This window comes from Pseudomonas sp. Y39-6 (assembly GCF_023651955.1).
In the GTDB taxonomy this organism is placed as follows: Bacteria; Pseudomonadota; Gammaproteobacteria; order Pseudomonadales; family Pseudomonadaceae; genus Aquipseudomonas; species Aquipseudomonas veronii.
On the sequence record NZ_CP069594.1, the window covers coordinates 1026109 to 1083779 of the forward strand.

The 57671-nt window shown below is 61.0% G+C and carries 43 protein-coding genes and 2 pseudogenes (1 of these 45 running past the window's edge); 22 read left to right on the forward strand and 23 right to left on the reverse strand.

Translation table 11 applies throughout. The features are described from left to right. Positions 1–7 precede the first annotated feature (7 nt). Entirely contained in the window at positions 8–856 is an 849-nt protein-coding gene (nadC, locus tag JN756_RS04645; protein ID WP_046384727.1) for a carboxylating nicotinate-nucleotide diphosphorylase, read from the reverse strand. Between the two features lie 242 nt (positions 857–1098). On the opposite strand from nadC, the gene JN756_RS04650 reads away from it, so the two are divergent. The 6 genes and pseudogenes from JN756_RS04650 (at position 1099) to JN756_RS04670 (ending at position 7456) form a co-directional block, all read left to right on the forward strand. Next, entirely contained in the window at positions 1099–3249 is a 2151-nt protein-coding gene (locus JN756_RS04650) for a DUF1631 domain-containing protein (protein WP_201021892.1), read from the forward strand. A 61-nt stretch (positions 3250–3310) separates the two neighbouring features. Next, positions 3311–3874 carry a 1,6-anhydro-N-acetylmuramyl-L-alanine amidase AmpD gene (ampD, locus tag JN756_RS04655; RefSeq protein WP_017845463.1) on the forward strand — a complete coding sequence of 188 codons (564 nt, stop codon included), beginning with the start codon at positions 3311–3313 and terminating at the stop codon, positions 3872–3874. Then, positions 3871–4707, forward strand: coding sequence for a regulatory signaling modulator protein AmpE (gene ampE / locus JN756_RS04660; RefSeq protein ID WP_046384724.1), 837 nt, complete (start codon positions 3871–3873; stop codon positions 4705–4707). Before ampD ends, ampE begins: the two co-directional genes overlap by 4 nt. Positions 4708–5839: 1132 nt before the next feature. Continuing rightward, positions 5840–6043, forward strand: a pseudogene (locus JN756_RS32320) (HAMP domain-containing protein); the annotation flags it as partial. Between the two features lie 153 nt (positions 6044–6196). Continuing rightward, positions 6197–6901 carry a methyl-accepting chemotaxis protein gene (locus JN756_RS32325; protein WP_370737529.1) on the forward strand — a complete coding sequence of 235 codons (705 nt, stop codon included), beginning with the start codon at positions 6197–6199 and terminating at the stop codon, positions 6899–6901. A 126-nt stretch (positions 6902–7027) separates the two neighbouring features. Continuing rightward, the gene (locus tag JN756_RS04670) at positions 7028–7456 is read left to right on the forward strand and encodes a hypothetical protein (RefSeq protein WP_017845460.1); all 429 of its coding nucleotides are present in this window, start codon (positions 7028–7030) and stop codon (positions 7454–7456) included. Here JN756_RS04670 and JN756_RS04675 read toward each other — a convergent pair. Together JN756_RS04675 and cra are read right to left on the reverse strand one after the other, a co-directional pair. Beyond that, positions 7403–8179, reverse strand: a complete 777-nt coding sequence (locus JN756_RS04675) for a TatD family hydrolase (protein ID WP_017845459.1) — start codon at positions 8177–8179, stop codon at positions 7403–7405. The two genes, JN756_RS04670 and JN756_RS04675, sit on opposite strands and share 54 nt — an antisense overlap. A gap of 2 nt (positions 8180–8181) precedes the next feature. After that, entirely contained in the window at positions 8182–9177 is a 996-nt protein-coding gene (cra, locus tag JN756_RS04680) for a catabolite repressor/activator (RefSeq protein ID WP_017845458.1), read from the reverse strand. 295 nt (positions 9178–9472) lie between these two features. On the opposite strand from cra, the gene ptsP reads away from it, so the two are divergent. From ptsP to JN756_RS04700, 4 genes are all read left to right on the forward strand, one after another. Next, on the forward strand, positions 9473–12331 hold the full coding sequence (ptsP, locus tag JN756_RS04685; RefSeq protein ID WP_169863700.1) for a phosphoenolpyruvate--protein phosphotransferase: 2859 nt from the start codon (positions 9473–9475) through the stop codon (positions 12329–12331). After that, a complete protein-coding gene (gene pfkB, locus JN756_RS04690) occupies positions 12332–13273 on the forward strand; it encodes a 1-phosphofructokinase (RefSeq protein WP_201021893.1) in 942 nt (313 codons plus the stop codon). 11 nt (positions 13274–13284) lie between these two features. After that, positions 13285–15003: a PTS fructose-like transporter subunit IIB gene (locus tag JN756_RS04695; protein ID WP_017845455.1), complete on the forward strand. Its 1719-nt coding sequence runs from the start codon at positions 13285–13287 to the stop codon at positions 15001–15003. A gap of 130 nt (positions 15004–15133) precedes the next feature. After that, positions 15134–16675: an alkaline phosphatase D family protein gene (locus tag JN756_RS04700; protein WP_108525348.1), complete on the forward strand. Its 1542-nt coding sequence runs from the start codon at positions 15134–15136 to the stop codon at positions 16673–16675. Between the two features lie 178 nt (positions 16676–16853). On the opposite strand, the gene JN756_RS04705 is transcribed toward JN756_RS04700, so the two are convergent. Then, a complete protein-coding gene (locus tag JN756_RS04705; RefSeq protein ID WP_201021894.1) occupies positions 16854–19385 on the reverse strand; it encodes a PepSY domain-containing protein in 2532 nt (843 codons plus the stop codon). 134 nt (positions 19386–19519) lie between these two features. Beyond that, positions 19520–21805 carry a TonB-dependent receptor gene (locus JN756_RS04710; protein ID WP_057005149.1) on the reverse strand — a complete coding sequence of 762 codons (2286 nt, stop codon included), beginning with the start codon at positions 21803–21805 and terminating at the stop codon, positions 19520–19522. Positions 21806–22009: 204 nt separating this feature from the next. Between JN756_RS04710 and JN756_RS04715 the strand changes: the two genes are divergently transcribed. Continuing rightward, on the forward strand, positions 22010–22690 hold the full coding sequence (locus JN756_RS04715; RefSeq protein WP_017845451.1) for a Fe2+-dependent dioxygenase: 681 nt from the start codon (positions 22010–22012) through the stop codon (positions 22688–22690). A 2-nt stretch (positions 22691–22692) separates the two neighbouring features. Continuing rightward, positions 22693–23442 carry a tetratricopeptide repeat protein gene (locus JN756_RS04720; protein WP_017845450.1) on the forward strand — a complete coding sequence of 250 codons (750 nt, stop codon included), beginning with the start codon at positions 22693–22695 and terminating at the stop codon, positions 23440–23442. Positions 23443–23491: 49 nt separating this feature from the next. On the opposite strand, the gene JN756_RS04725 is transcribed toward JN756_RS04720, so the two are convergent. The 5 genes from JN756_RS04725 to JN756_RS04745 form a co-directional block, all read right to left on the reverse strand. Then, a complete protein-coding gene (locus JN756_RS04725; protein ID WP_017845449.1) occupies positions 23492–24655 on the reverse strand; it encodes a type III PLP-dependent enzyme in 1164 nt (387 codons plus the stop codon). Positions 24656–25068: 413 nt separating this feature from the next. After that, a complete protein-coding gene (locus JN756_RS04730) occupies positions 25069–26226 on the reverse strand; it encodes an osmoprotectant ABC transporter ATP-binding protein OsmV (RefSeq protein ID WP_017845448.1) in 1158 nt (385 codons plus the stop codon). Beyond that, positions 26223–26876, reverse strand: coding sequence for an ABC transporter permease (locus JN756_RS04735; RefSeq protein ID WP_017845447.1), 654 nt, complete (start codon positions 26874–26876; stop codon positions 26223–26225). The genes JN756_RS04730 and JN756_RS04735 overlap by 4 nt, the downstream gene beginning before the upstream one ends. 11 nt (positions 26877–26887) lie before the next feature. Further along, positions 26888–27781, reverse strand: a complete 894-nt coding sequence (locus tag JN756_RS04740; RefSeq protein WP_201021895.1) for a glycine betaine ABC transporter substrate-binding protein — start codon at positions 27779–27781, stop codon at positions 26888–26890. Between the two features lie 20 nt (positions 27782–27801). Next, positions 27802–28518 (reverse strand): ABC transporter permease, encoded by a 717-nt coding sequence (locus tag JN756_RS04745; protein ID WP_046384714.1) that lies wholly within the window; start codon positions 28516–28518, stop codon positions 27802–27804. A 331-nt stretch (positions 28519–28849) separates the two neighbouring features. On the opposite strand from JN756_RS04745, the gene JN756_RS04750 reads away from it, so the two are divergent. Beyond that, a complete protein-coding gene (locus JN756_RS04750) occupies positions 28850–30433 on the forward strand; it encodes a peptide chain release factor 3 (protein ID WP_201021896.1) in 1584 nt (527 codons plus the stop codon). A 233-nt stretch (positions 30434–30666) separates the two neighbouring features. Then, positions 30667–30933, forward strand: coding sequence for a hypothetical protein (locus JN756_RS04755; RefSeq protein ID WP_046488130.1), 267 nt, complete (start codon positions 30667–30669; stop codon positions 30931–30933). 82 nt (positions 30934–31015) lie between these two features. Here the strand turns inward: JN756_RS04755 and JN756_RS04760 are convergent. Further along, positions 31016–31120 (reverse strand): annotated as a pseudogene (locus JN756_RS04760) (dipeptide ABC transporter ATP-binding protein); the annotation flags it as partial. A gap of 188 nt (positions 31121–31308) precedes the next feature. On the opposite strand from JN756_RS04760, the gene JN756_RS04765 reads away from it, so the two are divergent. Both JN756_RS04765 and JN756_RS04770 read left to right on the forward strand, forming a co-directional pair. Further along, positions 31309–32721, forward strand: a complete 1413-nt coding sequence (locus JN756_RS04765; protein WP_236255081.1) for a DUF6861 domain-containing protein — start codon at positions 31309–31311, stop codon at positions 32719–32721. 8 nt (positions 32722–32729) lie between these two features. Beyond that, a complete protein-coding gene (locus JN756_RS04770) occupies positions 32730–33347 on the forward strand; it encodes a GAD-like domain-containing protein (protein ID WP_108525359.1) in 618 nt (205 codons plus the stop codon). A 173-nt stretch (positions 33348–33520) separates the two neighbouring features. On the opposite strand, the gene JN756_RS04775 is transcribed toward JN756_RS04770, so the two are convergent. The 11 genes from JN756_RS04775 to JN756_RS04825 all read right to left on the reverse strand — a co-directional run bounded on the left by JN756_RS04775 (position 33521) and on the right by JN756_RS04825 (position 50087). Beyond that, positions 33521–34492 carry a peptide ABC transporter ATP-binding protein gene (locus JN756_RS04775; protein WP_201021897.1) on the reverse strand — a complete coding sequence of 324 codons (972 nt, stop codon included), beginning with the start codon at positions 34490–34492 and terminating at the stop codon, positions 33521–33523. Next, a complete protein-coding gene (locus JN756_RS04780) occupies positions 34492–35460 on the reverse strand; it encodes an ABC transporter ATP-binding protein (protein WP_046488134.1) in 969 nt (322 codons plus the stop codon). Before JN756_RS04780 ends, JN756_RS04775 begins: the two co-directional genes overlap by 1 nt. 10 nt (positions 35461–35470) lie before the next feature. Continuing rightward, complete coding sequence (locus JN756_RS04785; RefSeq protein WP_026139829.1) at positions 35471–36382, reverse strand: ABC transporter permease subunit; 912 nt, start codon at positions 36380–36382, stop codon at positions 35471–35473. Between the two features lie 10 nt (positions 36383–36392). Then, positions 36393–37403: an ABC transporter permease subunit gene (locus tag JN756_RS04790; RefSeq protein WP_201021898.1), complete on the reverse strand. Its 1011-nt coding sequence runs from the start codon at positions 37401–37403 to the stop codon at positions 36393–36395. 76 nt (positions 37404–37479) lie between these two features. Next, positions 37480–39078: an ABC transporter substrate-binding protein gene (locus JN756_RS04795; protein WP_177031524.1), complete on the reverse strand. Its 1599-nt coding sequence runs from the start codon at positions 39076–39078 to the stop codon at positions 37480–37482. An 80-nt stretch (positions 39079–39158) separates the two neighbouring features. After that, complete coding sequence (locus JN756_RS04800; protein WP_126587524.1) at positions 39159–40553, reverse strand: OprD family outer membrane porin; 1395 nt, start codon at positions 40551–40553, stop codon at positions 39159–39161. A 169-nt stretch (positions 40554–40722) separates the two neighbouring features. Then, positions 40723–42267, reverse strand: a complete 1545-nt coding sequence (locus JN756_RS04805) for an ABC transporter substrate-binding protein (RefSeq protein ID WP_371928142.1) — start codon at positions 42265–42267, stop codon at positions 40723–40725. Between the two features lie 363 nt (positions 42268–42630). Beyond that, complete coding sequence (locus JN756_RS04810) at positions 42631–44259, reverse strand: ABC transporter substrate-binding protein (protein ID WP_046384706.1); 1629 nt, start codon at positions 44257–44259, stop codon at positions 42631–42633. Between the two features lie 258 nt (positions 44260–44517). Further along, positions 44518–46119 (reverse strand): ABC transporter substrate-binding protein, encoded by a 1602-nt coding sequence (locus JN756_RS04815; protein WP_046384705.1) that lies wholly within the window; start codon positions 46117–46119, stop codon positions 44518–44520. A 92-nt stretch (positions 46120–46211) separates the two neighbouring features. After that, entirely contained in the window at positions 46212–48983 is a 2772-nt protein-coding gene (locus JN756_RS04820) for a hypothetical protein (RefSeq protein WP_236255082.1), read from the reverse strand. A 393-nt stretch (positions 48984–49376) separates the two neighbouring features. Beyond that, on the reverse strand, positions 49377–50087 hold the full coding sequence (locus JN756_RS04825) for an SIMPL domain-containing protein (RefSeq protein ID WP_201021899.1): 711 nt from the start codon (positions 50085–50087) through the stop codon (positions 49377–49379). Between the two features lie 204 nt (positions 50088–50291). Here JN756_RS04825 and JN756_RS04830 point away from each other — a divergent pair, with 204 nt between their 5' ends. The 3 genes from JN756_RS04830 (at position 50292) to JN756_RS04840 (ending at position 53932) form a co-directional block, all read left to right on the forward strand. Beyond that, on the forward strand, positions 50292–51554 hold the full coding sequence (locus JN756_RS04830; protein WP_017845431.1) for an ATP-binding protein: 1263 nt from the start codon (positions 50292–50294) through the stop codon (positions 51552–51554). Further along, a complete protein-coding gene (locus JN756_RS04835) occupies positions 51547–52107 on the forward strand; it encodes a response regulator transcription factor (RefSeq protein WP_004372278.1) in 561 nt (186 codons plus the stop codon). Before JN756_RS04830 ends, JN756_RS04835 begins: the two co-directional genes overlap by 8 nt. Positions 52108–52207: 100 nt before the next feature. Then, positions 52208–53932, forward strand: a complete 1725-nt coding sequence (locus JN756_RS04840) for an ABC transporter ATP-binding protein/permease (RefSeq protein WP_126587526.1) — start codon at positions 52208–52210, stop codon at positions 53930–53932. Between the two features lie 197 nt (positions 53933–54129). Here JN756_RS04840 and JN756_RS04845 read toward each other — a convergent pair whose 3' ends face one another. Beyond that, complete coding sequence (locus tag JN756_RS04845; RefSeq protein ID WP_003171734.1) at positions 54130–54567, reverse strand: Z-ring associated ZapG family protein; 438 nt, start codon at positions 54565–54567, stop codon at positions 54130–54132. Positions 54568–54714: 147 nt separating this feature from the next. Between JN756_RS04845 and JN756_RS04850 the strand changes: the two genes are divergently transcribed. The 3 genes from JN756_RS04850 to zapE form a co-directional block, all read left to right on the forward strand. Beyond that, the gene (locus tag JN756_RS04850) at positions 54715–55344 is read left to right on the forward strand and encodes an alpha/beta hydrolase (protein ID WP_026139827.1); all 630 of its coding nucleotides are present in this window, start codon (positions 54715–54717) and stop codon (positions 55342–55344) included. 24 nt (positions 55345–55368) lie between these two features. Continuing rightward, positions 55369–56724 (forward strand): tryptophan--tRNA ligase, encoded by a 1356-nt coding sequence (locus JN756_RS04855; protein ID WP_046384702.1) that lies wholly within the window; start codon positions 55369–55371, stop codon positions 56722–56724. A gap of 79 nt (positions 56725–56803) precedes the next feature. After that, on the forward strand, positions 56804–57671 hold the 5' portion of the coding sequence (gene zapE, locus JN756_RS04860; RefSeq protein WP_046384701.1) for a cell division protein ZapE. The gene runs 227 nt beyond the window's last position; 868 of the gene's 1095 nt are visible here — the first part of the coding sequence; its start codon is at positions 56804–56806; its stop codon lies beyond the right edge, outside the window.

Sequence of the window (57671 nt, forward strand, 5' to 3'; positions counted from 1 at the left end):
ACGGGCTTCAGATACTGAGGCGCATCGACAGGTCCACCGCTTTCACATCCTTGGTCATCGCGCCGATGGAGATGTAGTCCACCCCGGTTTCAGCGATGGGCAGCAGGGTTTTTTCGTTGATCCCGCCGCTGGCTTCCAGCTTGGCTTTGCCGCCGTTCAGGCGCACGGCTTCACGCATGTCATCCAGGCTCAGTTCGTCGAGCATGATGATATCGGCGCCCGCCGCCAACGCTTCGCGCAATTCGTCCAGGCTTTCCACTTCGACTTCCACCGGTTTGCCCGGGGCGATCTTGTGCGCGGCCGAAATCGCCTGGGCGATACCGCCACAGGCGGCGATATGGTTTTCCTTGATCAGGAACGCGTCATACAAACCGATGCGATGGTTGTGGCAACCGCCACAGGTCACGGCGTATTTCTGCGCCAGACGCAGGCCCGGCAGCGTCTTGCGCGTGTCGAGCAACTTGACCTGGGTGCTCGCGACACTATCCGCCAGGTACTGGGCGCGTGTGGCGACGCCGGAGAGCATCTGCAGGAAATTCAGCGCGCTGCGTTCGCCGCTGAGCAGCGAACGTGCCGGGCCTTCGAGGTGGAACAGTGCCTGGTTGGGGCTGACGCGTTCACCGTCGGCCACCAGCCAATGCACCGCGACCCGCGGGTCCAGTTGGCGGAACACCGCGTCCACCCAGGCTGTGCCAGCGATAACGGCCGCATCGCGGGTGATGATCGTGGCCTTGGCCAGCCGTTCGGCCGGGATCAATTGCGCGGTGATGTCGCCGCTGCCGATGTCTTCGCGCAGTGCGCGGCGCACGTTGGCTTCGATTTCGGCGGTGAGGTCGGCAAGACGGAGATTCGGCATAACAGGCTCCACAAACAAAGTGCGCCGATTATAGGGGCTGTGCGCGTTTGAACCCAGTGGCGTGCTCATTTACAGCGCTATGACAGAGTTCGCTGGCGCAACGACCCCCATTTGCAAGATAATCTCGCGCCTTGCAATTGGCGTCATAGCTTTGACGTCCTGGTGGTAACCGGATATTCGCAGTGCCCAACTGGGCCTGCCCCGACTTTGCCCTACCCACACCGCCGTTTCAGGAGGCCTGGATGCACAACGACGGAAAGGTGGTGCCGATCAATAAGGCACAGACCACGCCATCGCCGCTCGCGCGCCTACCGGTGGTGTTGCTGCAGGTTCGCGACAAGGCTGCGCAGCAACTGCAGCAAGGTTTGCAGGAGCTGTTCGATAACGCCGACGACACCCTGTTCGAAATGGCCGACAAGGCCCTTAACAACGTCGACCACCATATTTTCTTTGAAGCCATGCGCGACCTGCGTCTCAAGCGCAAGAATTTCGAGCGCGTGTTCATGGGGCAACTGTTCGAGGCCTTCGCCAACCTGGGCGGGGCAGGGCGCGGTGAACGGCAGTTGGTGCCGGTGGTGTCCTACGACAAGGTGCCCGGCATCCTCAGGGACGACCTGGAAAAAGCCCTGGCGCTGGAGGCAATGCTCGGGCGGGTGCAGCATCGCGACGGCCTCGCCCTGGGGCAACTGACCACTCGCCTAGGCGCCTTGCTCGACAGGTCCATGGATGACTGCGAGAACCCCCTGGGGCCGGCGCTGCTGTGCGAGTTTTTCCTGCGCGCGGGGCGCAGCCTGGGCGTGGAAATTCGCGTCAAGCTGGTCATGCTCAAGCTCTTTGAAAAGTACGTGCTCAGCGACGCCGACCACCTGTACGGTGAGGCCAATCAGTTGCTGGTCGCCACCGGCGTGCTGCCTGAACTCAAGGCGGTGCCGGCCCGTCGTTCCGGCGGGCGCGTACCGTGCAAGCACACGCGTGAAGCCCGGTTGCCAAGCGCCGACCAGCCAGTCGACGAAAATGGCGAGCACGCCTTTTCTACCTTGCGAGCGCTGCTGGGCGCCGTGCGCGGCAGTGTCGCGCCGACCCTGGAAGCCAGCGCCGAGCCCCAGCCCATTGCCACCCGCGACCTGCTGCGGCTGTTGTCCCATTTGCAGCAATACGTGCCGGAGCCGGATGTCGAGGACGACTTCGACCTGCGCAACCAGTTGAAGCAACTGCTGACCCGAGTCAGCGTCAAGAGCGGCAAATCCCGGGTCGTGGAAGAGGCCGACGAAGACGTAATCAACCTGGTCGCGCTGTTGTTCGAATTCATCCTCAATGACCACGCCGTCCCGGACGCCTTCAAAGCCTTGATCTCCCGGTTGCAGATCCCGATGCTCAAACTGGCGGTGCTGGACAAGAGCCTTTTCAGCCGCGCCGGCCATCCGGCGCGGCGGCTGCTCAACGAAATCGCCAGTGCCGCCATCGGTTGGAGCCCGGCTGAGGGTAACCCGCGTGACAGCCTGTACCTGCGCATCGAGCAGGTGGTGCAGCGGTTGCTGAATGATTTTGCCGAAGACCCGGCGATTTTTTCCGAACTGCTGTCGGAGTTCTGCGCGTTTACCGCTGACGAGCGCCGGCACAGTGCATTGCTCGAACAGCACACCCGCGATACCGAGGAAGCGCGCCTGCGTAACGAGGCGGCCCGACAGCGCGTGGCCGACGTGCTGAACCGGCGTTTGCTGGGCAAGGTCCTGCCGCGCTCGGTGGTGCAGTTTGTGCAACAGGCCTGGAGCCAGGTGCTGTTGCTGGCCAGCCTCAAGCACGGTGAGCAATCGGTGCAATGGCAGGCGGGGCTGCGCACCCTGGACGAGTTGATCTGGAGCGTTAGCCTGCACGACGACACCGAGGCCGGGCGGCATCTGCTGGAGCAGTTGCCGGCGTTGCTCAAGGCCTTGCGCGACGGGATGAGCGGCGCGGGGTTCGACCCTTTCAGCACCCGTGAGTTCTTTGTTCGGCTGCAGGCCTTGCATGTTCAGGCGTTCGAGGGCGGCGAGAGGTTGATCGAGGTGCAGGAGCCCTTCGTGTTCGACCCTGGCCTGCCCGATGCCGCGCAGGACCTGGCCGCGGATGATCCCGACCTGCTCAAGGTGCGCCAATTGCGCGTCGGCGTTTGGCTGGAGTTCCTGGAACCCGAGGAAACCGCTCTGCGCGGCAAACTGAACGCGATCATGGCACCGGCCGATCGCTATGTTTTCGTCAACCGCGCCGGGCTCAAGGTACTCGAGCGCAGCGCCGGCCAACTGGCCCTGGCGTTCAAGCGTGGTGCGTTGCGTATCCTGGACGAAGCCCTGCTGTTCGAGCGTGCGCTGGCGACGGTGGCGGGTAACTTGCGTCAACTCAATCGCGGCAAGTGATCGCAACCATAGGGCTGAACGCGGCATACTGGTCAGACTTAGTCACGTTCAAGGAACCTGTATGCAGTTGGACCCCGCCAGCGGTTGGTGCCAGGGTGTTCGTCATTGCCCTTCGCCCAACTTCAACGAGCGCCCCGCAGGTGAAGTCTCGCTGTTGGTGGTGCATAACATCAGCCTGCCGCCGGCGCAGTTCGCCACCGGCAAGGTGCAGGAATTTTTCCAGAATCGCTTGGATGTCACGGAACATCCTTACTTTGCAGGGATTGCCGACCTACGCGTGTCAGCGCATTTTCTGATTGAACGCGACGGAGGGGTGACGCAGTTTGTGTCCTGCCTCGACCGCGCCTGGCATGCCGGGGTTTCCAGCTTCGAGGGGCGCGAAACGTGCAATGACTTTTCCCTGGGGATCGAGTTGGAAGGTACGGATGACCTGCCGTTTACCGATGCCCAATATGCGTCACTGATCGACCTGACACGTCAGTTGCTGGCGACTTACCCGGGCATCACCCGTCAGCGCATTTGTGGTCACAGCGATATCGCCCCGGGGCGCAAGACCGATCCCGGGCCCGCTTTTGATTGGATGCGCTTTCGCAGCGCCCTGCAGGATGGAGGACACGCACAATGAGTTTCCTGGTGTTGGTGCTGGCGGTCTGGATCGAGAAATTCTCGGCCTTGCGCCAAAAGTTGCAGCGCGACGGCAGATGGCTGCGCGAACTGGCCAGATTGGAATCGAGCCCGCGCCTGGGCGAACAGCCCTGGTTGATTCTGGCGCTGCTGGTGTTGCTGCCGGTGGCCGTGCTGGCGTTGTTGCTGCTGGTGCTGGAACCGGTGGCCTACGGCCTGTTGGCGCTGCCGGTGCATTTGCTGGTGCTGATCTACAGCCTGGGGCGCGGTGATCTGCTGGCGGGGCTTGGCCCGTTCCGCGATGCCTGGCGGCGCGGCGACCTGCAGGCCGCCGAGCATGTGGCCGAGCGTGACCTGAAGGTCGCTGCCGACAGTGGCGAGCAGTTGCTGGAACGTGTCCAGGGGTATCTCCTGTGGCAGGCCTATCAGAGCTTCTTTGCGGTGATCTTCTGGTATTTCCTGTTGGGCCCGGTCGCAGCCCTGGCCTATCGCCTGCTGGCGCTGGCCAGCGAACACAGTCAGAACCCTCTGGTGGCCGAGCGTGCCGCGCAACTGCGGCATGCCTTTGACTGGTTGCCGGTGCGCTTGCTGGCGGCGAGTTTCGCCTTGGTGGGCAACTTTGTCGCGGTCAGCCGAGTGATGCTCCACGAGCTGTTGAGCTGGGACATCAGTGCCGCGCAACTGGTGAACAAAGTCGGCCTGGTGGCCGCCGAAATCCCGCCGCCGGTGGTGGGGGCCGACGGCATCAACAGTCTGGATCGCCTGTGGGAACTGCTGCTGCGCGCGGCGGTGCTGTGGTATGCCGGTTTCGCCATCTGGACCGTGTTGCCCTAGCGGTCACGCTCAATCCCTGTGGGAGCAAGCCTGCTCCCACAGCGCGTTAACTTTACGTTACAAAACTCCCTTGCGATTTGAGCTATACAAGTAGAGCGCCAAATAGTGGCTATCTGCCGCCGCCCTGCGCCTCAAATAAAAATAATAGGAAGGGAGTTCACCTGTGAAGAGCTTGCTCTATCCCGCCGTCGCGCTGATGAACCGCCTGAGCTTCGGCATGAAGTTCAGTTTGATCAGCGTGTTGTTCCTGTTGCCGATGCTGGCGACCAACTATTTCCTGGTGCGCGATTCCTGGCGTGAATTCCAGGGCACCCGCATCGAACTGCAAAGCCTGGATTTGCTCGGCAGCAGCCTGGCCTTGCGCCGTGACCTGGAAACCCTCAACAACCAGGTGCAGATCAACGCGACCCTCGGCCAATCCGGCAAGGCGGGCGATCTGGAGGGCACGATCAACACCCTGGAACAGAGTGTGCTGGCGCGCCTGCAAGGCCTGAGCGCGATGGCCACCGACCCCGAGCAAGTCGCCGTCTTCGACGCCAAGCGCGACGAGCTGGTCGGCGCCTTCAAGGCCCAGCAACAGGAGTCATCGCTACAGAGCAAAAGTGCGCTGATCGGCAAACTGCTGAACAAGGCGCAGATGCTCAGCCAGATCATCGCCAGCCAATCCGGCTTGAGCCGCGACCCCCAGAGTGATCTGCGCCAGCTCAGCGAACTGATCACCGGCGTCACGCCGCAAGTCACCCAGACGTTGGGCGAAGGGCGGGCAATGGGCGCGTACTCCCTCGGCCAGGGTTTTCTCAACTCCTCCTCCAGCACGCGCTTCGACGAGCTGTTGCAGCAGTTGGAAAAACTCCAGGCCGAATACGGCTTGAAGCTGCAGGACGCCCTGGGCTCCAGCAAAGCCGCCCACACAGCGCTCGACAGCCTGGCCAAGGCCAGCAACGCGAGCCTCAAGCAAGGCAGTGAACTGTTTGAAGAGCAGGTGGTGATGGCCGAAACCCTCGACGCACCGTGGCAGGGCTTTTACGACGACGTGAGTCAACTGATGGCCCAGACCTACCAACTCAATGAGGCCACCCTGGGTTTCCTCGGACAGCAGTTGGAGCAACGGCTGACGCAAAACCGCACGCACATGGTCGTACTGGTGTCGGCCCTGGCGGCGGTGTTTTTGCTGATCTTTTATCTGTACGCCGGTTTCTATGCCTCGACGCGTACCACGTTGCGGCGCTTGGGGGCGATGATGGACAAGGTGGCGGCGGGCGATATGACCGTCACGTTTGTCGCCCGCAGCCGCGACGAGTTGGGCGAACTGGGCCAAGTGTTCAATGGCACCGTGGCCAAGATCCACGACCTGATCGAGCGCGTCGGGCACACCGTCAGCCAGGTTGAGTTGCAGGCCGGCCAGGTCGAGGCGATCTCGGCCCGCAGTAACCAGGCGGTCTCCGGGCAGCGCAGCCAGATCGAACAGGTGGCGACGGCCATGAACCAGATGTCCTCCACCGCCCAGGAAGTGGCACGCAGCGCGGCGGCGGCGGTGAGCAGCGCCCATAGCGTCAACGATGAAACCGTCAGCGGCCGTGGCCTGGTGCAGTCCCAGCAAGGCAGCATTGCGCGGTTGGCATCGGAGATCGATGAGTCGGTACGCGTGATCAATCAATTGGCCACCGACAGCCAATCCATCAGCAGCGTGCTGGAAGTGATCAAGAGCATCGCCGAGCAAACCAACCTGCTGGCGCTCAACGCCGCGATCGAAGCGGCCCGCGCCGGGGAGCAGGGCCGCGGCTTTGCGGTGGTGGCTGATGAAGTGCGGACCCTGGCCCGGCGCACCCAGCACTCCACTGAAGAGATCGAGCAGATGATCAGCCGCTTGCACAGCGGTGTCGGCGCGGCGGTCAAGGCCATGGGCACCAGCCATGCCATGGCTGAAGGCACCGTGGGCCAGTCGGAAAAGGTCCAGCAGGCCCTGGAAAATATTCTCGGCGCCGTCGGCATGATCGTGGATCAGAACCAGCAGATTGCCGCCGCCGTCGAGCAGCAAACCGCGGTCGCCCACGACATCGACCGCAACATCGTCGAAATCAACCGCGCCGGAGAGCATGCGGCCGACGGTGCGTACCAGACCGAAGCGGCCAGCCGGCAGTTGTCGCAGCAGGTGATCGAGCTGAAGCAACTGATCGGCGCATTTCGGGTGTAGGGTCTGTTAGTAGGATTTGTCCTTTGTGGTTGTGGTGTTTGTCTTAATTTTGCGACGTATCTTTTCTGGCGGCGTGAATAGGTGAAAATTTGTTTCACCTGGTCACAGTCCCAAGGAGGCACGGCGATGATCGCTGCATTCGGTATCAGAGGGCGCTGTGCCCGATGCGACATGACGTTTGAACTCAAGCCTTGGCAGTTGAACGCGATTGCCATCGACGAGCCGTTCGAGTGCGTGTATTGCCAGTCGGGCCTGCAGTTGCGGTGTCGCAAACAGCAGCGTCAATTTCGTGCGCTGGACCAGTGGGCGCTGGTTCGCCCGAGCATGATCATCCTGACCTGCGTGACCTTGCTGGTGGCACTGGTGGCGGAGTGGGTGGGGTTACTCAGTGTGATCGAGCAGCTCAACCTTTCACTGGTGACGGTGCTGATCCACTGCCTGGTGCTGCGTTTTGCCCGCCATCGGCAACGCATGACCCTGGACCTGCAGGCCGTCAGCCCGCTACCAATTGAACAGCTCGCACGCGTTGCGTGTGCTCGCCTGCGCCAGCGATAACGGGCTCAGGCCCATGCGCTCGGCCAACGCGGCGCAGATCTCGGGCAGGTGTTCCGGGCTGTTGCGCTGGCCGGGGTGCATGGCGGGGGCCATGTCCGGTGCATCGGTTTCCAGTACCACGGCTTCCAAGGGCAGTTGCGCGAGTACTTTGTGCATGCGCAGCGCCTGTGGCCAGGTGGCCGCGCCGCCCAGGCCCAGTTTGAACCCCAGCTTGATGTACTCGCGCGCCTCTTCGCGGCTGCCGGCGAAGGCGTGGATGATGCCGCCCCGTGGCAGGCGGATGCGCTTGAGGGTGGCGATCACGGCGGCATGGCTGCGGCGCACATGCAGCAGGGCCGGCAGTTGGAAATCCACGGCCATCTTGAGTTGGGCTTCGAACAGATGTTGCTGGCGTTCACGGTCGAGGTGTTCGAGGAAGTAATCCAGGCCGATCTCACCCACCGCGCACAATTGCCGATGGCCCCGCAGGCGGGTCAGCCAGTCGCCCAGGGCCGTCAGGTCGGCGGGGCGATGCTCGTCGAGGTACACCGGGTGCAGGCCGAAGGCTGCGAACAAACCTTCATCGTCTTGCACCAGATCCCACAGTCGTTGCCAATTTTGCTGATACACCCCCAACACCACCATGCGCTGTACGCCGAGTTGGCGGCTGTGCGCGAGGACTTGCCGGCGATCGCTGTCGAAGTCCGGGAAGTCCAGGTGGGTGTGGGTGTCGATCAGCTCCACGCTCAAACCTCGTGAATGCGCTGCTTGAAGGTGCGGCCGATGGCGTTTACGCCGGGTTGATACTGTTGTTCTTCAATCGCAGCCAGGGCCAGGCGCAGCGCGGTGTCGGCGATCAGTTGATGTTGCTGGGCCATGGCATTCACCGGCAGTGGCAGGAAATCCAGCAGTTGGGTATCACCGAAGGTGCCCAGGCGCAGCGGCCGCGTCTTGAGCGGGAAGTCATGCAGTGCGTCGAACACGCCTTGCAGCAGCACGTAGGACGTGGTCACCAGCGCGTCAGGCAAATGCCCCAGGCGCTGCAGCAATTGCTCCATCAGTTGCCGGCCGCAGTCACGGCTGAACGCTTCGCCGTGTTCAACGATCACTTCACCGCCGAACCCTTGCAGCGCTTCACGGAAACCGGCGGCGCGCGCCTGGCTGATGCTCAGCTCGGGCCGCGCGCCGATCAGCGCGATCTGCTTGGGCAGCGGTTGCAACAGGCTGCTGGTCAGTTGCTGGCAGGCCTGGCGGTCGTCGCTGACCACCGAGCAGAACTGCGCGGGATCCATCTCCCGGTCGATGGCGATGACCGGCAAACCCTTGGCTTGCAGCTCGCGATAACTGTCGTCGCTGGCCGGCAGGCAGCTGGCAACGAACAGCGCGTCGCAGCGTCGGGCGCGGAACAGTTGCAGCAACTGGCGCTCGCTGTCGGCGTCATCGTCGGAGCTGGCGATCAGCAATTGATAGCCTCGCGCGCGCGCGCCCTGTTCCAACAACTTGGCAATTCGTGCGTAACTGGGGTTTTCCAGGTCTGGCAGGATGAAACCCAAGGTGCGCGTATGCCGGCTGCGCAGTCCCGCAGCCTGGGGGTTGGGCGTGAAACCATGGGCTTGGACCACCGCACGCACGCGCTCGACGGTTGCGCTGCTGATGCGTTGTTGTTCGGCTTTGCCATTGATGACATAGCTGGCGGTGGTCACGGACACACCGGCGAGACGGGCGATATCACTGAGTTTCAAACCGGGATTTCCTTGTTTTCTGGAGCTTGCCCCGACATTTTGTCCAATCGTAACCGATTACTGCAGACGACCAATGTCTCAGCTCAAGTGCCGAGTGGGTCTTCAAGGATGCGCAATTAACGCGTAATCTGCCACGAATTCTAGATTAAACGTTTCAGCAGGCGTATTTTTGCGATGTTCGCTACTGAGTGGCTACTGCCAACCGACTGCTCAGTCAGTTTGTTCATGAACGACTTTAGACTGATTTATTCAAAACAATACCTAGTGCGCCCGACGCACTAACTAGGAGAACGGCATGCTTGAGCTCACCATAGAGCAGATTTCCATGGGCCAGACGGCTGTGGATAAATCTGCTGCCTTGCACCTGCTCGCTGACAAACTGGTGGCCGACGGCCTGGTCGCCGAGGGTTATCTCAGCGGCTTGCAAGCCCGTGAAGCCCAAGGTTCGACCTTTCTCGGTCAAGGCATCGCGATCCCTCACGGCACCCCCGAAACCCGCGATCAGGTATTTTCCACCGGCGTGCGCCTGCTGCAGTTCCCCGAAGGGGTGGACTGGGGCGATGGCCAGATCGTCTACCTGGCCATTGGCATTGCCGCCAAATCCGACGAACACCTGCGCCTGCTGCAATTGCTGACCCGCGCCCTTGGGGAAACCGACCTGGGCCAGGCACTGCGCCGCGCCGCTTCCGCCGAGGCCCTGCTGAAACTGTTGCAGGGCGCGCCGCAGGAACTGGCATTGGACGCGCAAATGATCGGGCTCGGTGTGTCCGCCGATGATTTTGAAGAGCTGGTGTGGCGTGGCGCCCGCCTGCTGCGCCAGGCCGATTGTGTGAGCAATGGCTTTGCCGCCGTGTTGCAGCAGGTCGATGCGCTGCCCCTGGGCGATGGCCTGTGGTGGTTGCACAGCGAGCAGACCGTCAAGCGCCCGGGGCTGGCGTTTGTCACCCCGGACAAACCCATGCGTTACCTCGGCCAGCCCCTCAATGGCCTGTTCTGCCTGGCCAGCCTCGGCGAAGCGCACCAGACCTTGCTCGAACGCCTGTGTGCGCTGTTGATTGAAGGGCGTGGCCAGGAACTGGGCCGCGCCACCAGCAGCCGTGCGGTGCTTGAAGTATTGGGCGGCGAGCTGCCACCCGACTGGCCCAGCGCACGCATCGCCCTGGCCAATGCCCATGGCCTGCACGCGCGGCCGGCGAAGATCCTCGCGCAACTGGCAAAAAGTTTTGACGGCGATATTCGTGTACGCATCGTCGATGGCGCGGTGGGCGCCGTGTCGGTGAAAAGCCTGAGCAAGCTGCTCAGCCTCGGCGCCCGGCGTGGCCAGGTGCTGGAGTTTGTCGCAGAGCCGACGATTGCCGACGATGCGCTGCCTGCCTTGCTGGCCGCGGTACAAGAGGGGCTTGGCGAAGAGGTCGAGCCGCTGCCTGTCGCGAGTGTGCAAGCCGCCGCCGTGGTGCTCGAACCGACGCTCAGCGCGCCCCTGGCCGGCAGCCAGATCCAGGCCATCGCCGCCGCACCGGGCATCGCCATCGGCCCGGCGCATATCCAGGTGCTGCAACCGTTCGACTATCCGTTGCGTGGCGAGTCCTCGGCCATCGAGCGCCAGCGCCTGCACGCCTCACTGGCCGATGTGCGCGGCGATATCCAGGGCCTGATCGAACGCAGCCAGGCCAAGGCGATCCGCGAGATTTTCATCACCCACCAGGAAATGCTCGACGACCCGGAACTGACCGACGACGTCGACACCCGCCTCAAGCAGGGTGAAAGCGCCGAAGCCGCCTGGATGAGCGTGATCGAAGCCGCCGCCAAGCAGCAGGAATCGTTGCAGGACGCCTTGCTCGCCGAGCGCGCCGCCGACCTGCGCGACATCGGTCGCCGTGTGCTGGCGCAGTTGTGCGGTGTCGAAACCGTCCAGGAACCGAACGAACCCTACATCCTGGTGATGGACGAAGTCGGCCCGTCGGATGTGGCGCGCCTCGACCCGGCCCGCGTCGCCGGCATTCTCACCGCCCGTGGCGGCGCCACCGCCCACAGCGCCATCGTCGCCCGCGCCCTGGGCATCCCCGCCTTGGTGGGCGCCGGCCCGGCCGTGTTGCTGCTGGCCGCCGGTACGCCGTTGCTGCTCGACGGTCAGCGCGGCCGCCTGCATGTCGACGCCGACGCCGCGACCCTGCAACGCGCCAGCGTCGAACGCGACACCCGTGAACAACGCCTGCAAGCCGCCTCGGCGCAGCGCCATCAGCCGGCCCTGACCCGGGATGGGCACGCCGTGGAAGTGTTCGCCAACATCGGCGAAAGCGCCGGCGTGGCGAGCGCGGTGGAGCAGGGCGCCGAAGGCATTGGCCTGCTGCGTACCGAACTGATTTTCATGGCCCACCCCCAAGCGCCGGACGAAGCCACCCAGGAAGCTGAATACCGCCGCGTGCTCGATGGCCTCGGCGGTCGCCCGTTGGTGGTCCGCACCCTGGATGTGGGCGGCGACAAACCGCTGCCGTATTGGCCGATCGCCGAGGAAGAAAACCCCTTCCTCGGCGTGCGCGGCATTCGCCTTACGCTGCAACGCCCGCAGATCATGGAAGCGCAATTGCGCGCACTGCTGCGCTCGGCGGATAACCGGCCGCTGCGCATCATGTTCCCCATGGTCGGCAGCGTCGATGAGTGGCGCGCTGCGCGGGACATGACCGAGCGCCTGCGCCTGGAAATCCCGGTGGCCGACCTGCAACTGGGGATCATGATCGAAGTGCCGTCCGCCGCGTTGCTCGCGCCGGTGCTGGCCAAGGAAGTCGACTTCTTCAGCGTCGGCACCAACGACCTGACCCAGTACACCCTGGCCATCGACCGTGGCCACCCGACGCTGTCGGCCCAGGCCGATGGCCTGCACCCCGCCGTGTTGCAACTGATCGACATCACCGTGCGCGCCGCCCATGCCCATGGCAAATGGGTCGGTGTGTGCGGTGAACTGGCCGCCGACCCGCTGGCGGTGCCGGTGCTGATCGGTCTCGGCGTGGATGAGTTGAGCGTGTCGGCCCGCAGCATTCCCGAGGTGAAGGCGCGGGTGCGAGAATTCAGTCTGAGCGAGGCCCAGGGCCTGGCGCAACAAGCACTCACGGTGGGTTCGCCCGCTGAAGTGCGAGCCCTTGTGGAGGCCGTGTAGATGGCAAGGATTTTGACCCTGACGCTGAACCCGGCGTTGGACCTCACGGTACGCCTGGCGCGCCTGGAACCCGGTGAAGTCAATCGCAGCGAGACGATGCTGACCCACGCGGCCGGCAAGGGCGTGAACGTCGCCCAGGTGCTGGCCGACCTCGGTCATCAGGTCACCGTCGGTGGTTTTCTCGGCGCGGACAACCCTCAGGCCTTTGACGCGCTGATCGCACGCCGTGGGTTTGCCGATGCGTTCATCCGCGTGCCCGGCGAGACCCGCAGCAATATCAAGATCGCCGAACAGGATGGCCGCGTCACCGACATCAATGCGCCGGGGCCGCTGGTCAGCGAGCAGGCGCAGCAGGCGTTGCTCAACCAACTCACGCTGATCGCCCCGGGGCACGATGCGGTGGTGGTCGCCGGCAGCTTGCCGTGCGGTGTCAGCCCGCAGTGGTTCCAGGGCTTATTGGTGCTGCTGAAAGACCTCGGCTTGAAAGTTGCCCTGGACACCAGCGGCGCTGCCCTGCGCGCCGGGTTGCAGGCCGGCCCGTGGTTGATCAAGCCCAATACCGAAGAACTTGCCGAAGCGCTGGACTGCCCGACCGACTCCGTCGACCAACAGGCCCAGGCCGCCGCGCGTTTGCATGCCAGCGGCATCGAGCATGTGGTGATTTCCCACGGTGCCGACGGCGTCAACTGGTTCAGCCCCGGCACGGCGCTGCATGCCACGCCGCCGAAAGTCAGCGTCGCGAGTACGGTCGGCGCGGGCGATTCGCTGCTGGCCGGGATGCTCCACGGTTTGCTCGGTTTCGATCTGCCCGAGACCACCTTGCGCCGCGCCACGGCGATTGCCGCGATGGCCGTCACGCAGATCGGGTTTGGCATCAGCGATGATGCGCAATTGGCGCGTCTCGAAAGCGGCGTCCATGTGCGCCTGCTGACAGAACAATAAGAGGGTTTGTGATGAATTTAGCCATTGTTACCGCCTGCCCGAACGGCATGGTCACCAGTGTGCTGTGCGCCCGTTTGCTCGACGCCGCCGCGCAGCGCCAGGGCTGGAGCACCAGCGTCGAAGTGGTAGACGTGCAGCGCCCGGAACGCCAGTTGTCCCAGGCCACGCTCGATGCTGCCGAGTGGGTGTTGCTGGTCAGCAGCACGCCGCTGGATATGCAGCGGTTTGTCGGCAAGCGTGTGTATCAGAGCACCCCGGCGCAGGCCTTGCAGGACGTCGAGGCGGTATTGCGGCGCGGCGCCGAAGAGGCTCAGGTGTATGTCGCCAGCGAAGCCCCGGTGGCGGCCAAGCAAGCCCCGCGTATTGTCGCGATCACCGCCTGCCCGACCGGCGTGGCCCACACCTTCATGGCCGCCGAAGCGTTGCAGCAGACCGCCAAGCGCTTGGGCTATGACTTGCAGGTGGAAACCCAGGGTTCGGTCGGCGCGCGCACGCCGTTGAGCCCGCAAGCGATTGCCGAGGCGGATGTGGTGCTGCTGGCGGCGGATATCGAAGTCGCCACCGAGCGCTTCGCCGGCAAGAAGATCTACCGCTGCGGCACCGGCATCGCCCTCAAGCAAGCCGAAGCGACCCTCAACAAGGCCCTGGCCGAAGGCACCGTGGAAAGCGCGGCGAGCGGGGCGGTGGCCAAGTCGGAAAAAACCGGGGTCTACAAACACCTGCTGACCGGCGTGTCGTTCATGTTGCCGATGGTGGTGGCGGGCGGTCTGTTGATCGCCTTGTCGTTCGTGTTCGGCATCCATGCCTTTGAAGAAAAAGGCACCCTGGCGGCGGCGCTGAAAACCGTCGGCGACCAGGCCTTCATGCTCATGGTGCCGCTGCTCGCGGGCTATATCGCCTATTCGATTGCCGACCGCCCCGGCCTGGCCCCCGGCATGATCGGCGGCTTGCTGGCCGGGACGTTGGGCGCGGGCTTTATCGGCGGGATTATTGCCGGTTTCCTCGCCGGTTACTGCGTCAAGCTGATCACCGGCGCGGTGCGCCTGCCGCAAAGCCTGGAGCCGCTCAAGCCGATCCTGATCATCCCGTTGCTGGCGAGCCTGTTCACAGGCCTGGCGATGATCTATCTGGTAGGCCCGCCGGTGGCGCGGCTGCTCACCGGGCTGACCGACTTCCTCAGCACGATGGGCACCACCAATGCCGTGCTGCTCGGCATCCTGCTCGGCGGCATGATGTGCGTTGACCTGGGCGGGCCGATCAACAAGGCCGCGTATGCGTTCTCTGTCGGCTTGCTGGCGGCGTCCAGCGGTGCGCCGATGGCGGCGACCATGGCGGCCGGCATGGTGCCGCCGATCGGCATGGGCATCGCGACCTTCCTGGCCCGGCGCAAGTTTGCCCAGACCGAACGCGAGGCCGGCAAGGCCGCGATGATTCTGGGCCTGTGCTTTATCTCCGAAGGCGCGATCCCGTTTGCTGCCAAGGACCCGCTGCGGGTGATCCCGGCCAGCATCGCCGGTGGCGCGTTGACCGGTGCGCTGTCGATGTACTTCGGCTGCAAACTGGCGGCGCCCCACGGCGGCTTGTTTGTGCTGGTGATCCCGAATGCGATGAACCATGCGCTGCTGTACTTGCTGGCGATTGCCGCCGGTAGCGTGTTGACGGGGTTGGTGTATGCGCTGATCAAACGCCCGGAAGCGGTGGAACTGGCGGTCACACCCGCCCAAGCCTGACACCGTTGAACATGTGGGAGGGGGCTTGCCCCCTCCCACATTAAGATCTGCGAGGCTTTGAAGGCGGTGTCATATCGGCTTCATCCCTGCATGTTCTAGTTGCCCTTTTGATACTCAAGAGGGCACTTGCATGAGCCATTTCGATCTCGGCCGTCGCCGCGTGATGCAAGCCGTCGGCGCGGGCCTGTTGTTGCCGGGGCTGGCACCGGCGGTGATTGCGTCGGTGAAGGACCGGCCGCAACTCACCGATGGCGTGCAGTCCGGCGACCTGCTCGGCGACCGCGCGATGATCTGGAGCCGCAGCGACCGCCCGGCGCGGATGGTGGTGGAATGGGACACCCGCAGTGTGTTCAGCAACCCACGTCGATTCGTCTCGCCGCTGGCCGACAACCGCAGCGACTTTACCGCCCGCGTCGAACTCACCGGCCTGCCCGCCGACCAGGCGATTTTCTACCGCGTGCACTTCGAAGACGCCCAGACCGGCGTCGCCAGCGAGCCCTGGTTCGGCCACCTGCGCAGCGTGCCGCAACAGCGTCGCGATATTCGTTTTGTGTGGAGCGGCGACACCGTCGGCCAAGGCTTCGGCATCAACCCGGACATCGGCGGCATGCGGATCTACGAAGCCATGCGCCTGCGCCTGCCGGACTTTTTTATCCACAGCGGCGACACCATCTACGCCGACGGCCCGGTGCCGGCGCAACTGACCACCGAAGGCGGGCGCATCTGGCGCAACATCACCACCGAGGCCAAGAGCAAAGTCGCTGAAACCCTCGATGAGTATCGCGGCAATTACCGCTACAACCTGCTGGATGAAAACGTGCGGCGCTTTAACGCCGAAGTGCCGCAGATCTGGCAGTGGGACGACCACGAAGTGGTGAACAACTGGTCGCCGAGCAAGCAGCTCGATGAGCGTTACCAGACCAAGGACATCAACACCCTGGTCGGCCATGCGCGTCAGGCCTGGCTGGAATATTCACCCATGCGTCGGCAAAGCGCCGACGGCGGCGGGCGGATTTATCGCAAGCTCAGTTATGGCCCGCTGCTGGATGTGTTCGTGCTCGACATGCGCAGCTATCGCGGGCCCAACGATGACAACCTGGGCGGCGCCAAACCCTTCCTCGGCCGAGAGCAACTGGACTGGCTCAAGCGCGAACTCAAGACGTCCCAGGCCCAATGGAAGGTGATCGCCGCCGACATGCCGATCGGCCTCGGCGTGCCCGACGGCGAAGTCAGCCCGGGCGTACCGCGCTGGGAAGCGATCGCCAACAACGACCCCGGCCCGGCGCAAGGGCGCGAGTTGGAAATCGCCGAGCTGCTCGGGTTTCTGCGCGCGCAGCAGGTGCGCAACCATGTGTGGTTGACGGCGGATGTGCATTACTGCGCGGCGCATCACTATCATCCGGATCGGGCGGCGTTCCAGGACTTCGAGCCGTTCTGGGAGTTTGTCGCGGGGCCGTTGAATGCGGGGAGCTTCGGGCCCAATCCGCTGGATAAAACCTTTGGTCCGCAGGTGGTGTTCGAGAAAGCACCGCCTGCGCAGAACACCTCGCCGTTTGCCGGTTTCCAGTTTTTCGGCGAAGTGCAGATCGATGGGCAGACGGCGGAGTTGACGGTGATGCTGCGTGATCTGGATGGGGTTTCAGTGTTCGAGCAAAAGCTGCAACCGGTCTGATTGAGGGTGCAGTCAAAAACTGATTGGAGTGCAGTCAAAAACTGACTTGGAATACAGTCAAAACTGTGGGAGGGGGCTTGCCCCCGATAGCGGTGTGTCAGTAACCCATGAGTTGACTGATCCACCGCCATCGGGGGCAAGCCCCCTCCCACATAGGTTCTTCAGTGGTTAGAGGATCTCAGTAGACATCGCGGCGATAGCGGCCCTGTTCGATCAAGCGCTCCACCGCCTCACTGCCCAGCACCTCATGCAGCACCTGATCCACTCCTGCGGCCATCCCCTGCAAACTGCCGCACACGTAAATCGCCGCGCCGTCCGCCAGCCATCGACGCAACACGTCCGCCGATTCGCGCAGGCGGTCCTGCACGTAGATCTTTTCCTCCTGGTCGCGGGAAAACGCCAGGTCCAGCAGCGCCAGGTCACCGCTGGCCAGCCAGCCTTGCAGTTCGTCCTGGCACAGGTAGTCGTGGGCGATAGTGCGTTCGCCGAACAACAGCCAGTTGCGCTGCTGGCCGTCGGCAATGCGTGCCTTGAGCAAGCTGCGCAAGCCGGCCAGGCCGGTACCGTTGCCCAGCAGGATCAACGGCGCAGGCGCGTCCGGCAGGTGGAAAGCGCTGTTGCGGCGCAGGCGCAGGCTGATGCTCGAGCCGAGGGCCGCGTGTTCGGTCAGCCAGCCCGAGCCAAGGCCGAGTGTGCCGTCCGGATGACGTTCCTGGCGCACGATCAACTCCAGCACGCCGTCGCTGGGAATCGAGGCGATGGAGTATTCGCGCATGCCCAGGGGCGCCAGCGCGTTCACCAGCGCCTGGGCATGCAGGCCCACCAGATGGGCGCGGTTGTCCGGCAATTGGCGGGTGGCCAGGGCCTGGTCGAGGGTGTGGGCCAGGCCGTCGATCAGCACGCTCTCGCTGCCGGCCAGGCCCAGGCCCAGGCCCCCGAGGAACTGCGCGATGGCCCGGCTGCCGTTGCGCGGCAGGATTTCCACCAGGTCGCCGGCCGTCCAGCGTTGCCCTGACGGCGCGCTCAGCTCCAGCAGGTACACAGCCGAACCGACACTGCCAGGGTTGAGCAAGGTGCGTTGGTTCAAGCTGCAGTTTTCATACTGTGCGCTCGGCCACGCCGCTGTCGGTGCGTGCCCGGTGAGTTGCCCCAGCTGTTGTTGCCAGTGCTGCAGGGCATGGGTGTCGCCGCTGTCGACTTCCACGGGGGCGAACAACGGGGTGCCGCCCTGGTTGGTCAGCCAGAAGTGCAGGCGCCGCGCAAAGCCGCAGAAGTGCTGGTACTGGCGATCGCCGAGGGCCAGTACCGAGTAGTTCAAGCCTTTGAGGGACAGGTCCTGCCCGAGCACGCTGCGCTCGAAGCCACGGGCGCTGTCGGGGGCTTCGCCGTCGCCGAAGGTGCTGACCACGAACAGCGCATTTTCTGATTGGCGCAGTTGGTCCTGGCTGACGTTGCCCAGCGGCTGCACGTTCACTGGCAAGCCCGCGGCCTGCAGTTGCCCGGCGGTCTGCCAGGCCAGTTGTTCGGCAAAACCGCTCTGGCTGGCGAAGCCGATCAGCCAGGCCGGCGCATGGCTGTGATTGGCGCTGAGGCGCTCGCGGGTATCGCGTACCTGGCGTTTTTTACGGCGACGGTCGAGGTACAGCAGCCAGCCGGTGATGAAGAACAACGGCATGCACAGCGCGCTGATGGTGAGGATGATCCGCCCCACCAGGCCGAAGTAACTGCCGGTGTGCAGCGCGTAGAGGCTGGTCAGCAATTGAGCCTTGAGGCTCTTGCTGGCGTAGCGCTCGTGGGATTTCACCACGCCGGTGGCCGGGTCCAGGTTGATCTGGTTCAGCGCGCGGTCGTGGGGCGAGTTTTTCAGCAGGTAAAACACCGTGGCCGGCTGCCCGGCGACTGCCGGCATGCGGATGTTGTAGGCACTCAGGTCGGGGCCGGCGCTGCTGTAGATGCTGCTCCAGATCGCCGCGTAGTTGGCCTCCGGCGTCGGGCCCGCGGGCGGTGGGCCGCGTTTGCGCATCCGTTCGTTCTGCGGGGCGTCGGACAGCAGCTTGTTCAGGCCCTGGTTGTACCACTCGTAGGACCACGACAGGCCGGTCAGCGCCGCCAACAGATAGAACAACAGGCACCAGGTGCCGAACACCGAGTGCAAGTCCCAATTGAAGCTGCGACCTTTTTTGCGCCAGTCCAGGGTCAGCCACACGCGCCAGTTCGCCACCTGGCGCGGCCAGCGCAGGTACAGGCCGGACAGGCAGAAGAACAGCAGGATCAGCGTGCAGGCCCCGGTGATTTGCCGGCCGGTGTCGCCCATGGCCAGGAAACGGTGCAGTTGCAGGAGAAACCCGAACACGTCCTGGCCGACGGCGTCGCCCATGTAGTCGCCGGTGTAGGGGTCGAAGTAACGCATCTGGCCGCGCCGTTCACCCGGCGGCGGGGTGAAGAACACGCGTGCGGCGGTGCCGCTGTCGGTTTCCACCCACAGCATCGACACGCGCTTGCCTTCGCTGGCTTCGAGCTTGCGCACCAGTTCGGCGGGCGGCAGTACCCCGGCGTCGAGTTTTGCCACGCTCAGCACGCTGGGGTTGAGCGCGCGCAGTATTTCATCCTGGAACGACACCGCCGCCCCGGTGATCCCCATCAAGGCCAGCACCAGCCCGGCAGTGATGCCGAAGAACCAGTGCAACTGGAACAGGGTTTTCTTCAACACGTCGGACCGCCTCGCTCATCTGGATATCTGTAGCACGGCGCGCATTATGCCGTGGGTTGTCGAGAAACTTTGTTGTTTAACACGCAAAAGCCCCACGCATCGATGCGTGGGGCTGTTGGCTGCGGGTTGACCGTTTAGAAGTGGAAGCTGGTGGTCAACAGTGCGGTGCGCCCGGCTGCCTGGTTGGCGAAGTGGGTCGAGAAGGCCTTGTCGTAGTAGGTTTTGTCGGTCAGGTTCTGCACGTTCAGTTGCAGATCGACGTTCTTGGTCAGCTTGTAGCTGGCCATGGCGTCGTAGCGCGTGTAGGACGGTACATACACGGTGTTGCCGGCATCGCCGTAGACCTCGTCGACATAGAACGCACCGCCGCCGATGGTCAGCTTCGACGTGATGTCGTAGGTGGTCCACAGGCTGAAGGTGTTCTTCGGCGTATTGGGCATTTGGTTGCCCTCGCTGGAGCCGGCGCTGAGCACCCCGTTGCGCCCGTTGCGTCCGGATTTGACCAGCTCGCTGTCGAGGTAGCTGTAGCCGGCGAACACTTGCCATTGATCCGTGAGTTTGCCGCTGGCCGATAGTTCGAGGCCATCGACGCGGGATTCACCGGCGTTCTCGTAGGTCAGGGCATCCACCAGAATGCGCGTGTTCTTCTTCTCGGTGCGGAACACGGCAGCCGTCAGCGAAAGGCGGTCGTGGAACAGATCCCACTTGGTGCCCAGCTCGTAGTTGACGGTTTCTTCCGGTTGCAGGTCGCTGGTGGCGGCGCCGGCGGACAGTGGGTTGCCGTCGGAGCCTTCACCGACCAGACCACCGGCCGGTGTGGCCGAGGTGGCGTAGGACGCATAGATGCTGGCGTTCTCCACCGGCTTCCAGACCAGGCCGGCCTGCCAGTTGAAGAACTGGCTGTCGTCTTTGATCTTGGTACGCCCGGTGGTGGCGTTGGTGTTGGCCTCGGTGTCGAAGGTGTCGTAGCGCAGGCCGACGTTCAGCAGCCATTTCGGGTCCAGTTCGATGGTGTCGAACACGTAGGCGCCGCGGCTGGTGGCTTTGGTGTTGGTGCCGTTGTAGTTGCGCGCGATGCTGCCGGTCCAGGCGTCGTCCGGGTTCGGGTTGCTCAGCGAGGTGCATTGGCCGCCCAGGCTGCCTTTGGCCACGGTGCAGACCGGGTTGGCGTTGGGGCTGATGGTGTAGCTGCTGACACGGGTTTCTTCGCCGGTGAACTCGAGGCCGGTGGAGTAGGTGTGCTTGAAACCCAGCGCGTGGAAGTTGCCGAACAGATCGGTCTGGTTGGTGGTGGTCTCGGTGGTCGACACGCGGCTGTTGGCGCGGCGCCACACAGTACCGAACTTGTTGACGTTGAGTTTGCTGTCGTCCGGTTGCGTGAGGATATAGTCCTGGCCGGTGTTGCCATGGCGCAGGGTGTTTTTCAGCGTCATGTTGTCGTTCAGGTCGTGTTCGACGGAGACCGTGCTGATATCGGCGCGGGTCTTGCGGAAGTCGCGACTCTTCAGGCCGTAGAAGTTATTGCTGTCGCCGCCGTCGTTGGGTTTGTCGTGTACGTGGGCGGTGGCGGTCGCGGAGCCGTAACCGTAGGGGATCCCCGAATCCGGCAGGTCGTCGCTTTCCATGTGGTAGTAGCTGACGTTGACGCGGGTCGGCGTGCCCAGGCCAAAGGTCAGCGACGGCGCCACGCCCCAACGGTCGTAATTCACCGCGTCGCGGCCGGCGACGTTTTGTTCGTGGCTCATCAGGTTCAGGCGGAACGCGGCGCTGTCGTCGAGGAATTGGCGGTTGACGTCGAGCACGTAGCGGCGGGTCTGGTCGGAGCCGTAGGTGAAGCCGCCGTTGGTGAAGTCGCGCGCCTGGGGTGTCTTGCTCACCAGGTTGAGGCTGCCGCCGGCCGAGCCACGCCCGCCGAACGAAGAGTTCGGGCCTTTGCTGACTTCGATCGATTCGATGTCGAAGATCTCACGGCTCTGGCCGCCGGTATCGCGCACGCCGTCCAGGTAGGTGTCGCCCTGGGCGTCAAAACCGCGGATGAACGGGCGGTCGCCCTGGGGGTTGCCGCCTTCACCGGCGCCGAAGGTAATGCCGGGCACGGTGCGCAAGGCATCCTGCAACGAGGTGGCGGCGGTGTCCTTGAGCACTTGCTGTGGCACCACGGTGACCGAGCGCGGCGTGTCCACCAGCGGCGCGGTGTACTTTTGCGAAGAGGCTTTTTCGACCTGATAGGAGGTGGCGTCCTGTGCTTCCCCGGTGATGCTGGTGGCGCCCAGGGAGATGCTGTTGCGCTGGCCTTTCTGTTCGGTGTCGTCGGCCGCTTGCGCCAGATGGGCGACAGAGCTGGCGCCGAGTGCAACGCCGATGGCCGAAGCCAGCAGGCGTGGTGAACTGGCAGGTGTTTTTATGCAAGTGCGCGACATGACGTGTCCTTTCCCCAAGGATGTGAGGCCGCGGAATATAGGCTGAACAAGACTTTGTATCAATTGCGACTTATTGCTATTCGTAGCTAATTTACATTCTTTACACTTTTTCCTTACGGTTTTTACGATCTCGTTCGTCTTCGGGTTTTACAGAGAGGATAAGAATCAATACCATTAACGTCTTTCCGCTCTCAGGTAGTGCTCATGTTGCTGCATATTCCCGGCCTGTTCTCTCGTGAGGAAGTGCAGCGCATTCGCCAAGCCCTGGAAACCGCCGACTGGGCCGACGGTAGAATCACCGCCGGGCACCAGTCCGCCAAGGCCAAGCACAACCTGCAATTGCCCGAAGGCCACCCGCTGGCCAAGGAAATCGGTACGGCGATGCTGGAGCGGTTGTGGCAAAACCCGTTGTTTATGTCGGCGGCGTTACCGCACAAAGTCTTCCCGCCGCTGCTCAACTGCTACACGGCCGGGGGCAGTTTCGACTTTCATATCGACAATGCCGTGCGCCAGCCCAAGGGCAGCCAGGAGCGGGTGCGTACCGATCTGTCGTCCACGCTGTTCTTCAGCGACCCGGAGGACTATGACGGCGGCGAACTGGAGATCCAGGACACCTTCGGCGTGCAACGGGTCAAGCTGCCCGCCGGCGATATGGTGCTGTACCCCGGCTCCAGCCTGCATAAAGTCAACGCCGTGACCCGTGGTGCGCGCTACGCCTCGTTTTTCTGGACCCAAAGCCTGGTGCGCGAAGACAGCCAGCGCACCCTGCTGTTCGAGATGGACGGTGCGATCCAGCAACTGACCGCGGCGGTCCCGGACCACCCGGCGTTGATCCAGCTCACTGGCACTTACCACAACCTGTTGCGTCGCTGGGTCGAGGTCTGAGCATGGGTTTTTTATTGCGCCGTGAAGAAGTGCTCAACGTCGAGCAGTTGCAGCGCATGCTCGACGACTCGCCAGTGCGCGCGGCCCAGGCGATCCTGATCGCGGCCAGGGAGGGCGTGGTGGATGCCCAGGCCTTGCTCGGGCAGATCCTGCTGGAAGGGCGCGGCATCGAGCGCGATGAAGCGCTGGCACTGCGCTGGTTCCAGATCGCGGCGCAGGGCGGGCACCTGATGGCGCGCAATATGCTGGGGCGTTGCCGCGAGCATGGCTGGGGCTGCGTCGCCGACGAAGCGGCGGCGGCGCGGGACTATCGGCTGGCGGCCGAAGCCGGGTTGGACTGGGGGCAATACAACTACGCCAACCTGCTGGCCACCGGTCGCGGTGTCGCCGAGGACCAGGCGCATGCACTGAGGTGCTATCGCCAGGCGGCGGAGCAGGGCCACGCCAAGTCGATGAACCTGTTGGGGCGCTATCTGGAAGAGGGCCGGTTTTGCCCGAGGGATCCGGACGCTGCCGTGGCGTGGTATCGACGCTCAGCCGAAGCCGGGGATTTCCGTGGGCAGTTCAGTTACGCGGCGGTGCTGGCCGACAGCGGCCAGATCGAGGCGGCGCTGGCGTGGTTGCGCAAGGCCTTGGCCGGCGGCAATCTGAAGTTTTTGCGGGTGGCGCACAAGGCGCTGGCGCAGGCGAATGATCCGCGGATTCGGGCGATGGCCGATGCCTATGAGCAACATGCCATGACCTGTTTCTGAGCGATAAAAAAACCCATGACAGGTCATGGGTTTTTTGTTCGCCGTCGTCTTACACGTAATACGACTTCAACGGCGGAAAGCCATTGAACTCAACCGCGCTGTAGCTGGTGGTGTACGCGCCGGTCGACAACCAGTACAACCGATCACCGATCGCCAGGTTCAACGGCAGGCCGTACTTGTAGTTTTCGTACATGATGTCGGCGCTGTCGCAGGTAGGACCGGCGATCACCACTTCTTCCATCTCGCCTTTCTTCTCGGTCCAGATCGGGAACTTGATGGCTTCGTCCATGGTTTCGATCAGGCCGGAGAACTTGCCCACGTCCGTGTACACCCAGCGCTCGACGGCGGTGCGCGATTTACGTGCCACCAGCACCACTTCGCTGACCAGGATGCCGGCGTTGGCGATCAACGAACGGCCCGGTTCCAGGATGATTTCCGGCAGGTCGTCGCCGAAGTCTTCCTTGAGGAAACGGATGATTTCCTCGGCATAGGTTTCCAGGCTGTTGGTGCGGGTGATGTAGTTGGCCGGGAAGCCGCCGCCCATGTTGATCAGCTTGAGGTGGATGCCGTCTTCTTCCTTCAGGCGCTCGAAGATCACTTTGACCTTGGCGATCGCCGCGTCCCACACGCTGATGTCGCGCTGTTGCGAGCCGACGTGGAACGAGAGGCCATACGGCACCAGGCCCAGGTCGCGGGCGAGGATCAGCAGGTCCATGGCCATGTCGGTCTGGCAGCCGAATTTGCGCGATAGAGGCCAGTCAGCCGTGGTCGAGCCTTCGGTGAGGATACGCACATAGATTTTCGAGCCCGGCGCGGCCTTGGCGATGTTGCGCAGGTCGGCTTCGGAGTCGGTGGAGAACAGGCGCACGCCCTTCTCGTAGAAGTAGCGGATGTCCTTGGATTTCTTGATGGTGTTGCCGTAGCTGATACGGTCGGGGCTGACGCCGCGGGCCATGACCTTGTCCAGCTCGTAGATCGAGGCGATGTCGAAGCTCGACCCCTTGTCTTTCAACAGGTCGATGATCTCGACGGCCGGGTTGGCCTTGACTGCGTAATAGATTTTGGCGAATTCGAAACCGGCGCGCAGGTCATCGTAGGCCTGGCTGATCATCGCGGTGTCGATCACCACGAACGGGGTTTCTTGCTTGTCGGCGAACGCCTTCATTTTGTCAAAAGTGGCGCGCGCGAAATAATCTTCGACGTTGATCGACATGCTGGGAACTCCTAAAGGCAAACTAAATTGATCAATGGGTGCAAATGAACGTCCTCCGTATCCCCACTTTGGTTCGCCTACTTCCCAAGGCATGTCGCCGAAAGCAAAAAGGCCATGGGATAAGCTTCCCTTGGCCTTGCTGTCTCGTCGTCAGTACTTGAGCCGGATGGATCGTTTCCAGCATGGACGTTCGGCGCGAACTTTAGGGCGTGAGGGGCTTGAGATCAACTAAAAATGTCGCGTTTTTGCACGCGTTCGTCGCGGGACCGGGTGCAGCTACTTATGTAACCGACCGGTGTGACGGATTGATGTTCCCCGCAGGCGGATAATCAGGGGGATTTCCCTGACACACCACGGACCAAATGTGGGAGGGGGCAAGCCCCCTCTCACAGTTTTAAGCGTGTTGTGTCAGATCAGGCCAGGGCGGTCTCGGCGGGCGAAACGATACTGGTCTTGCCCCCACGCGACTTGCCGGAGCTCAGGTACTCGGCAATCGATTCCTGGGTCACTTCACCCAAAAACACCCGCTCGGCGTCCATCACCGGCAACCACGAACGGTTGAACTCGTACATGCGCGACAACAGGATGCGCAAGTGCTCGTCATACGCGGCCGTGGCGTTGAATTCGCGCAGGTATTGACCGCAAGTGCCGGTCTGACGGTGCAGGTCGCGACGGCGCACATAGCCCAGCGCCTTGTTGTCGGCGCAGGTGACCACCACATAGCGGCGGTCGAGTTCGTCCATCAGCTCCAGGGCATCGGCCACCGGGGTTTCCGGGCTGACCGACGGGGCGTTGTCTGCCGCGTCTTCGGCTTTTACCAGCAGCAGACGCTTGAGGGTGCTGTCCTGGCCGACGAAGTTGCTGACGAACTCATCCGCCGGGTGCGCCAGCAGGGTGTCCGGGTGGTCGATCTGCAGCAGTTTGCCGGCGCGGAAGATGGCGATCTTGTCGCCCAGCTTGATGGCTTCGTCGATGTCGTGGCTGACCATGATCACGGTCTTGTTCAGCGCGCGCTGCATTTCGAAGAACTCGTTCTGGATCATCTCGCGGTTGATCGGGTCGACCGCGCCGAACGGCTCATCCATCAGCAGCAACGGTGCATCCGCCGCCAGCGCCCGGATCACGCCGATGCGCTGTTGCTGGCCACCGGACAGCTCACGCGGGTAGCGGTGCAGGTACTGTTTGGGCTCGAGCTTGATCATGCTCATCAACTCGCGGGCGCGGTCGTGGCATTTCTGCTTGTCCCAGCCCAGCAACTTGGGCACGACCACGATGTTTTCCTCGATGGTCATGTTCGGGAACAGGCCGATCTGCTGGATCACGTAGCCGATGTTGCGACGCAGGGTCACTTCGTCGAGGTCGGTGGTGTCTTCGCCGTTGATCAGGATCTTGCCCGATGTGGGCTTGATCAGGCGGTTGATCATTTTCAGCGTGGTGCTCTTGCCGCAGCCCGAGGGGCCGAGGAATACGCAAATCTCGCCTTCGTTGACGGTCAGGCTTACGTCGTTCACGGCGGAGACAGTCTTGCCGTTGCTTTGGAAAGTCTTGGTCAGGTGTTGAAGTTCGATCATTTGAGCAGTCCTTTTGGAGTCAGCGAGCGTTGCAGCCATTGCAGAAGCAGGTCGGCGAAGATGGCCAGGAGACTGACCAGCACGGCGCCGACGATCAGCATCGACATGTCGCTGCGGCTGATGGAAGCCAGAATAAGTACACCCAGGCCGCCGGCGCCGATGGTGGCGGCGATGGTCATCACGCCGATGTTCATCACCACGGCGGTGCGTACACCGGCGAGGATCACCGGTACGGCGATGGGCAGTTCGACCATGCGCAGGCGCTGGCCGAAGGTCATGCCGATGCCTTTGGCGGCTTCGCGGATGCCCGGTTCCACGCCGGTCAGGGCCAGGTAGGTGTTACGCATGATCGGCAGCAGGGAGTAGAGGAACACGGCGGTGATCGCCGGCATTGGCCCCAGGCCCTGGCCGAATTTGGAGTAGAACGGCAGCAGCAGGCCAAACAGAGCGATGGACGGCACGGTCAGCAGCACAGTGGCGCTGGCTTGCAGCGGGCCGGCCAGGCTCGGGAAGCGGGTCATCAGCACGCCGAGGGGCACGCCGACGACAATCGCGAGGATCACGGCAATGCCGACCAGGGTGATGTGCTGCCAGGTCAGGTGCAGGACTTGGGCCCAATCAAGATGGGAAAAGGCGTTTAAAAATTCCATGTCTTCTCCTCTTAGTTGAGTGGATGCTGGCGCAGGAAAGCGGCGGCGACGGCGGATGGGCTTTCATGGTCGACGTCGACCCGCGCGTTCAGCTGGCGCATGGTTGCGTCGTCGAACAGGGCAGCCAGCGGCTTCAGATCGGCGGCCAGTTCAGGATGGGCGTCGAGATAAACCTGACGCACCACCGGCGCGGCGGTGTAGTCCGGGAAGTAGTGCTTGTCGTCTTCGAGCAGCTTCAATTTGAAGGCATTCAGGCGACCGTCGGTGGTGTAGACCAGACCGGCAAACACCTGGCCGTTACGCAACGCGGTGTAGACCAGCCCGGCGTCCATCTGCCGGGTGTTTTTGCGGGTCAGGTTCATGTCGTAGAGCTTGACCATGCCGCCCATGCCGTCGGAACGGTTGGCAAATTCGGTGTCCAGGGCCACCAGGCGCGTGGCCTTGGTTTTTTCCGCGAGGGCTTGGGTCAGATCGCTGATCGTGTTGATCTGCGGGAATTCCTGGGCCACGTTCTCAGGCAATGCCAGCGCGTAGGTGTTGCTGAATTTCGATGGCGACAGCCAGACCAGGCCTTTTTTCGCGTCGAGTTCTTTTACCCGAGCGTAGGACTGTTCGCTGTCGAGCTTCTCGTCCACATGGTTGTAGGCCACCAGCGACACGCCGGTGTATTCCCAGATCAGGTCCAGTTGCCCGCTTTCCTGGGCACTGCGCGCCAGGTTGCTGCCCAGGCCGCCGGTCACGCGGGTGTCGTAACCCTTGGTGCGCAGGTACTGGGAAGTGATTTCGGCGAGCAGGGTTTGTTCAGTGAACACCCGTGCGCCGATGCGGATGACCGGTTTTTCAGCGGCTTGCGCAAACCCTGCAAACAGCAGGACGCAGCTCAATATCAATGTCAGTTTTTTCATGTGAATTCCTTTGCCGAGCCTTAAGACGCACGCACTCCGCGTTCCAGCCAGAGGCGGCTGCCCATGGTCACCAGACCGTCGAGCAGCAGGGCCAACAGCGCGGTACACGCGGCGCCGAGCAGCAATTGCGGCTGATTGTTCAGGGCGATGCCGGGGAAGATCAGGCTGCCCAGGCTGTTGGCGCCGATCAGGAATGCCAGCGGCGCGGTGCCGACGTTGATCGCCAGGGCCACGCGCACGCCGCCGATGATGATCGGCACGGCGTTCGGCAACTCGACGCGAAACAGCACCTGGCGCGGGGTCATGCCGATGCCGGTGGCGGCTTCTTTCAGCGAGCCCTGGACGTTTTTCAGGCCTTCGTAGGTGTTGCGCACGATGGGCAGCAATGAAGCGAGGAACAGCGCGAAGATCGCCGGGCCGCTGCCGATGCCGAGGACGCCGAGGGCGATGGCCAGTACGGCCAGGGGAGGGACGGTGTTGCCGATGTTGAAGATCTGCATGAAGCGTTCGGCGCGCCCGACCATGTTCGGGCGGCTGAGCAGGATACCGGCGGGGAGGCCCACAATCAGGGCGGCCAGCATGGAGACTAGGACGAGAATCAGGTGAGCTTGCAGGTAAAACAACAAATCGTCGCGGTACAGTTCGATGGTGTTGATGCCGATCCAGTGGATCAGCAGGGCCAGGAGAGCGACGACAACCGCTCCTCCTATCAGCCCTTTGCCATAGCGAATAGCCACAGGCGGACTCCTTTTTTCTTCTGTCGGCGAACACATTCCTGCGTGGCATGCCACTGCTGGCTGCCGTTGAATGTGGTCGCGAAAAGCAGCTCGCCCATGCCGGCAAAAGCGGCATGAGGTCAAGCCATGAGCGCAGCCTCGTCAGGCTAACTTGCTGATTTTTCAGCCCCTGTTTCGAGTGCGGTTGCAGGGGAGTGGACGTCTCTACCTTTTAAAAGGTTCCATACTTGGCAGTATTTAGCCACCCCCAACCGGGTGAACGGTGGTCCGGCACCCTGGGTTTGCGCTATACTCGCCGCCCTTTTTTGACTCACCTGCCAGGCGATTTCCCATGACCCACCAGGCCGCCGAAGTCGCGAAACGCCGCACTTTCGCCATTATTTCCCACCCCGATGCCGGTAAAACCACCATCACCGAGAAGCTCTTGCTGATGGGCAAGGCGATCGCAGTGGCCGGCACGGTGAAATCCCGCAAATCCGACCGCCATGCCACCTCCGACTGGATGGAAATGGAAAAGCAACGGGGTATTTCCATTACCACGTCGGTCATGCAGTTCCCGTATCGCGATCACATGATCAACCTGCTCGACACCCCGGGCCACGAAGACTTCTCCGAAGACACCTACCGCACCCTGACCGCGGTGGACTCGGCCTTGATGGTCCTCGACGGCGGTAAGGGCGTCGAGCCGCGCACGATTGCGTTGATGGACGTCTGCCGCCTGCGCGACACGCCGATCGTCAGCTTTATCAACAAACTCGACCGCGACATCCGCGATCCGATCGAGCTGCTCGACGAAATCGAAGCAGTGCTGAAGATCAAGGCGGCGCCGATCACCTGGCCGATCGGTTGCTACCGCGACTTCAAGGGCGTGTACCACCTGGCCGACGACTACATCATTGTCTACACCGCCGGCCACGGTCACGAACGCACCGATGTGAAAATCATCGAGAAGCTCGACTCCGACGAAGCCCGCGCCCACTTGGGCGATGAGTACGACCGCTTCGTCGACCAGCTGGAACTGGTACAGGGCGCCTGCCACGAGTTCAACCAGCAGGAATTCCTCGACGGCCAACTGACCCCGGTGTTCTTCGGTACCGCATTGGGCAACTTCGGTGTCGACCACGTGCTCGACGCCGTGGTGGACTGGGCCCCGCGCCCGCTGGCCCGGATCGCCAACGAGCGCACCGTGGAGCCGGTGGAAGAGAAATTCTCGGGCTTCGTGTTCAAGATCCAGGCGAACATGGACCCCAAACACCGCGACCGTATCGCCTTTATGCGAATCTGCTCCGGCAGGTACGAAAAAGGCATGAAGATGCGCCACGTTCGCACCGGCAAGGACGTGCGAATCGGCGATGCCCTGACGTTCTTCTCCTCCGAGCGTGAACAGCTCGAAGAAGCCTACGCCGGCGACATCATCGGCTTGCACAACCACGGCACCATCCAGATCGGCGACACCTTCACCGAAGGCGAAACGCTGGGCTTCACCGGCATCCCGCACTTCGCCCCGGAACTGTTCCGCCGCGTGCGCCTGCGCGACCCGCTGAAATCCAAGCAACTGCGCCAAGGCTTGCAGCAACTGGCGGAAGAGGGCGCGACCCAGGTGTTCTTCCCCGAGCGCAGCAACGACATCATCCTCGGCGCCGTCGGTGTGCTGCAGTTCGATGTGGTCGCCAGCCGCCTGAAAGAGGAATACAAGGTCGAATGCTCCTACGAGCCGATCACCGTGTACTCCGCGCGCTGGATCGAGTGCAGCGATAAGAAGAAGTTGGAAGAGTTCTCCAACAAAGCCGTGGAAAACCTCGCGGTCGACGGCGGCGGTCACCTGACCTACCTGGCGCCGACCCGGGTCAATTTGGCGCTGATGGAAGAGCGCTGGCCGGATGTGAAATTCCGGGCTACTCGCGAGCACCATTAAGCTCTGAGCGGTGAACAAGAGGGCGAAGCTGTCATGGCTTCGCCCTTTTTCATGGGCGCTGCAAAACCAGAGGTGGGAGAGGCGGTGCGACGGTTCGACTTGCTCCCCTCAGATTTTTTGATCTCCACCCGATGTGGGGATTGGCGAGAACCCGGCATCGGGACTAGCTTCAACGCTGGCGGCGCTAAACAGCGGTCGTGCGGGATTCACCTACTGACTGGAGGGGATCAACCATGAGTATTGTTCAACGAGTCGTGCTGTTACTGAAGGTGCTGGTGCTGTTGTCATTGGGAATGTCGACGGCCTGGGCACATAACCCGGTGCAGAGCGGGGCGGCGGTGTCTGCGCTGCAGAGTGGGCAGGCCAAGGGCCTGCAACTGGCCAAGTCTGAAGCGGAGCCCGGCGATGAGGACCAGGGCGGCAGCAAGGGCGATGACGACTCCACCACCGACGAACCGGGCGATGACAACCCGGATGATGAAGGCGATAGCCAGACGTAGACCCTGCAAAAAGCCCCTCCCGCCAGGTTGATGCGCAACCTGACGGGAAGGGCTGTAGAACGCTGTGTCACCGCGCCCCCACAGGGGAGCGCTTGTGGAAAGCGCAGCCGGACGGCGGGTTCAGCGGGTTGGGCAGTTCGCCGATGATCTTGATCTTCGGCTTGTTCGGGTCCGGGTGGATGGTCGGTTCATCCGCCACCAGCACTTTCGGTTGTAGCATCAAGGCGCGGGCCTTTTTCCGTTACTCGTGGATGGTGGATAGTAATTTCTGTAAGTTTTTTCCAGAAAGAAGTCGGACCGTTCCTGATTTAAGACATCCCCACAATTGCTCGTACTAGCTCGTTAGCCTCCCCTGAAAAGCAACGGGTTATACCCATGCAGGCAGATTGGGGAGCAAGAAAAATGGATGGTTGGCATTACGTACCGTCATGGAAACAGATTGAAAACCACCTTCTTAGCCCCTTCCCCAGCCACCTACAAACTCAGCACTCTGCCCAAGCACCATTCTGCGGGAACTATGAGCAACACGCGTTCAATCCACGGCTTATCCCGCAACGCCTCAAATTCGTTGACCGAGCGTTCTTTCTCGCCCGTACAAAGACAGTGCGGAACTTGCACGATCGCTTCGCCGATATCGATTTAAATGCCGTTATTGACGACCTGATCAGCACTGTGACCGATATGGCAATGATCCTGGTTGGCGCTGCATTAACCGGAGCGGCTATCGGCGGCGGGATTGGAGCACTGGGTTTTGGCGCAGGTGCGCTCCCTGGTGCGATAGTCGGGGCTAGCCTTGGCGCACAGGCGGGCACTTGGATACTGGCGATTCTTGGACTTCAATCCATCGCCGAGTTTTTTCTAGAGGGTCTGCCCACCATCATTGAGCAGTACTTGCGAGGCATCAAAATCGCTTGGGAAGGTTCTCGAGCGCCGGCAACTGGTGTGTTGGGAGGCATGGGGCCGGGGTGCGAATACGGCAGTGTGCATCATGCTTCTACAGAAATTGCCAGTGCCCACACCGCCGTCATTCTTTTGCTCTTGAGCGCGATTGTCGCCTATCTGACCCGAGGACGGGGCGAGGCCACACTACTCGCCAGCCAAATGAGCAATAGCCGTCGAGGAGGCCGATTAGCGCAATGGATGCTCAAGCATGAAGAACGATTGAAACAGCATCCAGACTTACAGCCGCGGGAGCCACGTAAGGGGGTATTGGGGACACCGGAGCAGTCGACGCCTTCTCGGCGCGCGAATACCGATCAGCCATCACCTAAACCCAAGGTCATGCCGCTCGTCAAAGTACCCTGCTTTAGCGCCGCCAATATGCCTTCTTCAAAGATTCCGGAGTTTGATCGGCAATTGGCAGGACAAGAAAAAGGGCTTAACAATCTGACGGTGGCGGAATATCTTAAAACGCGGGAGGCGTTCAAAGATCGGCTTAGTGTACGTGATCCAAGAGTCGCCAAAGAGGCCCGTATAGACCTTCAAAATAATGTTCAAAGTCAACTATTCGAGAAATTTCGCTCGGAAGGTCTTTCACCCGCTAGCGCTATGTCAAAGGCATCAGAAGTGGCGAGCGAAAAAATGAAAAAATTAGCCGCTCTTCATAATCCGGATCTTTATTCAGGTGGCAAGGATGTTATTGGTGGGTTTGGCGATCGGCAAGTAAATTCAAGTATTGGTGCTCAATGGCGAAGTAGGGTTTATGAGTTGGATAAGGTTGCGGGTAGTATTGCTCAGATGGAGCAGGAGCGTACAAAAATCAATACCCAGTTGAAACGGTGTAAATAGGTGATTTTATGGACGAAGATTTCGATTTTTTTCTAAGTACTTTCGGTCCCGGTTTTGATCGAAGGTCCGTTTCCTCCTCGACCATCGAGCAGTATAGGGGGAAATTGCCTGACCAGCTATTAACCTATTGGGAAGTCTATGGGTGGTGTGGGTATGCAGGCGGTATTTTCTGGAGCGTAAATCCACAAGAGTATGAATCTATTGTCAGTGAATGGCTTAAAGGAACAAAGCTATGGGGCACCGATGTGTACCATGTCATTGCTCGAAGTGCTTTTGGCACTTTGTATTTGTGGGGGGAGCAGTCAGGATACTCTCTAAAAATATCTTCGGTAGATGCTTATTACATTTGTCGAGAGTCAATGTTTACAGGCGATCAGCTTGACTTTGGGGTGCGGTGTTTTTTTAGTGGCTTGACGGTTAAAAGTAACGACTATGAGAATTTGTTTGCTGTCGCAAAAAATAAATTGGGCAGATTGCATGAAGGCGAAATGTACGGATTCACGCCCGCTCTTGCATTAGGCGGTCAACGTACACTTGCGGGGATAGAAAAAGTTGGCGCTGTTGAATATCTGACTTTTCTATCTCAGGTGTCTGAGTTAGAAGAACTGATAGCTCCCAACATATAGCTATGCCGTTTCAGATACATCCAGTGCACAGGATGTATCGTCAATTTCAGAAGTGGCACTTTTGGTCTCACAGGCAAAAAAAGCCCCTCCCGCCAGGCTGATGCGCAACCTGACGGGAAGGGCTGTAGAACGCTGTGTCACCGCGCCCCCCACAGGGGAGTGCGACGCTCGTTTCAGGCGACGAACTGCTCCGCATAGTGGCAAGCCACCTGGCGGTTATCCAACTCCCGCAACTGCGGCTCCTCGCTGCTGCACCGCGCCGTCGCATACGGGCAGCGCTTGTGGAAAGCGCAGCCGGACGGCGGGTTCAGCGGGTTGGGCAGCTCGCCGACGATTTTGATCTTCGGCTTGTTCGGGTCCGGGTGGATGGTCGGTGTGGCCGACAGCAGCGCCTGGGTGTACGGGTGCAGGGGGCGCGCGTAGATGTCGTCCTTGGGGCCGACTTCCACCGGGCGCCCGAGGTACATCACCATCACGTCGTCGGCGACGTGTTGCACCACCGCAAGGTTGTGGGAAATGAACACGTAGGCGGTGTTGAATTCCTGCTGCAGGTCCATGAACAGGTTGAGCACCTGGGCCTGGATCGACACGTCCAGTGCCGAGGTCGGCTCATCCGCCACCAGCACTTTGGGTTGCAGCATCATCGCCCGGGCCAGGGCGATCCGTTGGCGCTGGCCGCCGGAGAACATGTGCGGGTAGCGCTGATAGTGCTCAGGGCGCAGGCCCACCTGCTTCATCATCGCCTGGACCTTTTCGCGGCGTTCGGCGGCGGACAGGTGGGTGTTGATCAGCAGCGGTTCAGCCAGTTGATCGCCGACTTTCTGCCGTGGGTTCAACGAGGCATACGGGCTCTGGAATACCATCTGCACGTCTTTGCGCAATTGCTTGCGCTGCGCCTTGTCGGCGCCGGCGACTTCCTGGCCGGCGATTTTCAACGAGCCCGACGACGGCTCTTCAATCAGCGTCAGCGCACGGGCCAGGGTGGATTTGCCGCAGCCCGACTCGCCCACCACGGCGAGGGTCTTGCCGGCTTCCAGTTCGAAGGACACGCCATTGAGGGCGCGCACGGTGGCGTGGCCCTTGAACAGGCCTCGGGACACTTCGTAGTGACGGGTCAGGTCGCGGGCGGTAAGAACGACGGCCATTACGCCACCTCCTGGTTCAAGGGGTAGAAGCAGCGCGCGAGGCTGTTCGATTTAGGGTCCAGGCCCGGGCGGGTCTGGCGGCAGCTGTCTTGCACGTAGGGGCAACGCGGCGACAGCAGGCAGCCTTGCGGGCGGTCATAACGGCCGGGCACGATGCCGGGCAGCGTGGCCAGGCGCGCGGCACCGAGGCTGTGTTCCGGAATCGCCTTGAGCAGTGCTTCGCTGTAAGGATGCGCCGGAATGTCGAACAGTTGCGGCACCTGGCCGACTTCCACGGCTTGGCCGGCATACATCACACACACGCGCTGGGCGGTTTCCGCGACGACCGCGAGGTCGTGGGTGATCAGCACCAGGCCCATGTTCTGCTCTTTCTGCAGGGCCAGCAGCAGGTCCATGATCTGGGCCTGGATGGTCACGTCCAAGGCGGTGGTCGGTTCGTCGGCGATCAGCAACTTCGGCTCGCCGGCAATCGCCATGGCGATGGCCACGCGTTGGCTCATACCGCCGGACAGTTGGTGCGGGTAGGCATCCATCCGGCTGGCGGCGCCGGGGATCTCGACTTTTTCCAGCAGTTCGATGGCACGCTTGCGCGCTTGCTTGCCGGACATCTTCAGGTGCAGGCGCAGCACTTCTTCGATCTGGAAACCCACGGTGTAGCTGGGGTTCAGCGCGGTCATCGGGTCCTGGAACACCATCGCCAGGTCTTTGCCGACGATCTGCCGACGCTGGCGGTTGCTCAGCTTGAGCATGTCCTTGCCGTCGAAGTTCAAGGCGTCGGCGGTGACGATGCCGGGGTGTTCGATCAGGCCCATCAGCGCCATCATGGTCACGGATTTACCCGAGCCCGACTCGCCCACGATCGCCAGGACTTCGCCTTTGTCGACGCAAATGTCGAGGCCATCGACCACCGGCACGGCGGTCTTGTCGCCGAAGCGCACGTTGAGATTCTTGATTTCTAACAGTGACATGGGAATCTCCTCAGGCGGCGTTCTTGAGTTTCGGGTCCAGCGCGTCGCGCAGGCCGTCGCCCATCAGGTTGATTGCCAGCACGCTGAGCAAAATGGTCAGACCCGGCAGGCTCACGACCCACCAGGCGCGTTCGATGTAGTCACGGGCCGAAGCCAGCATGGTGCCCCACTCCGGCGTTGGCGGTTGTACGCCCAGGCCGAGGAAGCCCAGCGCGGCGGCATCGAGGATCGCCGAAGAGAAACTCAAGGTCGCCTGCACGATCAGCGGCGCCATGCAGTTGGGCAGCACGGTGATGAACATCAGGCGCGGCAGGCCGGCACCGGCGAGGCGGGCGGCGGTCACGTAGTCGCGGTTCAGTTCGCCCATCACCGCAGCGCGGGTCAGACGCACGTAGGACGGCAGCGACACGATGGCGATGGCGATCACCGTGTTGATCAGGCCAGGGCCGAGGATCGCGACAATGGCAACGGCCAGCAGCAGCGATGGCAGGGCCAGCATGATGTCCATCAGGCGCATGATGGTCGGGCCGAGCAGGCGCGGGAAGAACCCGGCGAACAGCCCGAGCAGGATGCCCGGAATCAGCGACATCACCACCGACGACAAACCGATCAGCAGCGACAGGCGCGAGCCTTGGATCAAGCGCGAGAGCAAGTCACGGCCGAGTTCGTCGGTGCCGAGCAGGAACTGGATCTGCCCGCCTTCCAGCCACGACGGCGGGGTCAGCAGGAAGTCGCGATATTGTTCGCTGGGGTTATGCGGCGCCACCCACGGGGCGAACAGCGCGCAGAACACGATCAGCAACATGAACAGCAGGCCGGCAACCGCGCCTTTGTTCTTGGAGAAGGCTTGCCAGAATTCTTTGTACGGCGACGGGTACAGCAGGCTCTGATCGACTGCTGACACTGGAGTAGGTGTGGTCATGGTCATGATCTCAGCGCTGGTGACGGATGCGTGGGTTGACGAAGCCGTAGAGGATATCCACCACGAAATTCACCAGGATCACCAGGCAGGCGATCAGCAGGATGCCGTTTTGCACCACCGGGTAGTCCCGCGCGCCAATGGCTTCGATCAGCCATTTGCCGATGCCGGGCCACGAGAAGATGGTTTCGGTCAATACCGCACCGGCCAGCAGGGTGCCGACTTGCAGGCCGACCACGGTGAGCACCGGGATCAGCGCATTCCGCAGGCCATGCACGAACACCACACGCGCCGGCGACAGGCCTTTGGCCTTGGCGGTGCGGATGTAGTCTTCGCGCAACACTTCGAGCATCGACGAACGGGTCATCCGCGCAATCACCGCCAGCGGGATGGTGCCGAGCACGATGGCCGGCAGGATCAGGTGGTGCAGGGCGTCCCAGAACGCATCTGGCTCGTTGGCCAGCAGGGTGTCGATCAGCATGAAGCCGGTGCGCGGCTCGATGTCGTAGAGCAGGTCGATACGCCCGGAAACCGGGGTCCAGCCCAGGCTCACCGAGAAGAACATGATCAGGATCAGGCCCCACCAGAAGATCGGCATCGAATAGCCCGCGAGGGAGGTGCCCATCACCCCATGGTCGAACAGCGATCCTCGCTTCAAGGCCGCGATCACCCCCGCCAACAGGCCCAGGATACCGGCGAACAACAGGGCGGCCATGGACAGCTCCAGGGTCGCCGGGAAGAGTGCGGTGAACTCGGTCCACACGCTGGTGCGCGTGCGCAGGGATTCGCCAAGGTCGCCTTGGGCCAGCTTGCCGATGTAGTCCAGGTACTGCGCATACAACGGCTTGTTAAGGCCAAGGCGTTCCATTGCCTGTGCGTGCATCTCGGGGTCGACCCGGCGTTCGCCCATCATGACTTCTACGGGGTCGCCTGGAATCATGCGGATCAACGCAAACGTCAGCAACGTGATGCCGAAGAAGGTGGGGATCAATAACCCCAATCGGCGGGCAATAAAACTAAACATCTTGTGGTGTACCTCAATCAGCCGGTTAGGCAGGTTCGACACCGTCAACGTCGACGGTGTCGAGCGTTCTTCTTATTTACTTCACCTGGGTGGTGGCGAAGTTATTGGTCGTCAGTGGGCTTTGGGTATAACCCTCGACGTTTTTGCGCATGGCGGTGAACATTTTCGGATAAGCCATGGGGATCCACGGTTGATCCTTGCCAAAGACGTCCAGTGCTTGTTCATAGAGTGCAGCGCGCTGGGTGGGTTCAGCGATGGCGCGCGCCTTGTCGATCAGGTCCTGAAATTCTTTATTACACCAACGGGCGTAGTTTTCGCCGTTCTTGGCCGCATCGCAACTCAGGTTCGGGGTGAGGAAGTTGTCCGGGTCACCGTTATCGCCGGCCCAGCCTGCAGAGACCATGTCGTGCTCGCCCGCTTTGGCGCGTTTGAGCATCTCGCCCCACTCCATCACCTTGATGTTGACCTTCAGGCCGATCTGGGCCAGGTCCGCTTGCATGCGCTGGGCGCCGAGCATCGGGTTGGGGTTGGTCGGGCCGCCGCCGTTACGGGTGAACAGGGTGAACTCGGTGCCCTCCGGCACGCCGGCTTCCTTGAGCAGGGCGCGGGCCTTGTCGAGGTCGCGTGGCGGGTTTTTCAACGTGTTGTTGAAACCCAGCAAAGTCGGCGGATACGGACCGGTGCCGACAACTGCGTTGCCTTTGCCGTACAGGGCCTCAGTGTAGCCGGCCTTGTCGAACGCGATGTTGATCGCGTGACGCACCCGCGCGTCGCTCATGTATTTGTGGGTGGTGTTCAAGGCAGTGTAGCTGGTGGTCATGGCCGCCAGTTCATCGACTTTCAGGTTCGGGTCTTTCTTGATGCTCGGGATGTCGTCGGGCTTCGGATACAGCGCGATCTGGCATTCGTTGGCCTTGAGCTTCTGCAGGCGCACGTTGTTGTCGGTGGTGATCGCCAGGATCAGCGGGTCGGCTGGCGGCTTGCCGCGGAAGTAGTCCGGGTTGGCCTTGAAGCGCACCTGGGCGTCCTTGGCGTAGCGGGTGAAGATGAACGGGCCGGTGCCGACCGGCTTGGCGTTGAGGTCATCGGTCTTGCCGGACTTGAGCAACTGGTCGGCGTATTCGGCCGAGTGGATCGACGAAAACGCCATGGCCAGGTCGGCCAGGAACGGTGCTTCCGGACGGGTCAGGGTGAAGACCACGGTGTGATCGTCGGTCTTCTCGACGCTCTTGAGCAGTTCCTTGAAGCCCATGCTTTCGAAGTACGGGTAGCCCACGTTGGACTTGGTGTGCCACGGGTGTTTCGGGTCCAGCTGGCGCTGGAAGCTCCAAAGCACGTCGTCGGCGTTCAGGTTGCGCGTGGGTTTGAAATAGTCGGTGGTGTGGAACTTGATGTCGTCACGCAGGTGGAAGGTGTAGGTCAGGCCGTCGGCGCTGATTTGCGGGAGGTCTTTGGCCAGCGCGGGGACCACTTCGGTGGTGCCGGGCTTGAAGTCCACTAGGCGGTTGAACATAGTTTCGGCGGCGGCGTCGGCGGTGACGGCCGTGGTGTACAGGACCGGATCGAAACCTTCCGGGCTGGCTTCGGTGCAGACCACCAGCGGTTTGGCCGAAATGCCGACCGCCACGCTTAACAGCGCAGCGGCAATGGCGGCTTGTAACGGGAGCATGTTCATTCGGAGCCCTCTGCAATCGATGGGACCAGACAAGCGTAGAGGGCGGGCTCGTCCTGAGCCCGCCGTCTACCTGGCGCTGATTAAAGGATGTTGAACGGGATGGTGGTGACCAAACGGAACTCTTTGATGCTGCCGTCGGACTGGAACTCACTGCCACGGTGCTCAACGTAGGTCGCACGAATGGCCGTGGCTTTGAGTGGGCCGCTCTGGATTGCGTAAGAGGCGCCTACACCGTATTCCTGGTGTTTTTCGCCGTCTTGGCTCTGGATGCCGTCATAGGCGAACTTGGCCCGACCACCGTTGCCGGTGTAGTGGGTGCCGTCGATGCCCCAGCCGCGCGCCGAGTAAGCGTTGAACTTCAGGCCTGGCACGCCGTATTCGGCCATGTTGATGGCGTAGGCGATCTGGAAGGACTTTTCGTTCGGGCCGTTGAAGTCCGAGGTCAGGGAGTTGGCCAGGTAGATGCCGTTGGTTTCGTGCAGGTAGTCGAAGTACTCGTTACCGTTCACTTCCTGGTACGCGAAGGTCAGGCTGTGCGCCTGGTGGGTCAGGCCGAGCGACAGCGAGTAGGTGTCGTTGTCGATTTCGCCCATCAACTTTTTGCCTTCGTCGACGGTCTTGTAGTAGTTCAGGCCGGTGGTCAGGCCCAATACCGAGCTATCGCCCAGTTCATGGGTCGCGCCGAAGTAGTACTGGTTCCAGAAGTCTTTGACGTTGGCGGCGAAGATGCTGGTTTTCAGGCTTTTCAGCGGTTGGTAGTTCAGGCCCAGGGTCGACACCTTGTCGGTTTCAGCGCCGTTGCCGTATTCACTGCGGAATTTCGACAGGCTCTGTTCGGTACGTGGCGAAACGCGGTCGAACACGCCGCCCTGGAACGACAGGTTACTGAACTCTTCGCTGTTGAAACTCACCCCTTCGAAGCTCGAAGGCAGCGCACGGTTGCCGATGGTATCGACGATGCCGCTGCTGAAGTTCTGGCGACCGGCGGTCAGGGTGGTGTTGGAGACGCGGAACTGCACGTTGGCCAGGCCCAGTTTGCTCCACTGGTCGACTGCATCGCCGTTGGAGTCGGCCAGGGTACGGTTGGAGCCGCCCTTGATGTCACGCTTGCTGCGGTCCAGGACCAGTGCGTTGTAGACCGCCAATTCGGTCTTGACGCCCACGGTACCCTGGGTGAAACCCGAGCTGGCGTTGAGGATGGTGCCCTGTACCCAGTTGGTACGATTGCGGTCGGTGCGGGTTTCGCCGTGCTTCTTGTACTCGAAGGTGCCCCCACGGTACTTGCTTTCATGGGAGTACCAGTTACGCGTGGTGCCGCCCAGGCTGAAGTCCTCGATAAAACCCTTGGCTTCGCTTTGAGCGCTGGTGCCGGCCAGTGTGGTAGGAACGAAGTCCTGGCTCTGGGTTTCCGCGTAAGCGGTCGCCGTGATGCTGCTGATGGCCAGGGCCAGAAGCGCTGTGCTGCTCAGTTTCATGGGTGAAGCTCCTTTGGTTCTCTTTTTTTATGCCGGTCTTTTAGGTGATCCGGCTATTGGTGTGTAACTCGTTCAAGCATTTGCAAACGTTTGCTGTAGGAAATTTCCCAACAGAAGGCTGCAAGTTTGCCGGAGAGTGTTATCCACTCCCCGCAATCCGGTTATTTTCTTATGGGGTGATACTGACGCCCGAGAACACGTTGCGGCCGAAGGGGCTCACTTGGAAACCTTCGACTTTGGCGCTTAACGGTTGGTTGACCGTCGAGTGGGCGACTGGCGTGATCGGCACCTGCGCTTTGAGCAGTTGCTGTGCCTGTTTGTACAGAACAGTCCGTTGTTCGCGGTCGGTGACGACCTTGGCTTGCTTGATCAGCTTGTCGTATGCCGGGTCGCACCACATGGAGTAGTTGTTCCCGCCGATGGCGTCGCAGCTGTAGAGGGTGCCCAACCAGTTGTCCGGGTCGCCGTTGTCGCCGGTCCAGCCGATCAGGCTGATATCGTGCTCACCGTTCTTGGTGCGCTTGATGTACTCGCCCCACTCGTAGCTGACGATCTTGACCTTGAGGCCGATCTTGGCCCAGTCGTTCTGCAGCATCTCGGCCATCAGCTTGGCGTTGGGGTTGTACGGCCGTTGTACCGGCATCGCCCACAGGGTGATCTCGGTGCCTTCCTTCACGCCGGCGGCCTTGAGCAGTTCCTTGGCTTTTTCCGGGTTGTAGGCGGCGTCTTTGATGCTGTCGTCGTAAGACCACTGCGTCGGTGGCATGGCGTTGACCGCCAGTTGCCCCGCGCCCTGGTACACGGCGTTGAGGATGCTCTGCTTGTTCACCGCCATGTCCAGCGCCTGGCGCACTTCGAGCTGGTCGAACGGTTTGTGGCGCACGTTGTAGGCGATGTAGCCGAGGTTGAAACCTGGCTTGGTCAGCAGTTGCAGCTTGGGGTCGGCCTTGAGAGCGTCGACATCCGCCGGACGCGGATGCAGGGTGATCTGGCATTCGCCGGCCTTGAGCTTTTGCACGCGCACCGACGCGTCGGTGTTGATGGCGAAGATCAACTGGTCGAGCTTGACCCGGCTCGGGTCCCAGTACTGTTTGTTGCCGGCGTAACGGATCTGCGAGTCTTTCTGGTAGCGCTGGAAGACGAACGGGCCAGTGCCGATCGGCTTCTGGTTGATGTCGCTGGGCTTGCCCTGCTTGAGCAACTGCTCGGCGTATTCGGCCGACAGAATGGAGGCAAAGCTCATGGCGATATTTTGCACGAACGCCGCGTCGACCGTGTTCAGTGTCATCACCACGGTGTGCGGGTCGGTTTTCTCGACCTTGGCGATGTTCTTGTTCAGGCTCATCCCGTTGAAGTACGGAAACTCGGTGGGGTAGGCCTTGCGAAATGGATGGTCGGGGTCAAGCATGCGGTTGAAAGTGAACAACACGTCGTCGGCGTTGAAGTCCCGCGTGGGCTTGAACTCTTTATTGCTGTGGAATTTCACCCCTTCGCGCAGGTGGAAGGTGTAGGTCAGGCCATCTGGCGAAATATCCCACTTGGTTGCCAGCCCCGGTACGACGCTGGTCGCGCCCTTTTCAAACTCAACCAGGCGGTTGTACAGCGGCTCGGCCGCATCGTTGTCGGTGGCGGTGGTGTACTGCGCGGTGTCAAAGCCCGCCGGGCTGCCTTCAGAGCAAAACACCAGGCTCTTTTTTTCGGCGGCGTGGCCCATCGTGGCCACAGCCAGCAGGCTGGTGCCAAAAATTGCGGATAGAACGGTGGTATGGCGCATGACGATCCCGATCCTTGTTTGTAGTTGTCATCAGCGAGCAATCCCCCCGGCATACGGCCAGGGGGACATCACTGATTCCACGCACAGCAAGTGCCCATCAGATTGGAGCCTCTGCTGTCCTACGACGTTAGGGGTCGAGGACTTCGCAGTAAATGCGCAAAATCTGACTGACCTTGTAGGCAACGGAGCCGCGAATCGAAGTTCATTGCCGTAGGACGGCAGCGAGCGCGAATGTGGTCTGTTTCCTACTGGCCTGGCGGATGCAATAACGGCGACGTTATGAAACGTCGCCGCCATCGTTCCTTACTTGCCGCTCACGCTCACGCCGTAGAACGAGTTCAGGCCAAACGGGCTGATCTTGAAGTCCTGTACGGTGTTGCGCATGGGTTGATACACCGTCGAGTGCGCGATAGGTGTCATCGGGACTGCATCTTTGAGGATGTGTTGCGCCTGCTTATACAGCTCGGTGCGTTTGGCGACATCCGAGGTGGCCTTGGCTTCTTTCACGATGCCGTCGAATTTCTTGTCGCACCATTTGGAGAAGTTGTTACCGGACAGCGAGTCGCAGCCGAACAGCACGTTCAGCCAGTTGTCCGGGTCCCCATTGTCGCCGCTCCAGCCAATGATCATGGCCTGGTTCTCGCCGCCTTTGGAACGCTTGATGTACTCGCCCCATTCGTAGCTGACGATGTTGACCTTCAGGCCGATCTGTTTCCAGTCGTTCTGCAGCATCTCGGCCATCAGCTTGGCGTTCGGGTTGTACGGACGCTGGACCGGCATGGCCCACAGGGTGATCTCGGTGCCGTCCTTGATCCCGGCTTCCTTGAGCAGTTCCTTGGCTTTGGCCACGTCGTGCGGGGCATCTTTGATGGTGGTGTCGTAGGACCACTGGGTCGGCGGCATGGCGTTGACCGCCAATTGGCCCGCGCCCTGGTACACCGAGTCGATGATCTGCTGCTTGTTCACCGCCATGTCCAGCGCCTGGCGCACGCGCAGGTCGGACAGCGGGTTAGGCGCGGTCTGGCCCTTGAGCACCGGCATGACGTTGTAGGCGATGTAGCCCAGGTTGAAACCGGCCTGGTGCGGCAGTTTCAAGTCCTTGTCGTCGCCCAGTGCCTTGAGGTCGGCCGGACGGGGGAACAGGGTGATCTGGCATTCGTTTTTCTTGAGCTTCTGGATACGCACCGACGGGTCGGTGGTGATGGCGAAGATCAGGTTGTCGATCTTCACGTCTTCAGGTTTCCAGTAGTCCTTGTTGCCGGTGTAACGAATGTTCGAGTCTTTCTGGTAGCTCTTGAACACGAACGGGCCGGTGCCGACAGGTTTCTGGTTGATGTCCTGCGGCGTGCCGTTTTTCAGCAGTTGCGCGGCGTACTCGGCCGACTGGATCGACGCGAAGCTCATCGCCAGGTTCTGGATGAAGGCGGCGTCCACGGTGCCAAGGGTGAACTTGACGGTGTGGGCATCGACTTTCTCGATGTTCTTGATGTTGGTGTCCATCCCCATGTCCGTGAAGTACGGGAACTCGGTGGGGTAGGCCTTACGGAACGGATCGTCTTTGTTGATCATCCGGTTGAAGGTGAACAGTACGTCGTCGGCCGAGAACTCGCGAGTGGGCTTGAAGTACGGGGTGGTGTGGAACTTGACGCCTTCGCGCAGGTGGAAGGTGTACGTCAGGCCATCCGGGGACACGTCCCAGCTGGTGGCCAGGCCAGGAACGACGGCGGTGCCGCCACGTTCGAACTGGCTCAGACGGTTGAACATGGTTTCGGCCGAAGCATCGAAGTCTGTTCCGGTGGTGTACTGGCCTGGATCAAAACCGGCCGGGCTCCCTTCGGAGCAGAACACCAGGTTAGTCGCCGCTTGGGCGAAAGGCGCTGCGGCCATAAGGCCAGCGCTAACAAGTAACGGAATGACTGCGTGTTTAAGCATGTTGGCCTCATGATTTGTTGTCATTTTTGGTAGTGAGGGCGACCTCGTGAGTCGGCCTGCGGATACTTATGCAGGGGCCATACCCATTGCAAGATGCTGAACGGTTGCAAGGATGAAAGAGTGGTACGAACGTACAAGAATGTCGCAAATATGAAAGTTTCGACATAAATGCGTACATTTGGAGGGCTTTTTCGGTGCCGCATGAGCACCAAAAAGGCCCAATCGAGGCGTGTTATGCACTCGATTGGGGCGTTGCTGTTACTTATCGAGACTCACGCCGTAGAACGGCGTCAGGCCAAAGGGGCTGATTTTGAAGTCCCGCACTTCCTTGCGAAGCGGCTGGAAAACCGTCGAGTTCGCAATAGGCGTTATAGGTACTTGTTCTTTAAGGATTTTTTGTGCCTGCTGATACCACTTGATACGCTGCTCGCGGTCGCTGCTGACCTTGGCCTGTTGCACCAGCTTGTCGTAGGCCGGGTTACACCATTTGGCGTAGTTGCTGCCCTTCACCGCGGCACAGCTGTAGAGCACGCCGAGCCAGTTATCCGGGTCGCCGTTGTCGCCGGTCCAGCCATAAATCATCGCATCGTGCTCGCCATTCTTGGCGCGCTTGATGTATTCGCCCCACTCATAGCTGACGATGTTGGCCTTGATGCCGATGTTGGCCCAATCCTGTTGGATCATTTGTGCCGACATTCGCGCATTCGGATTGGACGCGCGTTGTACGGTCATCGCCCACAAGTTGATGGTCGTACCGGGTGCAACCCCTGCTTCTTTTAGTAGCGCCCGCGCTTTGGCCGGGTCGAAGGGGGCATCCTTGATCGTCGGGTCATAAGACCACTGCGCCGGAGGCAATGCGTTCTGCGCCAGTTGCCCGGCGCTCTGGTACACGGCCTTGATGATCGCCGGTTTATCGATGGCCATGTCCAGGGCCTGGCGCACCTTGAGTTGATCCAGCGGCGGATGCGTCACGTTGTAGGCCAGGAAACCCAGGTTGAATCCTGCTTGCTGCAACACGCGCAGGTTGGGGTCTTGTTTCATCACCTCGATGTCGGCAGGGCGCGGGTAACCGCTGACCTGGCATTCGCCGGCCTTGAGTTTCTGCAGGCGCGACGCGGCGTCCGGGGTGATCGCGAACACCAGGTTGTCGAGCTTCACATCCTCGGGTTTCCAATACTGTTTATTGGCGACGTAGCGAATCTGCGAGTCCTTTTGGTAACGCTTGAACACAAAAGGCCCGGTGCCCACCGGTTTTTGGTTGATGTCTGCGGCGTTGCCGGTCTTCAGCAGTTGCGCGGCGTACTCGGCCGATTGCACTGAGGCGAAACTCATTGCCAGGTTCTGTACGAACGAGGCATCGACGTTGTTCAGGCTGAAGCGCACGGTGTGCTCGTCCAGTTTGTCGACGCTTTTGATCGTGGTGTTCAAACCCATGTCGGTGAAATACGGCGACTCGGACGGGTAGGCTTTGCGAAACGGGCTGTCGGCATCCAGCAGGCGGTTGAAGGTGAACAACACGTCATCGGCGTTGAAGTCGCGGGTGGGCGTGAAGAAATCGGTGGTGTGGAACTTGACGCCGTCACGCAGATGGAAGGTGTACGTCAGGCCGTCGTTGGAGACCTCCCAACGGGTCGCCAGCCCGGGTTCGACCTCGGTGCCGCCGCGCTTGAACTGGGTCAGGCGGTTGAACACGGTTTCGGCGGAGGCATCGAAATCGGTGCCGCTGGTGTACTGGCTGGGGTCGAAGCCGGCGGGGCTGGCTTCGGAGCAGTAGACCAGGGTGCTGGCCGCCTGGGCCATGGGCATAAAGGCCAGCAGGCCGGCAGCGAGGAGCAGCGGTTTGAAGATGGTTCTTTCCATGGAGACCCCTGAAGTGGCGGCATATGGCTGCCCAAACGAAAACGACGGTCCCCGAGGTTACCGCCGTTCAGGTTTATCAGGTAGGGGCTCACTTATATATGTGTTGGCGTCGACACTTCAATCAGGGTTGGCGCGGACGGGGCGATGGTGTAAGTGTCACCACTCAGTTCATTACTTTCACGTATCGTGAATGCCCGCGTGCTGGTGATATCCAAGTCTCGATTAGGTACTGTGCCGTCTTCGGTTCTGAGTTTAAGAACCCATTTGGTCGTGGCCTTGACAGTGTGCGTATTCAGTGAGGGATCATACTCTATGATGAAATGTTTTTGACCTGCCGAAACACCGTAGTTGTCTTTAAGCTGCGGTGGCATTAATTCCAGATAGGCTGGATGCGTGGCGCCTTGGTGAGCCACCTCTGAAATACGCGCTCTCAGATCAGCGTCGGGAATAGTCTCTTCAAGTACGGCCAGCCTGCTTTGTATGGTTTCATGTGCTTCGTCTCCCCTGAAATCAAGTTCGGTTCGAACGGTATGACCATTCTGTCTTTTTATGATGGAATAAGTTTCTCGGTTCAAGTCGGGCGCAAAACTTTCGGAGTATCCAGTGTCAGGTTTGGCTCTCTCTCCTTCGGTGACGGCGAAATTACCGTCATCGATTGTCCAGGAAACAGACAGCTTTCTTTTTATGTTTGAGCCTTCTTCGTACACGTCGTCGTAGAATCGGTAGTTTTTGCTTTCGTCCAGGTTCAAGTAGTCGTCAAACTTCTCGGCGCCGAGAATTTTCGAGCCCTTATCATCAACAAAGCGCTCTGAGAACTTGGGGGTGGATGTTGATTCGGTGCTGGGGGTTGGCGAAGGCGAGCGCTGCCATGGCCATTTCACTCCGCCATCGCCACTCGCGGACTTCCACTGCCCAGCACCTGCAGCATGGACCGTCAGCACGGGTTTGCGAGTGCCTGGGTTAATGACTTGAACATAATTGTCGCTGAGTTTGAAATCGCTTCTGATCTCATACACGTTGCTCGAACCTGTGCCGTCGGTATAGCGGATAAACCATTGATCCTCACCGCTGGTTTCATTCTTGACCTGATAAATACCTTTCGCATTGGGTTGGATATGTTCAATGAGTTGCTCACCGTTCGGCATTGCATGCTCGCTGATATTCTCCGATTCGCTGGGGCGCAACAAGTTGACCTCAGGCTCTAGAGTATGGGAACGCGGAACTTCAGCGTCATTGCTCGATACCTTGGGGGTTCGCACCAAATCAATGTCGTTCGAACGCTCGTTATATTCCCAGCTGTAGCGTTCAACGACCGGGGTCTTACCTAAACCAGACTCCAGCCCTATTGTCGCAAGTTCGTGTCCCAGTTGCAGAGTTGATATCACCGCTGCGGCAGTGCCGCCAACCCGATCATTGGCGGTCATGCCATAGATCGAGTCATGGGCGCCGAAAAAAATATTGCCTGCGTTGCCGACGACGGGGATATAACCGAAAGTATTACCCCAAAAGTCCTTCGCAGCCTTCCAGCTTTGTTGCGTGGAACCAAACACCTCAGTTTGGTCGGACCATACTGAATTGTTTGTGTTCACCTCTTGGTATTTACCTGCAAGACCCGAATCCAGATTGCCGTATTTCAACCGGTAATCGCCACCTCGCGATTCGGTATAGTTGAATGTCTCTGCCACTGGCACGGCTTTATCGGCGAATACACTGGAATACCCTGGGTAGGTTGCATGAGGGTCGACAATCAAATTGTTGAGTACGTCCCCCGCCTTGGGCCAATGTGCATCTGTGCCGCCTTGCCGGTCGCTGGCGTTGAAACTGCGCTGCACATTTTCCCGGTTGTCTTTTGCCCAGTTGGCAAAATCCGCATCGCCGTGTATTTCACGAACTGCGCCGTTCTTCAAATCAAGCATCAAACCCTTGTTGGGCCGATGCTCATAATTGCCGTCAAAAGGGGTATGAGGAATAAATGCATAGCCTGCCAGTGGATAGCCGTAGATGTTGGGAATAATGACTTGTGCATTATTTTCTAATGTACGCTTTACGGCCGCTTGGCTGGCAGGCGTGAGTTTTTCAAAACTGTCTTTATTATTCGTCAGGCTCTGCAAGGTGCCCCGTACAACATAGGCGTCTGCTTTCCCTGAACGTATCGCCAGTGCTCCCGACTCGTGGCTCATGGGCTTGGCTATTTCATGTGTCCAATGATTTTGAAGATTCTGCCCGTGCAATTCCAAGTCGGCGACCTTGCTGCGGTCTTGTGGCTCGATCTCCATGAACTGGAAGTTGAGCGGGCCTCCTCGCTGCACTTTGTCGTGCGCAAAAGCACCCGCCGCGATTTCCCATGCAAAGTAAGTGCGTTTTTCGGTGTCGGTCAGCACCTCGGGTTTTCCGACCCCTTTGTAGGAGGTGAACGTCACTGTGATTTTTTCATGCGGGTCGTACCCGGCCGCCATTAACCCTCCGCTAAAGTAACCGGCAGGTTCGAGGAACTGGCGAGTCTTCTGAAATTTGATGTTGCGTTCGCCTTCGTTACCACGTTCTATCGTATTTGTCTGTGTGACGACGCGCCCGGCATAGGCATCAATGCGCTGCGTGCGCTCCCGCTGCGTATAGCTCGCCGTTGGTGGAGAAGGGGAGACTGATCCAAAAATGACTTGCTTGGAAAAATCAAATTCGTTTTCAGGCGTAGGACCTTTAATCGGTGTGTCGCCCGCTGAAACGCCAAGCGTTCCCTGAGGCGTATTAGTTTGTGACGAAGTTGAGGTCTCAACTTCTCGTTTTTGACGATTATGTACAGGAGTAGGCGGGATAAACGGAGCGTTGGTAGTGACGGCAAGTGGCGGTAGGGATGACGGACACATATTTATTCTCGGCTGATTTTATTCATGAGTTTCATGAGGTTAATTATCTGGCGCGAAGCAATAGCATTCGATACGCGACACTGCTTTATGGCGCCTTTCAGTGGTTTGGTTTTTCTCTAAGTGCTGTTGAGTTACATGAGTGCTGTAGGGCGGCGGATGAAGCCTTTATAACTGGGTGGCGGCATGGCTACTAAAGGTTCCCATGCCTGCTTTATGCTCTGTGACGTAACGACAGTAGCTTTGTGGGGTGCCTACAACTTTAGAAAGAAGTCTTATGCCAAGATATGAGCGACCCACTTCTGATTCAAAATGTTTAGATGAGTTGAATGAAACTGCGCGCGAAAAAAACGGCGCCAGCCTTGTCGGGCCGCGCCGTTTTTTTGTTGATAAGACTTATTGCAAGACTTCGATGACCCCGTCGGCGCTCATGCTCACTTGACTGGTCCCCGCCTCAACTTCCGGCGTCGGCGCCGAATCCATCATGGCGGCTTTCATCATCATCCCGCCGCGTGCGTAAGGTTGTGGATAACCATTGGTGTTGAAGTTCAGGTTGACGATCTTATAACCCTTGCCGCCCAACGCATCGGTGGCCAGTTGGGCGCGAGCCTTGAATGCGCTGACCGCGTCCTTGAGCAGGGCGTCTTCGCTGGACCTGCGCGTGGTGTCAGCGATGGCGAATTCCATGTTTTGCATTTTCAGGGTGTTGAGCAACTCGCCGGTGAGCTTGGACAGCGCCGGGAAGTCTGCGCTCTCCAGGCGTAGTTCGGCGCGTTCACGCCAACCGGTGATCTTCTGATTCTTACTGTCGTAGATCGGGTAGCTGTTGCGGCTGCCCTGACGCAGAGTCACGGCCTTGACTTCGCGGGCCTGGCCCAGGGCCTGGTTCATGGTGGTGGTGATGTCGGCGGCGAGCTTGGCGGGGTCGGCGTTCTGGGATTCGGTATAGAGCGTCACGATCATCTTGTCGCGGGCCACTTCCTGGCTGACTTCGGCGCGCAGGGCGATCTGGTTGTAATGCAACTCATCGGCGGCGACGGCCGGGAGGCTGGCCAGGGTGCTGGCGCTGAGGGTGAGAGCGGCTGCGTTGCGAATGAAACGGGACATGGAAGCTCCTTGGATTGTTCGTATCGGTATGACTGTAGACGGTGGTGCCGGGTTCTTCGGGTTTACACATTCACTACAAGTTGTCGCAGTGCCGACGAACGGTCATTCAGCGCGCCTGCGTCAAAGAGCCACACGCGCCGTGTCTGCCGGTCGGCTTCGTTTATACTCCTGCCGATCCGCCTGCAGCGCTCACCGGGAGAGCTCATGCTCGCCGCCGTAAAACTGACTTCCGCCACCCGCCAGAACCTCTGGCGCCTGACGTTCATTCGCACCTTGGTATTGGCCGCGCAGGCCGGTTCCGTCGGGCTTGCCTATTGGTTCGACCTGCTGCCGCTGCCGTGGCTGCAACTGAGCGTGACCCTGGGTTTTTCCACCGTGTTGTGTGCGTTTACCGCCATCCGGTTGCGTACCACCTGGCCGGTGACCGAGCTGGAATACGCCCTGCAGTTGGCCTGCGACCTGTTTATCCACAGTGTGTTGCTGTATTTCTCTGGTGGTTCCACCAATCCGTTCGTTTCGTATTACCTGGTGCCCTTGACCATAGCGGCCGTGACCTTGCCGTGGCGCTACTCGGTGATACTCTCCGGCATTGCCCTGACCCTGTACACCTTGCTGCTGGCGCAGTTCTACCCGCTGCAGACGTTCCCCATCGCCCGGGAAAACCTGCAGATCTACGGGATGTGGCTGAGCTTCGCGCTGTCGGCCGCAGTCATCACCTTTTTTGCCGCGCGCATGGCCGAAGAACTGCGCCGCCAGGAAGAATTGCGCGCCATCCGCCGCGAAGAAGGCCTGCGCGACCAGCAACTGCTGGCCGTCGCGACCCAGGCCGCCGGTGCGGCCCATGAGTTGGGCACGCCCCTGGCGACCATGAGCGTGCTGCTCAACGAAATGACCCAGGACCATCACGATCCGGCGCTGCAAGAAGACCTCGGCGTGCTGCGCGAACAGGTCAAGCAGTGCAAGCAAACCTTGCAGCAACTGGTGCGCGCCGCCGAAGCCAACCGCCGCCTGGCGGTGGAGATGCAGGACGTGACCCAGTGGCTCGACGAAGCCCTGAACCGCTGGCACCTGATGCGCCCCGAAGCCAGTTACCGTTTCCACCTGCTGGGGCAGGGCAGCGTGCCGCGCATGGCGCCGCCGCCGGACCTGACCCAGGCCCTGCTCAACCTGTTGAACAATGCCGCCGATGCCTGCCCCGAAGGCCTGGAAGTGCAGCTGGACTGGGACACGGAAAACCTCACCATCAGCATTCGTGACCACGGCGCGGGCGTGCCGCTGGCTATTGCCGAGCAGATCGGTAAACCTTTCTTTACCACCAAGGGCAAAGGCTTCGGCCTCGGCCTGTTTTTGAGCAAGGCCAGCGTGACCCGCGCGGGCGGCTCAGTGAAGCTCTATAGTCATGAGGAAGGCGGCACGCTCACCGAGCTGCGCCTGCCCCGTGTCGCACGAGGAGATATCGATGAGTGATGAGATCCAAGTCGAAGGCGAAGAACTGCCGCACCTGTTGCTGGTAGATGATGACGCTACCTTTACCCGCGTCATGGCGCGTGCCATGAGCCGTCGCGGTTTCCGCGTCAGCACCGCGGGCTCCGCGGAAGAGGGCCTGAGCATCGCCCAGGCCGACCTGCCGGACTACGCCGCGCTCGACCTGAAAATGGACGGCGACTCCGGCCTGGTGCTGCTGCCCAAGCTGCTCGAACTCGATCCGGAAATGCGCGTGGTGATCCTCACTGGTTATTCCAGCATTGCCACCGCTGTCGAAGCCATCAAGCGTGGCGCCTGCAACTACCTGTGCAAACCGGCGGACGCCGACGACGTGCTGGCCGCCTTGCTCTCCGAGCATGCCGACCTCGACACCCTGGTGCCGGAAAACCCGATGTCGGTGGACCGCCTGCAGTGGGAACACATCCAGCGCGTGCTGACCGAGCATGAAGGCAATATCTCGGCCACCGCCCGCGCGCTGGGCATGCACCGGCGTACCCTGCAACGCAAGCTGCAGAAGCGCCCGGTACGGCGCTGAACGCCGGCTGAACAATCTACTTCAGGCCGCACGGCGCCTTGAACCGATGCTCTATGATCGGTTCAAACGCCTGCCATCTATTTCCTACCGAGCCTGAACGATGAATCAGAACGCTGAGTATTCCGCGGTCAACGACGCGGTGCGTGGGCACTTTTTTCGCCGAACCTGGGCGATGATCACGCCCTATTGGCGCAGTGAAGAAAAGGGCAAGGCATGGTTGCTGTTGTTGGCGGTGATTGGTTTGTCGCTGTTCAGCGTCGCGATCTCCGTGTGGATCAACCACTGGTACAAGGATTTCTACAACGCCCTGGAACATAAGGACACGGCGGCCTTCTGGCAACTGATCGGCTATTTTGGCGGCATTGCTGCGGTGGCCATCCTCGGTGCGGTTTATCGCTTGTACCTGACCCAGATGCTGACCATCCGCTGGCGGGCCTGGTTGACCGAAAAACACTTCGCACGCTGGCTCAGCGACAAAAACTACTACCAGCTGGAGCAGGGCGGTTATACCGATAACCCGGACCAGCGGATCTCCGAAGACCTCAATAACTTCACCTCCAGCAGCTTGAGCCTCGGCCTGGGTCTGCTGCGCAATGTGGTCAGCCTGGTGTCGTTTTCGATCATCCTGTGGGGTGTGTCGGGCAGCATCGAAGTGTTCGGTATCACCATTCCCGGCTACATGTTCTGGTGTGCATTGCTCTATGCCGCCGTGGGCAGTTGGCTGACGCACCTGATCGGGCGTCGCTTGATCGGGCTGAACAATCAACAACAACGCTTCGAGGCGGATTTGCGCTTCTCGATGGTCCGGGTCCGCGAGAATGCCGAGAGCATCGCCTTGTACAACGGCGAGCCCAACGAAAATCGCCGTTTGAGCCAACGCTTCGGCCGGGTCTGGCATAACTTCTGGGACATCATGAAAGTGTCCAAGCGCCTGACTTTCTTCACCGCCGGCTACAGCCAGATCGCAATCATCTTCCCGTTCATCGTCGCCGCGCCGCGCTACTTCACCGGCAAGATCGAGCTGGGCGAGCTGATGCAAATCAACTCGGCGTTCGGCAACGTCCAGGATAACTTCAGCTGGTTTATCGGCGCGTACACGGAGCTGGCCAGTTGGCGCGCCACCAGTGATCGTCTGCTGAGTTTCCAGCAGGCCATGGGCGATAACGAGCAGCGCCCTGCGGCCATCGACGTGCGCCCGGAAGGCGAGCGCCTGGTGGTAGAGAAGCTCGGCATGGACCTGGCCGATGGCCGCCACTTGCTCGCCGGCGCCGACATGGTCGTCGAGCCGGGCCAGCGCCTGATGCTCAGCGGGCGTTCCGGCAGCGGTAAAAGTACGTTGCTGCGTGCCATGGGCCAGCTGTGGCCGGCGGGCCATGGCAGCATCCGCCTGCCGGAGGCGCGTTACCTGTTCCTGCCGCAGAAGCCGTATCTGCCGATCGGCACGTTGAAGGCCGCGCTGAGTTATCCACAGGACGACGGCGTGTACATGGACGAACGTTATGCACAGGTCCTGGAAACCTGCCGCTTGCCGCATCTGGTCGCGCGGCTGGACGAAGCCAACCACTGGCAGCGCATGCTCTCTCCCGGCGAGCAACAGCGCCTGGCCTTTGCCCGTGCGTTGTTGTTCGCACCGCAGTGGCTGTACATGGACGAAGCGACATCGGCCATGGATGAAGAGGATGAGGCGACGTTGTACCAGGCGTTGATCGATGAGCTGCCGGGGCTGAGCATCGTCAGCGTCGGCCATCGCAGCAGCCTCAAGCGCTTCCATGGGCGGCATGTGCGGATCGAAAGCGGCCACCTGCAAGAACAACCCGTGTCCTGAGGCCGGACTCGGTCAGTGTGGGAGGGAGCTTGCTCCCGATAGCAGTGTGTCAGTCAGCCCATATATCAACTGATCCGCCGCTATCGGGAGCAAGCTCCCTCCCACAATGGCATCCCCGCTGGTCTGGAGATTGAGGCCCAACAAAAAGCCCGGCTGATCATCGATCAGCCGGGCTTTTTTACAGCGCCTGAAAAGACTTACTTCTTCAAGCCGTAATGCTCATCCAGCATGCCAGGGGCGTTCGGCGTTTTTGGCGCGTAGTCCCGTGGCGGCTCCTGGTTTTCCCGTGGCGGGGTCAGGCGTTCCCGTGGGGTTTGCGGTGCATCGGAATGCAGCGCGGCCAGCAGGCGCTGACGGGTGATGTCGTCGAGCGCCAGGCGGTTGGCGCCGTCGGCGAGGTGATCCTGTACTTCCTGGTAGCTCTGGGTGAGCTTCTTGACCAGGGTCGCGGTGCTGTTGAAGTGGGTAACAACCTCGTTCTGATAACTGTCAAAACGTTCCTGAATGTCATCCAACTGACGCTGCGTGCGGTTAGGCGCGGCATTCGGCAGCAAGCGAGCAACCAGGAATCCAATGGCGACACCGGCAACCAGGGCAAGAGTCGGCAACAACCAAACTAAGAGCGAGTGTTCCACGAGTCCTTCCTCTATAAACGGCTTTGCTTTACGTTAACGGCTCGGACCTGCGCTGTATACCGCGATTAAGCTCGCAATGATGCCATGCACAGACTTTTAGCTAGACGAGTCGACCCTTTGAGAGGTCACGGAGTTCATTCCTTGCTCATGCGTGAAACCCCTGTTTTGATCGATGGCCCGGTAGGCCAATTGGAAGCCCTGTACCTGGATCAGCCCGCGCCACGTGGCCTGGCGCTGATCTGCCACCCTAACCCGGTGCAGGGTGGGACCATGCTCAATAAAGTTGTTTCGACCCTGCAACGCACCGCCCGCGATGCCGGTTTGATCACCTTGCGATTCAATTACCGTGGCGTCGGTGCCAGCGCCGGCACCCATGACATGGCCAGCGGTGAAGTGGACGATGCCGAAGCGGCCGCCACCTGGTTGCGCAAGAAACACCCCGACCTGCCGATCACCTTGCTCGGTTTTTCGTTTGGTGGCTATGTCGCCGCCAGCCTCGGCGGTCGTCTGGAAGCCAAGGGCGAAAAGCTCGCGCACCTGTTCATGGTCGCCGCCGCGGTGATGCGCCTGGGCGATGCCGACCTGCTGCCGCAGAACTGCCCGCTGACCCTGATCCAGCCGGAAACCGACGAAGTGGTCGACCCGCAATGCGTCTACGACTGGTCCGCCGCCCTGAAACGCCCCCATGAGCTGCTGAAAGTGGCAGAATGCGGACACTTTTTTCATGGCAAGCTCACCGATCTCAAGGATCTGGTGCTGCCGCGCCTCTCGAATTGATAGCTGTCTGATAAGCGATTACCCATGACGACTCGTACCCGTATCCTCACCGGCATCACCACCACCGGCACGCCACACTTGGGCAACTACGCCGGTGCGATCCGCCCGGCGATCCTTGCCAGTCAGGACGCCAATGCCGACTCCTTCTACTTCCTGGCCGACTACCACGCCCTGATCAAATGCGATGACCCGCAGCGCATCCAGCGCTCGCGTATGGAAATCGCCGCGACCTGGCTGGCCGGTGGCCTGGATGTGAACCGGGTGACGTTCTATCGCCAGTCCGACATTCCCGAGATCCCCGAGCTGACCTGGCTGCTGACCTGCGTCGCCGCCAAGGGCCTGCTCAACCGCGCCCATGCCTACAAGGCGTCGGTGGACAAGAACGTGGAAAACGGCGAAGACCCGGATGCGGGCATCACCATGGGCCTGTACAGCTACCCGGTGCTGATGGCGGCGGACATTTTGATGTTCAACGCGCACAAGGTGCCGGTGGGCCGCGACCAGATCCAGCACGTGGAAATGGCCCGCGACATCGGCCAGCGCTTCAACCACCTGTTCGGCAACGGTAAAGAGTTCTTCACCCTGCCCGAGGCGGTGATCGAAGAAAGCGTCGCCACCTTGCCGGGCCTGGACGGTCGCAAGATGTCGAAGAGCTACGACAACACCATCCCGTTGTTCACCAGCGCCAAGGACATGAAAGACGCGATCTCGCGGATCGTCACCGACTCCCGCGCGCCCGGCGAAGCCAAGGACCCGGACAATTCGCACCTGTTCACCCTGTACCAGGCGTTTGCCAGCAAGGCCCAGGAACAGGAATTCCGCGCCGAGTTGCTGCAAGGCCTGGGCTGGGGCGAGGCGAAGAACCGTCTGTTCCAACTGCTGGACGGGCAACTGGGTGAAGCCCGTGAGCGTTACCACCAATTGATGTCGCGCCCGGCGGACATGGAAGACCTGCTGCTGATCGGCGCCCAAAAAGCCCGCGCCGTGGCCGCGCCGTTCCTCGCCGAGCTGCGTGAGGCCGTTGGCCTGCGTTCGTTCGTCAACCAGGCCGCGGCGCCGGTCAGCACCAAGAAAAAGGCCGCGAAAGCCGCGCGCTTCGTGAGTTTCCGCGAAGACGACGGCAGCTTCCGCTTCCGCCTGCTGGCGGCCGATGGCGAGCAACTGCTGCTGTCGCGCAACTTCGCCGACGGCAAGGCGGCGGGCGCCGTGACCAAGCAATTGCAAAGCGGCGCCGCGCTGGACGTGCGCCCTGAAGCCCTGAGCTTCAGCGTATGGCTGGACGACGCTGCGGTTGCCGACAGCGCGCCATTCGCCGACACCGCGTCGCGCGATGCCGCCATCGCCGCCTTGCGCGTTGCGCTGACCCCCCTCGAGGATTAACCCGACCAAGGGTTGATTGCCATTATCCGGGGCCGTCGTTACAGTGACGGCCCGTTTTTGTTGCCTTGCTAACGAAATTATGACGCCCCTAGAACGATATCAAGCTGATCTGAAACGCCCTGAATTCTTCCATGACGCGGCCCAGGAAACGGCGGTGCGTCATTTGCAGCGTCTGTACGAAGACCTGGTCGCGGCCTCGCAGAGTAAGCCAGGGATGCTCGGCAAGCTGTTTGGCAAGAAAGATCGCACGCCGGTCAAGGGCCTGTACTTCTGGGGCGGCGTGGGTCGCGGCAAGACCTACCTGGTGGACACGTTCTTCGAAGCGCTGCCGTTCAAGGAAAAGGTCCGCACGCACTTCCACCGCTTCATGAAGCGCGTCCATGAAGAGATGAAAACCCTGCCGGGCGAGAAAAACCCGTTGACCATCATCGCCAAGCGGTTCTCCGCAGAGGCGCGGGTGATCTGCTTCGATGAGTTCTTCGTCTCCGACATCACCGACGCCATGATCCTCGGCACCCTGATGGAAGAGCTGTTCAAGAACGGCGTGACCCTGGTCGCCACCTCGAACATCGTGCCCGATGGCCTGTACAAGGACGGCCTGCAACGCGCGCGCTTCCTGCCGGCCATTGCGCTGATCAAGCAGAACACCGAGATCGTCAACGTCGACAGCGGCGTCGATTACCGCCTGCGGCACCTGGAGCAAGCGGAGTTGTTCCACTTCCCGCTCAACGACGCGGCGCAAGATAGCCTGCGCAAAAGCTTCCGCGCCCTCACGCCGGAATGCACCCAGGCGGTGGAAAACGACAAGTTGATCATCGAAAACCGCCAAATCATCGCGCTGCGTACCTGCGATGACGTGGCCTGGTTCGACTTCCGCGAACTGTGCGACGGCCCGCGCAGCCAGAACGACTACATCGAACTGGGCAAGATCTTCCACGCCGTGATCC

Bases quoted from the DNA above. Each gene is read 5' to 3' on its own strand.
- nadC (WP_046384727.1), bottom strand. From the start codon at position 856: ATGCCGAATCTCCGTCTTGCCGACCTCACCGCCGAAATCGAAGCCAAC.
- JN756_RS04650 (WP_201021892.1), top strand. From the start codon at position 1,099: ATGCACAACGACGGAAAGGTGGTGCCGATCAATAAGGCACAGACCACG.
- ampD (WP_017845463.1), top strand. From the start codon at position 3,311: ATGCAGTTGGACCCCGCCAGCGGTTGGTGCCAGGGTGTTCGTCATTGC.
- ampE (WP_046384724.1), top strand. From the start codon at position 3,871: ATGAGTTTCCTGGTGTTGGTGCTGGCGGTCTGGATCGAGAAATTCTCG.
- JN756_RS32325 (WP_370737529.1), top strand. From the start codon at position 6,197: ATGTCCTCCACCGCCCAGGAAGTGGCACGCAGCGCGGCGGCGGCGGTG.
- JN756_RS04670 (WP_017845460.1), top strand. From the start codon at position 7,028: ATGATCGCTGCATTCGGTATCAGAGGGCGCTGTGCCCGATGCGACATG.
- ptsP (WP_169863700.1), top strand. From the start codon at position 9,473: ATGCTTGAGCTCACCATAGAGCAGATTTCCATGGGCCAGACGGCTGTG.
- pfkB (WP_201021893.1), top strand. From the start codon at position 12,332: ATGGCAAGGATTTTGACCCTGACGCTGAACCCGGCGTTGGACCTCACG.
- JN756_RS04695 (WP_017845455.1), top strand. From the start codon at position 13,285: ATGAATTTAGCCATTGTTACCGCCTGCCCGAACGGCATGGTCACCAGT.
- JN756_RS04700 (WP_108525348.1), top strand. From the start codon at position 15,134: ATGAGCCATTTCGATCTCGGCCGTCGCCGCGTGATGCAAGCCGTCGGC.
- JN756_RS04710 (WP_057005149.1), bottom strand. From the start codon at position 21,805: ATGTCGCGCACTTGCATAAAAACACCTGCCAGTTCACCACGCCTGCTG.
- JN756_RS04715 (WP_017845451.1), top strand. From the start codon at position 22,010: ATGTTGCTGCATATTCCCGGCCTGTTCTCTCGTGAGGAAGTGCAGCGC.
- JN756_RS04720 (WP_017845450.1), top strand. From the start codon at position 22,693: ATGGGTTTTTTATTGCGCCGTGAAGAAGTGCTCAACGTCGAGCAGTTG.
- JN756_RS04725 (WP_017845449.1), bottom strand. From the start codon at position 24,655: ATGTCGATCAACGTCGAAGATTATTTCGCGCGCGCCACTTTTGACAAA.
- JN756_RS04730 (WP_017845448.1), bottom strand. From the start codon at position 26,226: ATGATCGAACTTCAACACCTGACCAAGACTTTCCAAAGCAACGGCAAG.
- JN756_RS04735 (WP_017845447.1), bottom strand. From the start codon at position 26,876: ATGGAATTTTTAAACGCCTTTTCCCATCTTGATTGGGCCCAAGTCCTG.
- JN756_RS04740 (WP_201021895.1), bottom strand. From the start codon at position 27,781: ATGAAAAAACTGACATTGATATTGAGCTGCGTCCTGCTGTTTGCAGGG.
- JN756_RS04750 (WP_201021896.1), top strand. From the start codon at position 28,850: ATGACCCACCAGGCCGCCGAAGTCGCGAAACGCCGCACTTTCGCCATT.
- JN756_RS04755 (WP_046488130.1), top strand. From the start codon at position 30,667: ATGAGTATTGTTCAACGAGTCGTGCTGTTACTGAAGGTGCTGGTGCTG.
- JN756_RS04765 (WP_236255081.1), top strand. From the start codon at position 31,309: ATGCAGGCAGATTGGGGAGCAAGAAAAATGGATGGTTGGCATTACGTA.
- JN756_RS04770 (WP_108525359.1), top strand. From the start codon at position 32,730: ATGGACGAAGATTTCGATTTTTTTCTAAGTACTTTCGGTCCCGGTTTT.
- JN756_RS04775 (WP_201021897.1), bottom strand. From the start codon at position 34,492: ATGGCCGTCGTTCTTACCGCCCGCGACCTGACCCGTCACTACGAAGTG.
- JN756_RS04780 (WP_046488134.1), bottom strand. From the start codon at position 35,460: ATGTCACTGTTAGAAATCAAGAATCTCAACGTGCGCTTCGGCGACAAG.
- JN756_RS04785 (WP_026139829.1), bottom strand. From the start codon at position 36,382: ATGACCACACCTACTCCAGTGTCAGCAGTCGATCAGAGCCTGCTGTAC.
- JN756_RS04790 (WP_201021898.1), bottom strand. From the start codon at position 37,403: ATGTTTAGTTTTATTGCCCGCCGATTGGGGTTATTGATCCCCACCTTC.
- JN756_RS04795 (WP_177031524.1), bottom strand. From the start codon at position 39,078: ATGAACATGCTCCCGTTACAAGCCGCCATTGCCGCTGCGCTGTTAAGC.
- JN756_RS04800 (WP_126587524.1), bottom strand. From the start codon at position 40,553: ATGAAACTGAGCAGCACAGCGCTTCTGGCCCTGGCCATCAGCAGCATC.
- JN756_RS04805 (WP_371928142.1), bottom strand. From the start codon at position 42,267: ATGGGCCACGCCGCCGAAAAAAAGAGCCTGGTGTTTTGCTCTGAAGGC.
- JN756_RS04810 (WP_046384706.1), bottom strand. From the start codon at position 44,259: ATGCTTAAACACGCAGTCATTCCGTTACTTGTTAGCGCTGGCCTTATG.
- JN756_RS04815 (WP_046384705.1), bottom strand. From the start codon at position 46,119: ATGGAAAGAACCATCTTCAAACCGCTGCTCCTCGCTGCCGGCCTGCTG.
- JN756_RS04820 (WP_236255082.1), bottom strand. From the start codon at position 48,983: ATGTGTCCGTCATCCCTACCGCCACTTGCCGTCACTACCAACGCTCCG.
- JN756_RS04825 (WP_201021899.1), bottom strand. From the start codon at position 50,087: ATGTCCCGTTTCATTCGCAACGCAGCCGCTCTCACCCTCAGCGCCAGC.
- JN756_RS04830 (WP_017845431.1), top strand. From the start codon at position 50,292: ATGCTCGCCGCCGTAAAACTGACTTCCGCCACCCGCCAGAACCTCTGG.
- JN756_RS04835 (WP_004372278.1), top strand. From the start codon at position 51,547: ATGAGTGATGAGATCCAAGTCGAAGGCGAAGAACTGCCGCACCTGTTG.
- JN756_RS04840 (WP_126587526.1), top strand. From the start codon at position 52,208: ATGAATCAGAACGCTGAGTATTCCGCGGTCAACGACGCGGTGCGTGGG.
- JN756_RS04850 (WP_026139827.1), top strand. From the start codon at position 54,715: ATGCGTGAAACCCCTGTTTTGATCGATGGCCCGGTAGGCCAATTGGAA.
- JN756_RS04855 (WP_046384702.1), top strand. From the start codon at position 55,369: ATGACGACTCGTACCCGTATCCTCACCGGCATCACCACCACCGGCACG.